45 protein-coding genes and 1 pseudogene (1 of these 46 running past the window's edge) are annotated in these 57,671 nt (G+C 54.4%); 14 read left to right on the top strand and 32 right to left on the bottom strand.

Annotated elements, in window-relative coordinates:
• The 6 genes from ABIE61_RS14725 to ABIE61_RS14700 form a co-directional block, all read right to left on the bottom strand.
• A protein-coding gene (locus ABIE61_RS14725; protein WP_354410806.1) for a SulP family inorganic anion transporter crosses the window boundary here: on the bottom strand, positions 1-238 show its 5' portion. Its footprint begins 1,490 nt before the window's first position; the window shows 238 of its 1,728 coding nt (coding positions 1-238); the start codon lies at positions 236-238; its stop codon lies beyond the left edge, outside the window.
• A gap of 36 nt (positions 239-274) precedes the next feature.
• Entirely contained in the window at positions 275-2,014 is a 1,740-nt protein-coding gene (locus ABIE61_RS14720; protein WP_354410804.1) for a bifunctional protein tyrosine phosphatase family protein/NAD(P)/FAD-dependent oxidoreductase, read from the bottom strand.
• A gap of 53 nt (positions 2,015-2,067) precedes the next feature.
• Entirely contained in the window at positions 2,068-2,934 is an 867-nt protein-coding gene (locus ABIE61_RS14715) for an MBL fold metallo-hydrolase (RefSeq protein WP_091828207.1), read from the bottom strand.
• Positions 2,935-3,126: 192 nt separating this feature from the next.
• Positions 3,127-4,497: an NAD-dependent succinate-semialdehyde dehydrogenase gene (locus ABIE61_RS14710; protein WP_354410803.1), complete on the bottom strand. Its 1,371-nt coding sequence runs from the start codon at positions 4,495-4,497 to the stop codon at positions 3,127-3,129.
• A 10-nt stretch (positions 4,498-4,507) separates the two neighbouring features.
• Positions 4,508-5,809, bottom strand: coding sequence for an ectoine hydrolase (doeA, locus tag ABIE61_RS14705; RefSeq protein ID WP_354410801.1), 1,302 nt, complete (start codon positions 5,807-5,809; stop codon positions 4,508-4,510).
• Entirely contained in the window at positions 5,809-7,065 is a 1,257-nt protein-coding gene (locus tag ABIE61_RS14700; protein WP_206840575.1) for an aspartate aminotransferase family protein, read from the bottom strand. The genes doeA and ABIE61_RS14700 overlap by 1 nt, the downstream gene beginning before the upstream one ends.
• A 430-nt stretch (positions 7,066-7,495) precedes the next feature.
• On the opposite strand from ABIE61_RS14700, the gene ABIE61_RS14695 reads away from it, so the two are divergent.
• Complete coding sequence (locus ABIE61_RS14695) at positions 7,496-7,966, top strand: hypothetical protein (protein ID WP_354410798.1); 471 nt, start codon at positions 7,496-7,498, stop codon at positions 7,964-7,966.
• A gap of 428 nt (positions 7,967-8,394) precedes the next feature.
• On the opposite strand, the gene ABIE61_RS14690 is transcribed toward ABIE61_RS14695, so the two are convergent.
• From ABIE61_RS14690 to ABIE61_RS14670, 5 genes and pseudogenes are all read right to left on the bottom strand, one after another.
• Positions 8,395-10,737: an AAA family ATPase gene (locus tag ABIE61_RS14690; RefSeq protein WP_354410796.1), complete on the bottom strand. Its 2,343-nt coding sequence runs from the start codon at positions 10,735-10,737 to the stop codon at positions 8,395-8,397.
• Positions 10,712-11,377, bottom strand: coding sequence for an ABC-three component system middle component 1 (locus tag ABIE61_RS14685; protein WP_354410793.1), 666 nt, complete (start codon positions 11,375-11,377; stop codon positions 10,712-10,714). Before ABIE61_RS14685 ends, ABIE61_RS14690 begins: the two co-directional genes overlap by 26 nt.
• Positions 11,358-12,590: an ABC-three component system protein gene (locus ABIE61_RS14680; protein ID WP_354410791.1), complete on the bottom strand. Its 1,233-nt coding sequence runs from the start codon at positions 12,588-12,590 to the stop codon at positions 11,358-11,360. Before ABIE61_RS14680 ends, ABIE61_RS14685 begins: the two co-directional genes overlap by 20 nt.
• A gap of 538 nt (positions 12,591-13,128) precedes the next feature.
• Complete coding sequence (locus ABIE61_RS14675) at positions 13,129-13,455, bottom strand: helix-turn-helix transcriptional regulator (RefSeq protein ID WP_354410788.1); 327 nt, start codon at positions 13,453-13,455, stop codon at positions 13,129-13,131.
• Between the two features lie 133 nt (positions 13,456-13,588).
• Positions 13,589-14,158: pseudogene (locus ABIE61_RS14670) on the bottom strand (IS3 family transposase); the annotation flags it as partial.
• A gap of 469 nt (positions 14,159-14,627) precedes the next feature.
• Between ABIE61_RS14670 and ABIE61_RS14665 the strand changes: the two are divergent.
• Positions 14,628-15,599 (top strand): IS5 family transposase, encoded by a 972-nt coding sequence (locus tag ABIE61_RS14665; protein ID WP_354410786.1) that lies wholly within the window; start codon positions 14,628-14,630, stop codon positions 15,597-15,599.
• 110 nt (positions 15,600-15,709) lie between these two features.
• Here ABIE61_RS14665 and ABIE61_RS14660 read toward each other — a convergent pair whose 3' ends face one another.
• The 6 genes from ABIE61_RS14660 to ABIE61_RS14635 form a co-directional block, all read right to left on the bottom strand.
• Positions 15,710-16,267 carry an AAA family ATPase gene (locus ABIE61_RS14660; protein ID WP_502915061.1) on the bottom strand — a complete coding sequence of 186 codons (558 nt, stop codon included), beginning with the start codon at positions 16,265-16,267 and terminating at the stop codon, positions 15,710-15,712.
• A 3-nt stretch (positions 16,268-16,270) separates the two neighbouring features.
• Positions 16,271-16,504 (bottom strand): DNA-binding protein, encoded by a 234-nt coding sequence (locus ABIE61_RS14655; protein ID WP_354410783.1) that lies wholly within the window; start codon positions 16,502-16,504, stop codon positions 16,271-16,273.
• Between the two features lie 408 nt (positions 16,505-16,912).
• Positions 16,913-18,019, bottom strand: a complete 1,107-nt coding sequence (locus ABIE61_RS14650) for a site-specific integrase (protein ID WP_354410780.1) — start codon at positions 18,017-18,019, stop codon at positions 16,913-16,915.
• A gap of 467 nt (positions 18,020-18,486) precedes the next feature.
• A complete protein-coding gene (locus tag ABIE61_RS14645) occupies positions 18,487-19,704 on the bottom strand; it encodes an MFS transporter (protein ID WP_354410778.1) in 1,218 nt (405 codons plus the stop codon).
• 139 nt (positions 19,705-19,843) lie between these two features.
• Positions 19,844-20,962 (bottom strand): alpha/beta hydrolase, encoded by a 1,119-nt coding sequence (locus tag ABIE61_RS14640; protein WP_354410775.1) that lies wholly within the window; start codon positions 20,960-20,962, stop codon positions 19,844-19,846.
• Positions 20,963-21,002: 40 nt separating this feature from the next.
• Positions 21,003-22,052, bottom strand: a complete 1,050-nt coding sequence (locus ABIE61_RS14635; RefSeq protein ID WP_354410772.1) for an NAD(P)-dependent alcohol dehydrogenase — start codon at positions 22,050-22,052, stop codon at positions 21,003-21,005.
• A 252-nt stretch (positions 22,053-22,304) separates the two neighbouring features.
• Between ABIE61_RS14635 and ABIE61_RS14630 the strand changes: the two genes are divergently transcribed.
• Entirely contained in the window at positions 22,305-23,228 is a 924-nt protein-coding gene (locus ABIE61_RS14630) for an AraC family transcriptional regulator (RefSeq protein ID WP_354410769.1), read from the top strand.
• Positions 23,229-23,654: 426 nt separating this feature from the next.
• Here ABIE61_RS14630 and doeB2 read toward each other — a convergent pair whose 3' ends face one another.
• The 3 genes from doeB2 to ABIE61_RS14615 form a co-directional block, all read right to left on the bottom strand.
• Positions 23,655-24,824 carry a N(2)-acetyl-L-2,4-diaminobutanoate deacetylase DoeB2 gene (gene doeB2, locus ABIE61_RS14625; RefSeq protein ID WP_354410766.1) on the bottom strand — a complete coding sequence of 390 codons (1,170 nt, stop codon included), beginning with the start codon at positions 24,822-24,824 and terminating at the stop codon, positions 23,655-23,657.
• Between the two features lie 81 nt (positions 24,825-24,905).
• The gene (locus tag ABIE61_RS14620) at positions 24,906-25,439 is read right to left on the bottom strand and encodes a DUF3750 domain-containing protein (protein WP_354410764.1); all 534 of its coding nucleotides are present in this window, start codon (positions 25,437-25,439) and stop codon (positions 24,906-24,908) included.
• 61 nt (positions 25,440-25,500) lie between these two features.
• On the bottom strand, positions 25,501-26,892 hold the full coding sequence (locus ABIE61_RS14615; protein WP_354410761.1) for a mannose-1-phosphate guanylyltransferase/mannose-6-phosphate isomerase: 1,392 nt from the start codon (positions 26,890-26,892) through the stop codon (positions 25,501-25,503).
• 116 nt (positions 26,893-27,008) lie between these two features.
• On the opposite strand from ABIE61_RS14615, the gene ABIE61_RS14610 reads away from it, so the two are divergent.
• Positions 27,009-28,460 carry a DNA recombination protein RmuC gene (locus tag ABIE61_RS14610; protein ID WP_354410759.1) on the top strand — a complete coding sequence of 484 codons (1,452 nt, stop codon included), beginning with the start codon at positions 27,009-27,011 and terminating at the stop codon, positions 28,458-28,460.
• Between the two features lie 41 nt (positions 28,461-28,501).
• On the opposite strand, the gene ABIE61_RS14605 is transcribed toward ABIE61_RS14610, so the two are convergent.
• Entirely contained in the window at positions 28,502-28,981 is a 480-nt protein-coding gene (locus ABIE61_RS14605) for a MaoC family dehydratase (RefSeq protein ID WP_354410757.1), read from the bottom strand.
• A 255-nt stretch (positions 28,982-29,236) separates the two neighbouring features.
• Here ABIE61_RS14605 and ABIE61_RS14600 point away from each other — a divergent pair, with 255 nt between their 5' ends.
• The 5 genes from ABIE61_RS14600 (at position 29,237) to ABIE61_RS14580 (ending at position 37,055) form a co-directional block, all read left to right on the top strand.
• Complete coding sequence (locus ABIE61_RS14600) at positions 29,237-31,168, top strand: FAD-dependent monooxygenase (protein ID WP_354410755.1); 1,932 nt, start codon at positions 29,237-29,239, stop codon at positions 31,166-31,168.
• A gap of 142 nt (positions 31,169-31,310) precedes the next feature.
• A complete protein-coding gene (locus ABIE61_RS14595) occupies positions 31,311-31,730 on the top strand; it encodes a hypothetical protein (protein ID WP_091827436.1) in 420 nt (139 codons plus the stop codon).
• Between the two features lie 225 nt (positions 31,731-31,955).
• The gene (locus ABIE61_RS14590; RefSeq protein ID WP_354410753.1) at positions 31,956-32,594 is read left to right on the top strand and encodes a TetR/AcrR family transcriptional regulator; all 639 of its coding nucleotides are present in this window, start codon (positions 31,956-31,958) and stop codon (positions 32,592-32,594) included.
• On the top strand, positions 32,578-33,951 hold the full coding sequence (locus tag ABIE61_RS14585) for an efflux RND transporter periplasmic adaptor subunit (protein WP_354410752.1): 1,374 nt from the start codon (positions 32,578-32,580) through the stop codon (positions 33,949-33,951). The genes ABIE61_RS14590 and ABIE61_RS14585 overlap by 17 nt, the downstream gene beginning before the upstream one ends.
• Positions 33,948-37,055: an efflux RND transporter permease subunit gene (locus ABIE61_RS14580; RefSeq protein ID WP_354410750.1), complete on the top strand. Its 3,108-nt coding sequence runs from the start codon at positions 33,948-33,950 to the stop codon at positions 37,053-37,055. Before ABIE61_RS14585 ends, ABIE61_RS14580 begins: the two co-directional genes overlap by 4 nt.
• Before the next feature lie 23 nt (positions 37,056-37,078).
• On the opposite strand, the gene ABIE61_RS14575 is transcribed toward ABIE61_RS14580, so the two are convergent.
• Complete coding sequence (locus ABIE61_RS14575) at positions 37,079-38,014, bottom strand: DMT family transporter (protein ID WP_206840603.1); 936 nt, start codon at positions 38,012-38,014, stop codon at positions 37,079-37,081.
• A gap of 184 nt (positions 38,015-38,198) precedes the next feature.
• Between ABIE61_RS14575 and ABIE61_RS14570 the strand changes: the two genes are divergently transcribed.
• Complete coding sequence (locus ABIE61_RS14570) at positions 38,199-39,017, top strand: ATP-grasp domain-containing protein (protein WP_206840605.1); 819 nt, start codon at positions 38,199-38,201, stop codon at positions 39,015-39,017.
• On the opposite strand, the gene ABIE61_RS14565 is transcribed toward ABIE61_RS14570, so the two are convergent.
• From ABIE61_RS14565 to ABIE61_RS14520, 10 genes are all read right to left on the bottom strand, one after another.
• Positions 38,945-39,484, bottom strand: coding sequence for a hydrogenase maturation protease (locus ABIE61_RS14565; RefSeq protein WP_354410747.1), 540 nt, complete (start codon positions 39,482-39,484; stop codon positions 38,945-38,947). The two genes, ABIE61_RS14570 and ABIE61_RS14565, sit on opposite strands and share 73 nt — an antisense overlap.
• Positions 39,481-40,776, bottom strand: coding sequence for a Ni/Fe hydrogenase subunit alpha (locus ABIE61_RS14560; RefSeq protein WP_354410744.1), 1,296 nt, complete (start codon positions 40,774-40,776; stop codon positions 39,481-39,483). The genes ABIE61_RS14565 and ABIE61_RS14560 overlap by 4 nt, the downstream gene beginning before the upstream one ends.
• Positions 40,769-41,566, bottom strand: coding sequence for an NADH-quinone oxidoreductase subunit B family protein (locus tag ABIE61_RS14555; protein WP_354410742.1), 798 nt, complete (start codon positions 41,564-41,566; stop codon positions 40,769-40,771). Before ABIE61_RS14555 ends, ABIE61_RS14560 begins: the two co-directional genes overlap by 8 nt.
• Positions 41,567-42,409 (bottom strand): FAD/NAD(P)-binding protein, encoded by an 843-nt coding sequence (locus tag ABIE61_RS14550; RefSeq protein WP_354410741.1) that lies wholly within the window; start codon positions 42,407-42,409, stop codon positions 41,567-41,569.
• Entirely contained in the window at positions 42,409-43,503 is a 1,095-nt protein-coding gene (locus ABIE61_RS14545; protein WP_354410739.1) for a 4Fe-4S dicluster domain-containing protein, read from the bottom strand. Before ABIE61_RS14545 ends, ABIE61_RS14550 begins: the two co-directional genes overlap by 1 nt.
• Positions 43,504-43,603: 100 nt before the next feature.
• Entirely contained in the window at positions 43,604-44,647 is a 1,044-nt protein-coding gene (locus ABIE61_RS14540; RefSeq protein WP_354410736.1) for a 2Fe-2S iron-sulfur cluster-binding protein, read from the bottom strand.
• A gap of 118 nt (positions 44,648-44,765) precedes the next feature.
• Entirely contained in the window at positions 44,766-45,791 is a 1,026-nt protein-coding gene (locus ABIE61_RS14535) for a diiron oxygenase (protein WP_206840616.1), read from the bottom strand.
• Positions 45,792-46,135: 344 nt separating this feature from the next.
• A complete protein-coding gene (locus tag ABIE61_RS14530) occupies positions 46,136-46,561 on the bottom strand; it encodes an META domain-containing protein (RefSeq protein WP_354410734.1) in 426 nt (141 codons plus the stop codon).
• Positions 46,562-46,688: 127 nt separating this feature from the next.
• Positions 46,689-47,045 carry a DUF4870 family protein gene (locus ABIE61_RS14525; RefSeq protein ID WP_354410732.1) on the bottom strand — a complete coding sequence of 119 codons (357 nt, stop codon included), beginning with the start codon at positions 47,043-47,045 and terminating at the stop codon, positions 46,689-46,691.
• A 158-nt stretch (positions 47,046-47,203) separates the two neighbouring features.
• On the bottom strand, positions 47,204-51,613 hold the full coding sequence (locus ABIE61_RS14520; protein WP_354410729.1) for an SdrD B-like domain-containing protein: 4,410 nt from the start codon (positions 51,611-51,613) through the stop codon (positions 47,204-47,206).
• A gap of 529 nt (positions 51,614-52,142) precedes the next feature.
• Between ABIE61_RS14520 and ABIE61_RS14515 the strand changes: the two genes are divergently transcribed.
• The 4 genes from ABIE61_RS14515 to ABIE61_RS14500 all read left to right on the top strand — a co-directional run bounded on the left by ABIE61_RS14515 (position 52,143) and on the right by ABIE61_RS14500 (position 57,665).
• Entirely contained in the window at positions 52,143-53,228 is a 1,086-nt protein-coding gene (locus ABIE61_RS14515; RefSeq protein ID WP_354410726.1) for an EAL and HDOD domain-containing protein, read from the top strand.
• Positions 53,229-53,444: 216 nt separating this feature from the next.
• Positions 53,445-54,236: a response regulator gene (locus ABIE61_RS14510; RefSeq protein ID WP_354410724.1), complete on the top strand. Its 792-nt coding sequence runs from the start codon at positions 53,445-53,447 to the stop codon at positions 54,234-54,236.
• 7 nt (positions 54,237-54,243) lie between these two features.
• Complete coding sequence (locus tag ABIE61_RS14505) at positions 54,244-56,907, top strand: ATP-binding protein (RefSeq protein WP_354410723.1); 2,664 nt, start codon at positions 54,244-54,246, stop codon at positions 56,905-56,907.
• Positions 56,908-57,068: 161 nt separating this feature from the next.
• A complete protein-coding gene (locus ABIE61_RS14500) occupies positions 57,069-57,665 on the top strand; it encodes a hypothetical protein (RefSeq protein WP_354410720.1) in 597 nt (198 codons plus the stop codon).
• Positions 57,666-57,671: the final 6 nt, after the last annotated feature.

The following is a 57,671-nucleotide window of genomic DNA, read 5'->3' as shown; positions in this document are numbered from 1 at the left end:
CCACCGCCACAGGCCCCACCGCCAGGGTGCGGCTGGTACCAAAAATGGCATACGCCACCAGCGGCAGAATGCTGGCATACAGGCCCACTTCAGGCGGCAGCCCGGCCAGCAGGGCGTAGGCCAGCGACTGGGGGATCAGCATGATCGTGACGATCACGGCAGCCACCAGGTCGCTGGTCAGGGTTTCACGGTTGTAGACCTTGAGCCACTGTAAAATGGGCAAGTAGCGTTGCAACATCAATCAGGCTTCCTGAGTCAGGGGGCTGTATAGGTGTTATTTTCGATCACCGAAGTCACAAGCCTGAGTGGCCTCGTGATCGGCGGGTCGGTGATTGAGAATCTCGGGTCCTGCCATCCACTCATGCCCTTTTAGCATGGCATTCCAGTAGATCCAGGGCAGCATTTTTTCCTTCAGCAGCCAGGCAAAGCGGCTGGGTTCCTTGCCGTCGACCAGCCAGAGCGGAAAGCTCGGCTGCAGTTTGCCACCATAGCCGAATTCCGCCAGCACGATCTTGCCACGCTCCACTGTCAGTGGGCAGGAGCCGTAACCGTCGTAGATGGCTCGTGGCGCTTCTCCCTTTAGCGCCAGCAGAATGTTCTCGGCCACGACCGGTGCCTGCTTGCGCACGGCAGCGGCAGTTTTGGCATTGGGGGTGTTTCCGGCGTCGCCAAGCCCAAAGATATCGCCGAAGCGGCTGTGCTGAAGTGTTTCCGGATTCAGTTCAATCCAGCCGGCAGCATCCGCCAGCGGGCTCTCGCTGATCAGTTTCGGTGAGCGTTGAGGCGGGCAGACATGCAACATATCAAATGGTTTTTCGACTTCCTGGCTGTTGCCTTCTGCATCCGTAACCTTGAAAAGGGCAGTTTTGGCCTGTCCGTCCACTTGAATCAGATTGCTCTGATAGTTCAGGTTGATGCCGTACTTCTCCACGTATTTCATCAAAGCCGGCACATAATCGGCTACCCCAAACAGGGCAGCACCTGCCGTACAGAACTCGACTTCGATATCCTTCAGCACGCCCTGACGCATCCAATGGTCACAGGACAGATACATCGCCTTCTGCGGTGCGCCTGCACACTTGATAGGCATCGGTGGCTGAGTGAACAGGGCACGCCCCTTTCGAGTACTTTGTACCAGCTCCCAGGTATAGGGTGCGAGGTCGAACAGGTAGTTGGATGTGACACCGTTACGACCCAGACTTTCACGCAACCCGGGTATTGCGTCCCAGTCCAGCGTCAGGCCGGGCGCGACCACCAAAATGCGATAGCCGATCTGTTCGCCGTCTTCCAGCAGAACCTGCTGCTGTTCAGGGCGGAACCCTGACGCGGCCGCATGGTACCACTTGACGCTGTCAGGCATGACCTTGCCCATCTGGCGTACGGTCTCACGGCGTTCAAATACACCACCTCCGACCAGCGTCCAGCCCGGCTGATAGTAATGTTCAGAACGTGGTTCGATGATGGCAATATCCAGATCCGGCTGGCGCTGCAGTAGGCTGCCGGCGACTGACTGACCAGCAGCGCCGCCGCCTACAATCAGTACATCATGACGCTTGCGGCTGGCTGTATGCATGGCCTCAGCATGGCTGTGAGTACCCGCCAGAGCCTTGATGCGATCACGCTGTGCAGTCAGGTCATATCCGGCTGCTGCCGTGGTTTTGAGAATGGCGTCCACATCCAGACGTGGGGCTTCTGCCAGCGCCCACAGGGTGGTACAGCGAGTACCGGTACGGCAGAAAGCCAGTACAGGTCCATGCAGGCTGTTCATCAGCTCATGAAACGCATCTACATCCGTATCGGTTATCTGGCCTGAAACTACAGGCTGATAGCGCCATTCCAGCCCATGCCGTTCGGCAGCGGCGCGGATGTCGTCGGTGTCCGGCTGGTCATGACTTTCCTGATCAGGCCGGTTACAAATGATCGCCTTGAACCCCATGGAGGCGGCGAGCCCCACATCGGCGGCCGTCAATTGGGGGCTGACACTGAGAAAAGGCGTAAGCTGATGAACTTCCATAAAACTCTCCCGCGGTACTGTTGTTATTATCGGTTTAGTTGGGACGGTTAAACTCAGAACAGATCGATCGGTACCTTGAGGTAAACCTGACCGTTGCTTTCTGCCGGCGGCATCTTGCCGGCACGCATGTTCACCTGCACGGAGGGCAGAATCAGGCGCGGCATATCCAGAGAGGCATCGCGTTCGGTACGCATGCGGACAAAGTCAGCCTCGTTGATCCCTTCGTGCACGTGGACGTTGTGTGCGCGCTCTTCAGCCACGGTGGTTTCGTAAGCGTATTCATCACGGCCCGGTGCCTTGTAGTCGTGACACATGAACAGGCGTGTTGCGTCCGGCAGGGTAAATACCTTCTGAATTGACTGGAACAGGATATGGGCATCGCCACCGGGGAAGTCACAGCGGGCGGTACCGTAGTCCGGCATGAATAGAGTGTCACCAACAAAGGCGGCATCACCAAAGACATAGGTCATGCAGGCCGGCGTGTGGCCGGGGGTATGCATCGCCTTGCCTTCCAGAGTGCCGATACGAATGCTGTCGCCATCGTTGAACAGCGCATCAAACTGGCTGCCGTCACGGGCAAATTCGGTTCCGGCATTGAACGCCTTGCCAAAGGTATCCTGTACGGTGGTGATGTGTGCACCGATACCCAGTTTTGCACCGGTTTTTTCCTGCAGGAACGGTGCTGCTGACAGGTGGTCGGCATGAACATGAGTTTCAAGAATCCACTCCACCGTCAGGCCCTGTTCGGCAATGAAGGTCAGAATGGCCTCGGCTGAACGAGTATCGGTTTTGCCGGCGGCATAGTCGAAGTCCAGTACGGAGTCGACGATGGCGCAGCTGGAAGAATCCGGGTCCTGAATCACATAGCTGTAAGTGAAGGTCGGTTCATCAAAAAAGGCTGTAACGATCGGTTGCATAATAAACCCCGCGTATATTCTTAATAGTTATATTCTTATAATCTATTAATAGATACTAATCCTCATTGCACACTCTGCCAACCCCCTTGGGGCTATGGAGATGATTGAGTGGCTAAATCGGATCAATGCAAGGCTGGGAAGTGGCTGGATGTGAAATGATACCGGCCGGGTGGATCCGGCCGGTGAGGGGAGGGGTTATTCCTGTTTTGGGCCGACCCAGACCTGTTGAATATTCACGAATTCAAGGATGCCGTGGGGGCCAAGCTCTCGTCCGAGTCCCGATCGTTTGATACCGCCACTGGGCAGCCGGGGATCGGTTTTGACCAGTCCGTTGACGACCACCTGACCGGCCTCAATCTCGCGGGCCATCGCCTCGCCACGGCTCTGTTCGGTCCAGATTGAGCTGGCCAGGCCGTATTCTGTGTCGTTGGCCAGTGCCAGAGCATGCTCTGCATTATCGGCCTTGAGTACCACGGCGACCGGGCCGAAGGTTTCTTCCTGGCAGGCGGTCATGTCATTGGTTACATCCACCAGCAGGGTTACGGGGTAGAAAAAACCCGGGCCCTCAGGTAGCTTCCCACCAAGCAGGCAGCGAGCCCCGGCGGCAATGGTTTCATCCACCTGACGCGCGAGTTCGTTGCGCAGATCCTCTCGTGCAATGGGGCCTATGTCAGTTTCCGGGTCGACCGGATCGCCCTGATTGAGCTTCTCCAGCCGGGTCTTGAGCAGTTCCACAAAGCGGTCATAAACCGAAGCCTCGACAATGATGCGCTTGGCCGCGATGCACGACTGTCCCGCATTGATGATGCGGGAAAAGCCTATCAGGTCCGCGGCCTGCTCCAAGTCTGCATCGGCCAGAACGATGGCCGGGTCAGAGCCGCCCAACTCCATTACAGCAGGCTTGATTTCGGATGCGGCCATGGCCGCAACCTTGCTGCCCCCGGCACTTGAGCCGGTAAAGGATACAGCCCGTATACCGGGGTGACGGATAGCGGCTTCCACATCCGGTGTCTGCAGGGGCAGATTCTGCATGATGCCTTCTGGTGCTCCTGCACGAGCGAACAGATCCACTATCGCTTCAGCACAGGCCGGCACATGGGGGTCATGCTTGAGCAGGCATGTATTGCCCGCCATCAGTGCCGGTGCGCAAAATCTGAACGCCAGCCAGAACGGAGCGTTCCAGGGCAAAATCCCCAGCACCGGCCCAAGAGGCAGATGCTGGACATAGCTGTGGCTTGCGTCCGAGGCCAGACTCACGGGCTGCAGGTAGCTTTCGGCATGCCCGGCATAGTGTTCGGCACACAAGGCAGCCTTGAGCACCTCACCCCGAGCTTCCTTAACCGGTTTCCCCATCTCGTCGGTCATATGACGGGCCAGTTCAACTTCCTCGGCCCGCATGAGAGCGGCGACCTGATGCAGAACCTCGGCACGCTCTGCAAAGCTGCGTGTGCGCCAGTCGGCAAAGGCCCTGTTCGCCATGTCGATGCGGCTGTTCATGCTGTCGCGATCCAGTGCGGAATATTCATGCAGCAGCTGACCGCTGGTAGGATTGATCACTCTGAGCATGTGGCTCTCCTTAGTGTTTCTTGCCGGATTTTTGCTTCGATGGATGCTTTTTGCCTTTGGTGTGGCAAGGTGTATCCGGTGGGGTAGAGCTCGCAGCCGTCATGACGGGCTCGCCTGTCTTGGTCGCTGCGCGGGCACCCGCTGCACCGGGCTTGATCACAAAGTCCTGTGGCATGTCCTCGAAAAACGAGCCACAGCCGTCATCGGTTATATAGAAGGTATCCGATATGCCACAGGTCTTGTCGCCATCCACACCCCACATCCAAGGGATCAGGTGGAAGGTCATGCCCGGCTCCAGCACCGAGCTGTCACCACCCTTGAGGCTCATGATGTAGCCTTCATCCCAGCTGGGCGGAAAGGCGATGCCGATGGAGTAGCCAGATCGGGTGATAAGGCGGGCACCTACATCGTTTTCGGTAATGATGGAGCGCACAATGTGGTCGGCGTCAGATACGGTAAGCCCAGGCCTCAGCTCAGACCTGATGTGCTTGAGAGCACATTTCATGGTTTCCTGAGCCTTGTACATCGATTCACTCAGCTCACCGCAGATGACCGTGCGCATCAGGGCGGTGTGATAACGACGGTAGCAACCGCCCACTTCCAGAAATACATGCTCACCGGGCTGAACTTCACGTCCCTCCCAGGTGGCATGGCCGATCATGGTGCGCGGGCCAGAGGTGACGTAGGGCATTACGGCGGGAAAATCGCCGCCGGCCCGGAACATGCCGGCACTGATGGCGGCACCGATCTCGTTTTCGGTTACACCGGCCTGGCAGGCTTCAATGCCGGCCTCCATCCCGGCACGGGCGGCACGGGCGGAGATGCGCATCACATCCAGCTCATGCGAGGACTTGCACTTGCGGCCCTCTTCGACGATGCCAAAGCAGTCCATCAGCCGCCCATCCTTGAAGGCCGTACGAAAGTAATCCTGATGGTAGGCCGGGAAAAAATAGCTGTTACGCTCATAGCCCAGCACCTTTTTTGACAGGCCAAACTCTCGCAGCGATTCGATCAGCATCTGGATTGCATCGCCGGTATCGGAATAGGGCCGCGTTTTTTCCACCCAGGTGCGGGCATGAACGTTGGACTCCTCCATCATCCGGGTAATCATGAACGGCTCGTCTTCCAGTGGTACCACCAGCGCCTGAAAATAGGAGTAGCCGGTGGTCTGGTAGTCGGTCAGATACATCAGGTTCTCGGGGTCTGAGATGATGACCGCATCCAGCAGGCGTTTTGACATGCGCTGGCGCAACTCATCGATGCGGCGCTCATACTCCTCGAACGGGAACGTCATATCATCGCGTTTGCGCATCAGGCAGCCTCCATGATTTTTATGACGGCGGCTTCCAGTCGGTTGAGACCGGTTTCCAGATCTTCATCAGGGATGGTCAGTGGCGGGATCAGCTTGATGACCCGACCACCAATACCACAGGGCCCTACCAAAAGGCCTGTGTCAAAGCACTCACGGGCGATGGTTTTGGCCAGTGCGCCATCGACCACATCCAGTGCCTGAATCATGCCGCGCCCGCGCACGGCAAAGCCGGCGTCGGGGAAGCGTGATGCCAGTGACTGCAGGCGCTCGTGAATCATCTCGCCGCGCTCGCGGGTCAGTTGCATCAGCCGGTCATCTTCGAAGTAGCGCAGAGCTTCACGCCCGGCCACAAAAGAGAACCCCTGTCCTCGGAAGGTGCCGGTATGCTCGCCAGGCTGCCAGTGGGCATCGTGCTCCGGCTTGACCAGATTCATCGCCAGAGGCGTGCCGAAACCGCCGATCCCCTTGGCCAGACAGATGATGTCTGGCTCCAGCCCGGTGTTGTCAAAGCTGAAGTAGCTGCCAGTGCGCCCACAGCCCACCTGAATGTCGTCTACGATCAGCAGGGCACCGGTGTCCCGTGCCAGCTGTTGCAGCTCCAGCAGCCACTCGGTGCTGGCAATGTTGACCCCGCCTTCTGCCTGAATGGTTTCAATGATAAACGCGGCGGGCTGCTCGAAACCGCTGGAGCTGTTCTCCAGTGCCTCACGCAGGGTGTTCAGACACCCCATGCCACAGCCTGATGTAGTCTCGAACGGTGCATGAGTGACGTGATTTAGGGGTACGCCTGCAGCCTTGCGGAACACCTGGTTGGCGGTACAGGCCAGCGAGCCCAGCGTCATGCCATGAAACCCCTGGGTGAAGGCGATAACTTCGGTGCGGCCAGTGACGCGACGTGCCAGTTTCAGTGCGGCTTCCACCGCGTTGGTGCCGGTGGGGCCCATGAACTGCAGCTTGTAGTTCATCTGGCGTGGTTCAAGAATGGTGTCCACAAAGGCGCCGATGAATTCGCGCTTGACCGTCGTGCTCATGTCCAGACTGTGGGCAACACCGTCTGAGCGGATGAAGTCGATCAAGGCTTCCTTCATGTGCGGGTTGTTATGGCCAAAGTTCAGCACCCCGGCCCCGGCAAAAAAGTCGATATAACTTCGCCCCTGTTCATCCACCTGACGGGCGTTGGATGCGCTTGCAAACACGGTTGGGTAGGCACGGCAGTAGCCACGGATTTCGGATTCCCATTTTTCAAACAGATCCATGTCGATCTCCTTGTGTAGCCAATTGTGAAATGGAGCCAGGCAAGGCAGGGGCCTTGCCAGAGTTCGGACTGTTATGTGTTTGCCGGTGAGTCACCGGGTGGATGTACAGCTGAGATGTTCAATTGAGTGTTAGCGGAAAACGTACAGGCTTGCACAGCCCTGCAACTTCACCCTAGAAGAGAAAGTGCAGGGCAGCAAGTAAAGAGGGCGTTTTTTATGTACAGGGACGTACGGTATGCTGCAAGAGCAGGGACGGGTACTACCAATGGATTATGAGTTCTGATATTAAACCATAAATCCTTTGAAATCAAAGAGATGTTGGCGTAATCGAGCGTAGGGGAAAGTAGTTTAGTAACAGTAAGTTAGCGTAACTTTGGGTAAGGCTTCCAAACTGGTGAGTGTACCGTTAATGTACCGGATTGAGCAGTGAATGGCCGAATTGTCGATTGGGGATGATCCGGTAACAGGGGGGAGGACATCGGTCCTCTCACCGAGCACGCACACAGCTAAAGAAGCGCCAAGTCAGCAATCAGGCAAGGATGAAATGGGAACACGTTACGGACGACGTGCCTCGGATGGCACCTACGAATATTATGATAATAAAGATATTCTGCTAGAAGCTAAGGAGCGCGACGAACGTAAGGCTCGCTCAGAAGCGCGCGCAGAAGCGTATGGCATTTTTGGCTTTTTTGCGTGTGGAGTCTTGGCTTACTTAGGCTTTTGGTACTTCGACGGAGCGGATCTGCCTAAGTGGCTACGCTTTTCCAGCATAGTAGCTAGCTGTTGTCTCGGTGCATTTATCTTCGCAAAACTAGCCGACTTTCTATCGATGCTGATTAGCATTGTGTTCTTAGTCGCAATTCTTGGCGCTATTGGATTTTTTGTATGGTCTGTCGTTTAGCAGTCCATAGGTAAGTGAGTACTGCTCTTCTCAATAGCGTGTCTTTCAAGGGCAAAACGTGAGATACGCGGATAGCCTATAAAAGTTAACGTAGCACCTGACCCAAATCTACGTATTAAAGTGTTCCAGGTTCTGCAGGACTTCCTGGAAGACGACAGGCTCTATTCCTCGAAGAATCGTGGCAACTCAGCTGAGGATTCTCGATCACCGTTCATGCTCCTCTATTAATAAAATCAATTATAAAACAATGTCTTAAAGAGGGAGCTGATCGGATAACCATGAAAAATGCCATGCATAGTAAAGCGTTCAAGATGTCGGATTAGCCTCTCTTGTGACAAAGGCAGCTGATAGCTGCCTCTCTAGGATGGCCTACTCATCCGCACTACCATCACGAAACCCCAGCTCTGCTTGGTAGCCTCAGGCGGCTTTTACGAAACCTCTTTCGCCAATAGCTGCATGTTGAGTGAACTTGTTGCCAAACCTGCTCTTTCGAACCGGTAGCGCATATAAGCCGAAATATCGTCCTCGTGGGAAGAGACAACTAACTGGCAATGTTTTAGTTCGCAACGGAGTAGATCGGTCAAGGAAGCAACGTTGACTTCATCCAAGGATTGCGATGGGTCATCAATCAAAATGATAGGCACCTCAGCATAGACCTTGTTGAGCGAGAGAAAGAAGGCAAGGCTGAGGGCCGATACCTGACCAGAACTCATAGACATCACTGCGTCGTGTTCAGACTTCTCGGCAGTCAGGAACCTCAACTGCGTACCTTCGCGGCTCTCGATAAATAGGCCCAAACCACGCTGGTAGTTTTGAATCAGTCGGCCACTGTAGATGTGGAATATGAACTCAATAGCCGAAATTGTCTGATCGGTATAATTCTGCTCTGTCTTCTTCAGTGTGTTGCGGAGTTCGTCGATTTTACCTTGTGCTTTTTGGGCTGCCAGGGTTTCTTTTTCGATACGCTTAAGATCGGTAATACAAGTTTGGAGCCTTGCGTTTTGAGCTTCGTTAGCCTTAATCGATATGTACTGCTCTTTGTCTTTCAGGTCTTCAGCTGTGATTATGTAGAAGTCCTGTAGGTCTTTGAAGACAGTGTTAATTGTTTCTCGCCAGTCCTCCGGCAGCGCTAAAGCATCAGATTCAACCTGTTTTTTATTTCTTAGAGTTTCTTTGAGATTTTTAAGTCGCTCATCTACCACATCATCAATTTCCGTAAATGAGTCAGTAAATTGAATGTTTTCGCTTTGTAGCCTCTCCAGTAGCTGGGTTATTGCCGGTAGCCGAAGTTTAATTTTTGTCAGTGCTTTATGAAGATTTGATTCATATGTGGGCGTGAGGCGTTTCAGGCTACCTTGTATATGTGTGTCGATGAGCTTCAGCTCAGCGTCCATAGCAGATATAAGGTTAACTAAGTCCTTGCCTTCTTGGTCTAGCGAATCAGAGATTTGCTTAGTTCTTGTTTCAATGGCATTCACCATTGATCTGTGACTTTCCCAGTCAGCGCCACAGAGAGGGCATAATTGATCGTCGGGATTAAATTTTTTATGCTCCTCAAGTAACTGCTTCTTCAGGTGTTTCAATTCGGCTACGACGTTCGCGTTGGCGCTGCTTTTATCTCTTAGTCTATTTCGAGATTCTATTTGTGACTCAAACCACTCAAACCACTCAAGGCGCTTATCCGCCCAGTTTGGTAGTGATCGGGCTTCTTCGAGTTTGATCGCAGTGGCACCGCGTCTGATGATGCTTGCTGAATGCTCTAGTTCATCAATACTTTTCTTAATAGCTTCAAGCCCATCAAGCTTGCCTAAGTCTTTACCAAACTGAGCCAGACTTCTCAGAGACTCCTCGTTACGATCAATGTCGGCATCAATGGTCTCGTTGTGAACTCTAGTCTTTATCGTGGCTTTGAGTGGCAGAAGGGCGATAATCTTGCGAACGAACTCCTGGTAGGCCGCATGGTCTTGCGCTGAATACGTTGAGAATAGGATCTCTTTGTCCCACCCTGGTTGGACATCTGTCGTCGAAAGCTTTTTGTACTCAACAGTCCCAGTCTCTGCCCGCAATATATCGCTTAGGGTGGCTATCTCTTCCTTGAGAGATCGGGCTTTTGCCTGACGGTCAGGGTCGTTGATGCGTTTTCTAAGTTTACGGCTTATGGTGTTGCAGTTTTCGATCTCGGCTTCGATGTCGCTGATGTTAAAGAGATTTCCTAACTTATCCTTACGCTCGTCTACCCGAGTGTGTAACAGCCGGTTTTGTCCTTGTTCCAGGTAGTTAAGGAATGAGAAGTTTTCCCTGAAGTTTTTTCCGAAAACTTTGTCAAGGAAGTTATTGTCACGCTGATTGATCTTTGTGAAGTCAGATGATTCGAATTCTGGTAGCTCGTAAAGCCTGAAGTTTTCGTATTTATCTGCACGATTGTTTGCCGGTTTTTTAAATGTCGAAGCAGGGCAGTGTCTGGCTAAAACAATTTTGCCATCATCACTAATGAATTCAATTTTAATGCAGAGGTCGTTCTCGCCGGAGCGACTGTTCCAGAAGAGATTGTCCGCGTAGTCTCTTTTACTCTTGGTTAATAATGTAGAGAACAGGTTTTGTATTCGATTGATCTGGCCTGTGAGCAGCAATTCGATGGCGTCGAATATGCTTGTTTTGCCATAACCGTTAGGGCCATCTAGAGTTAGCAAAGACGACTCGCCAAGATCCAAGTAAATATGCTTGAATGCTTTGAAGCTAGAGACTTCAATCTTGGATATTTTCCATTTCATTGCGAATCATTTCCTTGATTATTTCGTCGGCGTTTATGTCCGTGACTTTCTGGATAGTCGAATACGTATCGTTCAGGCCGGCTTCAGCAACGGACTCAGCAGCCTGTAACCTCAAGGATACAAGGTTTCCATGATGGCTAGGTAGCTCTAAGAAAGGGAGCTTGATAAAGATCTTCGCCGCGAAGCTGTATTGTGTGGCGACAAGAGGGTTTTCTTTGTATTCAAGAAATTCCTTTTTGTCAGCAATCACAGATACCAGTTTTTCGTAGGTGAAATCAGTGAGCGCGCTTTCTTCCGCAATACTGTAATAGAGGACATATTTTTTATAAAAGTGCGGATCTTCTTCGATTGCGAAGATTTCTTCTTCGTGGTCCTTGAACTCCGCCAGAACGTCAAGGCGATGAATACAAATCAAGTCGCAGTTTTTCTTAAAGCTTGGGTTTCTGCGAAACTCCTCAGGAGCAAGATGATTAATTCTATTATTCAGCTCGGCTGGGTCAGAGAGAGCGTCAAGATTATGTAGGACTGCAAACCTGATAGCAGATCCAGACTCGCGAATATAAAAGCTTGTGGTTTCTAGTTTTTTTATACAAACAAAGTCATGGGCAATAAGTGCTTCATCAATGAGTTGCTTTATCATTCAGTCGCCCCTCCGCGTCGTCTTTTGTTATAACACTAATGCATATCGACTTAGTGATGTTGCTTTCAAACTTTTCAGTGGCGAGCTTGTGGTCGAAGTCATCCGAGTTTGTGAATTTTGTATTGAAGCTGAATGAGGTTTCCGCTTTGCTAGCGATTAGATGGTTGTACTCAAAAAGTAGTCTCAGTAGATCGCCGTTGTTTTGCATTTGATGGATGATGTCAGACTCACATTCTTCGTTTTCATCCACGTCAAGAGCGGTTGGTACGTAGAACCGATTTTCTCTATCGATGTAATGCGGTAGATGATTGAAGATGGGTTCCACCAAAATAGCTTGAATGAGCTTGGTGTATCGTCTGATATCGTTCATCTGAACCCTTTGAAAACGCTCGGAGGGTTTCATCATCTGGCATAGGGTCTTCAATTCGTTGATATCGGTTTTTCGAATGTGCTCACTCAGAAGTCTGGCTCTCTCGTAAGTGGCATCACTCATTGTTGGAAGCACCTGATCGAGTCGTTTTTCCAGATATTCTTGGAGTTCGGCCTTTAATTCAACTGCATAGTAGTCCCTATCCTGATAAGGATTTTCGTTCAGAAGGTCATCTAAAATACTTCTGGCACTAATACGGCCCTCGTATGCGGCTTTATTTTCTGAGAGTCCGTCAACTTGATTTAGCTTGTGGTTATGTATTGCCTTAGTGCTTATTTTTTCTGAAAGTAAGCAGTAGTTAAATTTTATAAGATTATCACTGAATTTTATAGAAAGTTTCTCACATAATTTCTTTATGATTTCTTTCGTTAATCCTTCAATTTCACCCAGACCGCAATGATAGTTGTCTCCGTAACGGTAGAATTTTACTGTTTCTCCGCTAGCGCCTTTATGATCTTCTGTATTTTCTAGTGGGACGGATACGTGAAAGTAACGAGTTGTACCCTTGTCTTTGTCGTGTTCGATTAAAGTAGACTGTTCCAATGCCTTGGTGTAGCCACTTCGATATTTACTTATCTTAGCTTTGACTTGATGGGCGGTGTGTAGTTTTCCATTTTTATAAATAGCGAAGTCGTCACTACTGTCTAGCTGAAGCTCGAAGTCCAAGTCGCCATCGAGAATAAGTTTAAGTGAGTGATATAGTGCTATTTTCCCTTGATAAACAAAACCGCTCCACGAGGATATGGCACTGGGCGGGTATTTCTCATCCTCTTCTTGGCTCACATGAACTCCTTTCACCGTTACCGAGCTGCTGACCTGCTACCTAATACGTGCTGTTGTAGCTAACAGGGTTGACCTGAAGTGCACTGAGCCAAAGTTTTGCGTAGGAGAATTTCTCTTGCATACCGACTCCTTATGTACTGTCATCCTAAGCGCGCAACATGACCAGCTAATGCTGTCACAAATGCTTTTAGACTTGTCATTTATGATAGTTCCGTAAAGTCACCGGAGTCAAATGCGGTACATATTCAGCTTATTTAGACATAAAAAAGCCGCCAGTAAAAGTGGCGGCTAAATTTTTAGAAACAGCGTAACTATCATCCGTTTGAGACCAAACGGATTTTAGAACGATTGTTTTTACGGACGTTTGCATTCGCGAGCTCAAGCGTATTGCTTGCAACTTGAGCAATGATTTCGTCCATACCCCCCATTGCAGAAATTCTAACATTTCGAGCGGCGCCACCACTAACAATGTTACCGTTCTTTGACATTGTAGGGCTGCACCAAGAGTCTGTTGTTTTCATAAAAAATCCCAAGGCTGTTAGATGAACTTAGTGCGTGAAGATTGCGCTTTCTCAATCCAAGAGTTTAGGGCTTTGGTCGACCAGCGTGGGCTGCGTCCAAGCATTAACGTTGGTTCGGGAAACGATGGCAATCCCATGAAGTTGTCATCGTTCTGGACAGAGATATTGATAAGAGTTTTCGGAGCTTGCCGGCGTAATCGCTCGAGAGAAGAACGTGAAATGCAAAGCTTCTTGCAAATGCTATCAATATCGAGAAGAACGTCATCAGAGCCGAAATCAAAAACCGCCATAAATTTTCCAAAAATTTGATGCCAACAGATGTAATCTGACGCATCCTGACGCATTAGTCAATTGCTATCATTGGCTGTTAACAAAATATTTTTTACCCAGTGATGAGTCTACCGTTCGGCTACAAAACCACCGTTTTCTGAAAGGGATACTGGACGGACTGAGTAACGGATAGGGAGAGTGTAGTGGTCAACTAATACCGGACAATAAGTTAAGTTTTTCCTCTGCCACAGCGGGTGGCAATCCTTGGTTGTACTGATGTGGCCGTTGCCGGTTGTATCGTTCCATCAGATAGAAGCTGATGTCTTGTTGGGCTTCACCTGCTGCTCTGTAACCTGTGACAGGCATCCATTCGGACTTGTAGCTCCGGAACAGTCGCTCCATTGGCGAGTTGTCCCAACAATTTCCCCGGCGACTCATGCTTTGCTGGATTCGGTAGCGCCACAGGCGTTGCCGGAAAGCTCGGCTGGCATATTGGCTTCCCTGGTCCGAATGGAACATCAGCCCAGCAGGCTTGCCATGCTGCTCGTATGCCATATCCAAGGCTTTTACGACCAGTGCGCTATCCGGGCGGTCCGAGAACGACCAGCCAACGACTCTACGTGTAAACAGATCAAGCACAACTGCCAGGTAATGCCAGCGCTTCTGCACCCAGATGTAGGTGATATCACCACACCACACTTGATTGGGGGTTTGCACCTCAAACTTCCGGTTAAAGCGGTTGGGAATATCCGATCGCTCGACCGTAGACTGTTTGTAGTTGTCAACCATTGCCGCTCATCAGACGTTTCATCTGAAGACCAATGCAGCGGTAGCCGCACTTCCCTCGGAGAGTAGGATACGTCGAGCTCGTTCGGGCAAGTAAGTTGGTTATAAATGGAGTATCGCCACTTGTGGCGGTGGACCATTTACCTATCCTGCCCGCATCCAAAGCGACAATTTAGTGACCGCATAATGACACACTCACCAAAAACCTAAAGCCAATCCAATAAATCTGTATGATATATAATATTTTTCAATATTAAAATACATATTAATAACCATTGCTTAATTATTGTCGCTAAAGTGTCCTTATTATGTCGTTAATGTGTCTCTATTGTGTCGTTAACGTAAATTAATCTCCGCGCTTTAATAAACTTACGATATATCGTGAGTGTTCTGTTAGGGAAGCTGCGAATAAGTCCGCCGCATGGGATAATACCCGCTGCTCACGATTGAGGACGCACCGATGGATCAGCAACTTACATTCGCGGACAGCGAGTTCAGCAACAAGCGCCGTCAGACCCGCAAGGAGAAATTCCTGGGTCGAATGGACAAGCTGATTCCATGGGCACGTCTCGAAGCCGTTATCGAGCCTCACTATCCCAAAGCCGGTAATGGCCGTCGGCCGTACCCTTTGTCTACCATGCTTCGCATTCACTGTATGCAGCAGTGGTATAACCTCAGTGACCCCGCCATGGAAGATGCGCTGTATGAAATTGCTTCCATGCGTCTGTTTGCCCGATTGTCACTGGATAAAGCCATCCCCGATCACACCACCATCCTGAACTTCCGCCATCTTTTGGAACGCCACGGGCTGGCTCGGCAGGTTTTTGATGAGGTGAACCAGTGGCTATCGGAAGCCGGTGTTTTGCTGAAAGCGGGCTCATTAATCGATGCCACTATCATTGAAGCCCCCAGTTCCACCAAGAACAAAACGGGCGAGCGTGATCCTGAGATGCATCAAACCAAAAAAGGCAATCAGTGGCACTTTGGCTTGAAAGCCCATATTGGTGTGGATGCCCGCACCGGTATCACGCACAGTTTCACAACGACCGCTGCGAATGAGCACGACCTCAATCAGGCTGATCAGCTTTTGCATGGTGAAGAGGCATTCATCTTCGCGGACGCGGGGTATCGTGGTGCCGAGAAGCGAGACGAACTGAAGCACCATCAGGCTAACTGGCATATTGCCGAGCAGCCAGGGCGGCTGAAGGCCTTGAAACAACACCCCCGCATCAACAAAGTCAGGATTCAGACGGAATACTTGAAAGCCAGTATACGTGCGAAAGTTGAGCATCCGTTCCGGATCATCAAGTGTCAGTTTGGTTTTGTGAAAGCCCGCTACCGTGGCCTGAAGAAAAACGATGGCAAGCTGGCGATGCTGTTCGCGCTGGCCAACGTTATGCGGGTGGACCAGATGTTGAGAGCGCAGGATTAATCCGCCTGTACTGCCTGAAAAGGCGGTTGCAGCTGGTTAAAAAGGGTGAAAAGTGCTGAATTTTTGCCTCTGAGGCAGTGGTAACGACCTTTCAGAGCCTTGGATCGGACTTATTCGCAGCTTCCCTTGTTCACGTGGTGCAAGTAGAGCACTGAAGCTCCAGTTAGATAGGCAACTTGTTCCAAGCGTGACACCAGCTGGGCCATGTCACCATTGCTGTTTTCATCGAGGTGATGAATCCGACTCAGTGTGTCAATGACGATCAGACGAGCGCCATGGCAGAAATCCAGAATCCTTTCCATGTGGCTCTGATCCATGATGTTGAGTCCCTTGCCCATTATCGCTTCTAACACCAGATTCTTTGCTATGGACGCTCTGGCATCAGGACTCAGGTGCGTACCAATAGCATGGATACGCCGCAGCAATACAGGCTCTGGATCTTCGCCCGCGAGATAGATCACCCGCCCTGTTTTGGCTGGGTTTAGTTGCAGAACGTCGCCACCAGGAACACTGCATGCGATACACATTGCCGCTTCAAGCGCCCAGTAGCTTTTTCCTGTCGCACCAGGCGCAACCAGAGCCCCTACGGTGCCTGATAGAAAACCGGACCAGATGAAGTCCAAGGGCGGCGGTTCATTTTCAAAAGCACACATCAGATCAATCGCCATGTATTACCCCCGATCACCGCAGAGTTGGTTACTGTCCAGTAGCTCGGCAATTTGGGACGTGCGGAAATAGACACGCCGACCGATCCTCAACCTTGCCTGGTTAATCTCGGTTGCCCAGTAGTTGTTTGAGCGCAGGCTAATGCGCAGACCTTCTGGTGAACGGTCAAGAACAGTGGCCAACTGAGGAAGGCTCAGTAGGGGGCCAAAACGGTCGAGAAGGGAGTCCTCGATAGTCATTATGTAATCCTCCGTAATTGATGCTTGCCTTACGAAGGTTATGAATATCGCGCCGGTTTGTATACTTACGATATATAGTAACTTATTGAAATATAGGAAGTTATCGCACTTTTGCCGCACTTTACCGCACTGCAACCGCGCTTTACCGCAATTTAACCGCACTCGGGAAATAAAACGCAATAAAAGTAATTTAAAATGGGTTATTTATTTTAAAATATTCTAAAAAGCATGATTTTCATTAGGGTATCTAAATTGATGCGATTCTAGTGCGATATAGTGAGCTAGAGGGTGGGGGCAGGATAGGTATTTGCTATACCGCCACAAGTGGCGATCTAGCAAATACTGCAACTTATTCGGCCTGGCGGCCTCAACGCATCCTGATCTGTTTCAGGAGAAATTTCATACCGTTCACAGTGATGTTTTTCGAGGGGCTTGTGAACGCTTCTGTTCAATGGCATCCAGCTGGTCTACTAAGTCTTCAGCTCGCAAATGTGTATAGCGCCGCAGCATCTGCATAGACTTGTGACCACTGATCGCGGCAACCTGTTGATCACTTAGCCCGCCTTCAACAAAGCGGCTGACGGCTTCATGGCGTAGGTCATGAAAGCGTAGGTCAGCGAGTCCGACACTTTTCTTGATGTGCATCCAGACCTTGTTGAAGCTGTAGGGCTTGCGCATACCATCCCGGCCGGGTTCGCCAAAAAAGACAAGATTTGTGTCTGGTGGGCGAACAGGGTTGTCGATGGCCTGCTGAAACTGTTCCACGGCTGCCAATGTAAGAGGGACCGTGCGAGGCATGGTGTTCTTGGTTTCCAGCAAGGTAACGATGCACTTTTTCAGATTGACCTGTCCCAGTGTCAGAGATGTGATCTCTGAGGAGCGCATACCGGTCTCTATGGCGATTCTGACGATCCAGCCAAGCATCGGGTTGGAGTGAGCGTCAACGGCGCTGAGAAGGCGCTGCTCTTCCTCTGAGGAAATGCGGCGGTTACGGCCTGGTCCTGGGGCAGGGCGATCTACGAAGGTCTCAGGGTTAGAGGTAAGACCGATCCCCCATTCTTTAATAGCGACATTAAACATATGCCCGAGCAGGGCCATCTCAAGACGAACGGAGTTACCTGAGCGTGGACGTGGGTTGCCGTCCTGATCGAGGCGATCATTGCCGCTGAGGCGCTGATTTCGATATTTAGCGATGAGCTCTGGAGTGATAGCCGCTAGAGAGTATTGTCCAAAGAATGCCTTGAGTGGTTTTGCTCGTGTTCTTTCGGCTTTCTGGGTGCGCTCACGCTTTTTAGATGAAACGTCTTGTAGGTATCTGTCGAGTGCTTCGCTAAAGAGCAGACGCTCGGAGGGTGCCCGCTGGATATAGATGCCGCGCACCATTTCATCTTCGGTGCGACGTGCCCAGTCTTCGGCGTCACGTTTGGTTCTGAAGGTTTTGACAGTGGTGGGAAAGCCTTTCTTCCGAATCATGGCTTTCCAGGTTTTGGACTCTGTTCTGACAATCGTTGCCATACTGTTTCCTCACACTTTCCCTGTACCTGACTGTACTGCTTGCGCATTGCCAGTGTACCGAAATCGTACCGAATGAGAATCCAGAGGTGACGCGGAACAAAATCCATTTGGGTGTTTCAGCATAACTTGCTGAATCTAATGGGTTTTTGCGAGGTGTGTTGGTGGGCCCAGCAGGACTTGAACCTGCGACCAATGGATTATGAGTTCTGATATTGAACCATAAATTCTTTGAAATCAGAGGGGTGTGAGCGTACTGGGGCCGGTAGTATGTGGGCACAATTAAAGCCCAGGTGGGGTGTTCGTTTTAGCGGGGGCAACTACAGTGAGGCACTTGCGCTCAACCTGGCCGGTTCGGCGAGCGCACCAAACTGTGGCTGCTGCACATAGGCATAGCCGCTGGCCAGCAAAGCAACGAGGACAACGGCGCTTGCAGCCGAGGTTTTTTCCAGTTCAAAGCCAACCTCCTTTCAGTCTTTATCTGATTCCAGCGCACGCAGCACCAACACGCTCAGGGCCGCGGCCAGCAGCAATGCTGCGCTCAGGCTAAATGAAACCTGATAGCCGTAATGATCGAACATAATACCGCCGACAGTGGAGCCAAGGCCGATGGCGAGCTGTACAAATGCCACCATCAAGCCGCCGCCGGCTTCCGAGTCCTGTGCCATTGATCGGGTCACCCAGGCCCACCAGCCGACGGGTGCGGCAGTCGCGATCAGCCCCCAGAAGCCGAGCAAAACAACCACTGCTGTCAGGTTGCCTCCGAACTCGATCAGCATGATCGCAATGAGCGCCAATATGGCGGGCATGATACAGAGCGTCAGATGCAGGCTCGCTTGCAGGAAGCGATTGATGATCGTGGTGCCGATAAAGCCTGCAACCCCCAGCAACAACAGAATCGAAGAGAGCGTCACGCTATCTACACCTGTGGCCGTTTCAAGATAGGGCCGGATATAGGTGAACAGCGAAAACTGTCCGGCAAAAAGCAACGAGACGGCACTAAAGCCGAGCAGAATCCGGACCTGTTTCAGGTGCTTGAAAATGTCGACCAGTTTCTTTTTCCGCTGTTCGGCAGCCATGGATGGCAGCGCCAGCCACTGCCAGACAAAGGCCAGCGCAGTGAGCGGCGCCAGACAGAGAAATGCTCCTCGCCAACCGACGATAGCGCCCAGATAGCTGCCCATCGGCGCCGCAATCACCATCGCCAGTGCGTTGCCGGCATTGAAGATGGCCAGAGCCTTGGGGACCTTGTCGATAGGCACCAGGCGCACGGCTGCGGCAGCCGACAACGACCAGAAACCGCCCAGAGCAACTCCTACCAGGATACGTCCCAGCATATAAAGAGTGTAACTGGAGGCGAAACCTACTATCAGGGTCGACAGCACCATGACCCCGGTCAGCCCAAGCAGCAGTACACGACGGTTCAAGCTGCCGGCAAGTGGAGAGATGGATAACGCGGTCAGCAGTGCAAACAGACCTGAAATCGAGATCCCCTGACCCACCGCCCCTTCACTGACGCCCAGGTCGTTGGCCATCAACGTGAGCAGACTGACCGGGAGAAACTCGGCGGCGACCATGATAAAGGCGCACAGAGACATGGCGAATACGGCGCCCCAGCGCTCTACCGGCTTAGCCGGCTCCTGGGCAGGTAAAATGGTGTCGAAAGACGCTTCACAGGATTGAGTCATGCAGCGATACCTGTTGCTGAACACAGCAAGCCCGACCACTCGCACAGGCGATGATCAGGAGTGAAAATGAGGACGGCACCGCGGCCCCCCCAAAAAAAGGGAGCGCAGTGCCGGTACGAGAAGGCTGGCCCTGGGTGGCTCAGCCCAAGTGCTGCTGGAAGAAGGCTGCCAGCTTGTCAAACGGGATCATATCCATCTGGTCGTACAGGTCGGTGTGATTGGCACCTGGGATGATCATCAGTTCCTTCGGCTCTGCCGCCGCAGCGTAGGCGGTTTCGCTGAAGTAGCGCGAGTGAGCCTGTTCACCATGGACAAACAGCACCGGACGCGGCGAGATCTCCGCGATGTAGCTCAGGATCGGCATGTTCATGAACGACAGCGGAGTGGTCAGCGTCCAGGCCGCGTTCGAGTTGATTGCGCGCGGGTGGAAGCCTCGCTCTGGTGATTTGTAGTAGGCCGCATATTCCACCACAAATTGCGGTTCACCTCCGCTCAGCTCAAGCGAAACCGGGCCATAGGCCGGGGCACCATTTTCGGCATCTTGCCAGCGCTGCCGACCCAGTTGCTCCAGGGTCTGGGTGCGTTGTTCCTGGGTCAGGCTGTCGTTATACCCCTTGGACATGACGCGGGTCATGTCGTACATGGTGCTGGCTACAACAGCCTTGACGCGCTTGTCCACTGCCGCGGCGTTCAGCGCCATGCCACCCCAGCCGCAGATACCGATAATGCCGATGCGCTCGCGATCGACATCCGGCAACAGGCCGATGAAATCGACCGCGGCACTGACGTCTTCGGTACTGATATCCGGTGAAGCAACGTTACGCGGTTCACCGCTGCTTTCGCCGGTGTAGGAGGGGTCGAACGCCAGGGTAACGAAACCACGCTCGGCCAGGGTTTGTGCATAGAGGCCGGATGACTGCTCTTTCACTGCGCCAAAGGGACCACTCACGATGATCGCTGCCAGCTTGCCGCTGCTGTTTTTCGGCTGGTAGATATCCGCCGCCAGGGTGAAGCCATAGCGGGTCTTGAAGCTGACCTTGCGGTGGTCAACCCTGTCGCTCTTGGCAAAGGTCTTGTCCCATTCATCGCTGAGTGTCAGTGCAGACGGCTGTTGTTCTGACTGAGCGAAGGCCTGACCGGTGGTCATCGCGGCCACGCCCGCAGTCGCGGCACCGATGCCGGCCAGCTTGATCAGGTTGCGGCGTGCCATGTTCGGTTCCTCCTGGTGAATGGGGGTGTTGTGGGTTTCATTGTTCATGATGGAGCCTCCGTTAAGTGAGCCATTCTGCGCCAGCGACTCAGTCGGCAAGCGTGGCGATATCCATGACAAAGCGGTACTTCACATCGCCCTTGAGCATGCGCTCGTAGGCATCATTGACCTGATCGGCACGGATCATCTCGATGTCCGCGACGATGCCGTGCTCGGCACAAAAATCCAGCATCTCCTGGGTCTCCGGGATACCGCCGATCATAGAGCCGGACAAACTGCGACGTTTCATGATCAGGTTGAACACCTCCGGCGACGGATGTGGCGAGGACGGGGCGCCTACCAGTGTCAGGTTGCCGTCACGCTTGAGCAGGGTCAGAAACGCATCCAGATCGTGCGGCGCGGCCACGGTGTTGAGGATGAATTCGAAGCTGTTGGCATGGGCTGCCATCTCTTCGGCATTGCGTGAGACCACAACCTCGTCCGCACCCAGTGCCTTGGCGGCTTCGCGCTTGGATTCCGAGGTGGTAAACGCGACTACATGAGCGCCCATGGCATGGGCCAGCTTGATGCCCATATGACCCAGACCACCGATGCCGACGACACCGACCTTGTGTCCCGGGCCGACCTGCCAGTGGCGCAGCGGTGAGTAGGTAGTGATACCGGCACAGAGCAGCGGCGCCACGGCGGCCAGCTGGGCTTCAGGATGACGGATACGCAGCACGTACCGTTCATGCACCACGATCTGCTCGGAATAACCACCCAGGGTATGCCCCGGTGCGTCCGGCGTGGGGAAGTTGTAGGTGCCGATCATCTCATCGCAGTAGTTCTCCAGCCCCTCGGCACAATCCGCGCAGTGTTTGCAGCTATCGACGATGCAGCCGACGCCGACCAGATCACCAACCTGATAGTCGGATACATGTGCACCCACCGCCGCGACGCGACCAACGATCTCGTGGCCGGGCACGCAGGGGAACAACGTGCCGGCCCATTCGGCGCGTACCTGGTGAATATCGGAATGACAGACGCCGCAGTAGGCGATGTCGATCTGCACATCGTGCGCACCCGGAGTGCGGCGAGTGATGTTCATCGGTTCAAGCGGTTGGTCGCCGGCGTGGGCACCGTATGCGTGAATGGACATGGGAACTCCTCGACATGAATTATTCGGGTGACCGCTGGCACGAGTCACTGATGATGTGGCATAAATTATTGCTGCCTTTTGTCATGCACCGATATAACGATCCATTGGTTCTATTGCCTGATCCGATGAGTTTGCATCCGTTCAGGATATTTTGGTTTCAGTTTGGGGTAGGCTTGAAAAGTACGGCAGGCGCTGTCTTGCCTTGCCATGAGCCGCTTGGAAATCGTCAAACCGGGGGAACAGGAATCAGGCATGAACACGTCAACCAGGCTGCATGCGTCTTGCAGCCCCCTGCAACAGGCACTGGTGCCTCTCATCGATCGTTGGACTCTGGAGCAGACGGATGTCGCGACCGCGATCCCGGGGTTCAACCTGTTCCGCCGCGAAGCGCCCACACCGCCAGCGTTTTGCCTGATCAAACCGAGCATCGTGCTGGTGGTGCAGGGCAACAAACAGGTGTTCGCCGGCGATGAGGCCTATCCCTACGATATCTCCCGTTTCCTGATCACTTCACTGGAGCTGCCCGCCAAGTCGGAAACATTGACGGCGAGCACCGAGGCTCCCTGCCTGGGGCTGAATCTGGAGCTGGATATTCGGTTGATTACCGAAATGCTGGCGCACGGAGAGGTACCGGCTGCCGAGAGCAGTGCCGGCGACGGTTGTTTCGGCACTGGCGTTGTAACGCCGCTGATACTGGATCCATTCAAGCGACTGCTGGAACTTCTGGACGAGCCTGCGGCCATCACGGCACTGGCCCCCGGGATCATACGTGAAATCCATTACCGTCTACTCACCAGTGACCAAGGCAGTCGGCTGCGCCAGATCGCCTCGGTGGAGGGGCAAGGGTACAAGATCGCAAAAGCAATCGACTGGCTTTGTCTGCATTATGCCGAGCCACTGCGTATTGATGCCTTGGCGGCCTCCGTGCAAATGAGCTCGCCCAGCTTTCACAGCCATTTTCGCCGACTGACAGGCATGAGTCCGCTGCAATATCAGAAGTGGCTGCGTCTTAGCGAAGCTAAACGGCTGATGTTGAGCGAATATTTGGATGCCGCCAGTGCTGCTTACACAGTGGGTTATGAGAGCCCATCCCAGTTCAGCCGCGAGTATAGCCGTATGTTCGGGACTTCGCCCAAGCGTGATATAGAGGCGTTGCGTGCCCAGGCGGCCAACTGATAGATTGATTGGTAATGGCCGCTTTTCCGTTAACGTCCCTGACACTGGGAGCCATCAACAAACTCTGACGTCTGCAAAGGGCCAAATACTGCTGATTGGTTGTCCGTCAAAGCAGTTCACCACGGACTCAATAGCATTGGTCTCGTAGGCCAGGGTTTTAAATTTGAGCCTAATTGGGCAACAGTTTGTGGAGCCTGCAGACTTTACTACTGAACTTGAGGAGTATGTATCTGACTTTGCGCTCCACAAGGTCTTTTGTTGCCATTGCTACTTCCACAAACGGCTCACAACACATCACGTCCCTCAGTCAGCTTGATCAGCTTGAGGAAAAAAGCAATCCAGCCGTTCCAGTCCCTTTCGGCTGAAATTACTTTCAGGCGCTTATAGTATTCATCCCGGTTGTGCTTCAAACACTCGGATAGGTAATCAATCGGCCTTTTCCGGCAAAGGCGCTCCTGCCAGTCGGGCAAAAACCTCTACCACTCTGGGCAGCAAGTCGTCATTGAACTGGTAGTGTGGGCTGTGGCAGGGGGCCTGGAAGTTGTCTTCCCGTGCCATGCCAATCAGCGCGAACGCCCCCGGCACTTCGTTCAGGTAATAGCTGAAGTCTTCCGATGCCATGATTGGCAGCGGCAGGTTCTGCATCTGCCACTCTTCCCCAAGAGAGGACTCAAGTGCGCGGCGGTATTCTGCGGCCGCTTCAGGATGATTGATGGTGGCTTCATAGCGCTTCACGGTTTCAACCTGCGCCGTGACACCGTAGGTGCGCGCCGTGTCTTGGGTGATCTGCTCGATGAGTTCGTTCACCAGTGGACGCAGCTCGGGCTGTGCCAAACGGATGCTGCCCTCAATGCGAGCGGTCTCGGGTGTCACGGTCGGTGCACTGGGTGCTTCAATGGAGGCAACGCTTATCACGGTCGCGGACTGAGGCGGCAGGCGTCGGCTGACGATCTGCTGCAGGTTAAGGGTCACGGCTGCGGCGGCCAGCACCGGGTCGCGACAGATTTCTGGCTGGCTGGCGTGGCCCCCTTTGCCGGTGAGGGTGATGTGAAAGGTACCGTTGCCGGACATGACCGGCCCATCGGGACAGGCCGCCTGTCCCCAGGGGATGGCGGGCCAGTTATGCCAGCCGTAAATACGGTCAATGCCGTTCAGTGCTCCTTCTTCAATCATTTTGCGGGCGCCATGACCGCCTTCTTCAGCCGGCTGAAACAGTAGTGTAACGGGGCCCGGAAGGTCTGTTTCGTGAGCCTTCAGCCAGGCTGCTGTTGCCCAAAGGGCTGCGGTATGGCCGTCGTGGCCGCAGGCATGCATACAGCCGGGCGATTCAGATCGGTAGGGCAGGTCGGTAAGCTCTTCGATAGGCAGGGCGTCTATGTCGCCGCGCAGGGCGATATGAGGTCCGCTTGCATCAGCAGCAAGAGTGGCAAGCGTGCCGTATTCTGCACAGCTGCGCCAGGCAATCCCCAGTTTGTCCAACTGTTCTCGTATCATTCGGCTGGTGTTTTGCTCCTGCCAGGTCAGCTCCGGCTGGCGATGCAGCTGGTGTCTGAACTGAACAGCCTCTTGCATGATGGCCTGCCATGAATGAGACATGCCCCCTCCTTGTCAGTGGGTTGTACATCTTGTCATGTCACACAGTCTGGCAGAGAGTCGCGCCAACCCCCAAATCGATCGTCAGTCTGCCCAGCCCGAACCGATCGCTCTGAACGGCAGTTCCAGTTGCAGATCAGGCACTTTTTGAGCGACCCAGGCCGGAAAGGTATTGCTGTTGGGGCCGGGGAATACGCGGTATTCATGTTTCCAGGGGTAGTCTTGTGCCGTGCTCTCGATCTGGGTGATCAGCTCATCCACGCCTTCGCCGCGACGGTCCAGAATCAGCTCAGGCCTGGCGCCAAACCAGTGGCGGTCAGGCGTATCCTGTTCAATGCGCAGTACCGGCAAGCCGCGTCGCTCGCGCCAGCCAACAACTTCGTAGACGGTGTACTGATCCGCGTTGCGCGGCTTGAGCGCGATCCATGTGTGCACAGCGAAGATTCCTCGCCAGCCCCAGGCGTCCGCGGCGTAGACCTGTATCACGGGCTCGGGTGTTGTTCTCGGGTCGGGAGCGATGCCGGCACTGGCACGGCTGGCGGTGCGCCAGTCGTTGTTGGCACAGGCCGCCAGCAGTGGTAACAGCATCAGAATCAGCAGGTGTTTGGGTTGTATCATAAAGGGGCCTCCTGATTCATTTTACGCAGCTTTTTTGCATCCGGATTGATCAGTGCCAATATCAGCCACGGCCATAGCGATCATCCAGCCGTTCGATATCGGCTTCATCCAGTACATCACCCGACTGGACTTCAAGAATCAACAGGGGTTCCGTGCCATTGTTGGATAGCCGGTGCAGCTGTCCTTGCGCAATGGCGATGGATTGGTTGGCACCCAGCTCAATATGTTCAGCATCCCGCGAGATGCTGGCATGGCCGCTTAGAACGACCCAGTGCTCGGCACGATACCGGTGGCGCTGCAGAGACAGGGCGGCGCCGGGGCTGACGCTGATCAGCTTGACGCGGAAGCCGGGACCGTCAAGAAGATGCTCGTAAAAGCCCCAGGGGCGGTGAACCCGGGGATGGTTGATCAGCTCGGATCGGTCCTGTTGCTGCAGTTCGGCTACCAGTTGCTTCATCTCATTGGCGTAGTTCTTGTCGGCCAACAGCAAGGCATCCGGGGTATCCACCACCAACAGATTGCTCAGCCCCAGAGCTGCAATCAACCGCTCCCCACCCATGAACAGCGTGTTGTGGCAGTGTAAACGTGTCACCTTGCCTTGAGCGCGGCAACCATCGGGTGTCTCAGGCAGCTGCTGTTCGAGGGCTGCCCAGCTGCCCAGATCCTGCCAGTGGGCCTGCAGTGCGGTAACGTGGCAGCTGGAAGCATGCTCCAGCAGCGCATGATCGATAGAGATCTCAGGGCAGGTTAGAAAGGGCTCGACACCCACCCGGATGAAGTCCAGGTCGGTCGTGCGCTGTTGCCAGGCATGCCTGCAGGCTGCAATAAGATCCGGCTGCAGGGGCGTCAGAGTTGCCAGTAATGTGTCCGCCCGAGTGAGTAACACCCCGGCATTCCAGAAGGCTCCGCGCTCAATGAGATCAGCCGCCTGCACCGCATCGGGCTTCTCGATAAAGCGCTCAACCTGAACCGGATCTGCAGGGTCTGGCAGAATATACCCATACCCGGTTGCGGGATGATCAGGCACTACGCCAAAAAGGCAAAGCTGGCCGGATTCGGCGGCGGGTCTGGCGCTTTCAGCCGCCTGCGCCAGAGAGTCAATCGGTTCGATCAGTTGGTCAGCCGGCAGGGCCAGCAACAGCTGGCAGGGGGTACCCCGCTCAACAGCATCCAGTGCGGCCAGTACAAGGCTGGCCGCCGTGTTGCGGCCTTCGGGTTCCAGCACAATGCGGCCTTGCAACCCCGTTTCCTGCAGCTGTTGGGCCAACAGAAAGCGATGCTCTTCGCGTCCTATTAGCAGTGCATGGACTTGACTGATCTGAGCGGCGCGCTGCAGGCACTGCTGCAGCAGGCTTTGCTGGCCGGCCAGGCTTAAAAACTGCTTGGGATGATGCTGGCGGGACAGGGGCCAGAGGCGGCTGCCACTGCCACCGGCCAGAATAACGGGCTGCATCTTGGATCTCGGGTTGACGAAAAGCTGCAGTGTACCGCAAAGCGTTGCGAGATGGAGTGAAGAGAATCCGTCTCGGCTTTGCTAACATGTTGAAAACCCGTACGGATGAGACCGTTATGCCTGTTGAAAATCTGCTTCCTGCCATTGTTTCTTCGCTGATCATCGCGCTGCTGGTTTGGGCGCTGGTCAGCTGGCGCAGCGGGTTGAAGCTTGAACGCGAGCGACAGGTTGCTGCCCAGCTTCAACTCCAGCTTGAGCAGCTGCAGGATGAAAGTGACATGCTGCGTGACCAGACTCAGCAACAGCAACAGGAGCAACTCAGGCTGAAGGTCGAGCTGAGCCGGCTGCAGGTGCAGCATGACGAGCGTCAGCAGGCCGAACGGCAATATGCAAGCTGGTGGCAGGAAGAGAAATCACGTCTTCAGTTACTGCAGCAAGAGTTGCAGCAGCTGCAATCTGAACACAGTGCCCTTAAGACACGGCGTGAAGAGCAGGAACGCCATTTCCAGCAGCAGATGGAACAGCTCGAAGCCAGTCGTGAGCAGCTGAAAAAGGAGTTTGAGCAGCTGGCCAGCGAAATTCTGGAGCGCAAGGGCAAGGCGTTTACCGAAATGAGTCAGCAGAGCCTTAACCATCTACTGAATCCAATCCAAAGCGAGATGAAGGGTTTTCGGGAAAAGGTAGAGCATATTCACCTGCGGGAAACGGAGCAGCGTGTCCAGTTGCGTACCGAATTGCAAAATCTGCAGCAGCTGAATCGTGCGATTACCGAACAGGCCGAAAAACTCACCACTGCTTTGCAGGGACAGAAAAAGGTTCAGGGCAACTGGGGCGAGTTGATGCTTGAGAACGTACTGGATAACGCGGGCCTCAGGGCCGGCGTCGATTACCGGCGTGAGGTGAGCTTCAACGGTGAAGATGGACGCCAGCGTCCCGATGCGATCGTCTATCTGCCCGGTGACAAGCACCTGATCATTGATGCCAAGACCTCGCTGGCGGCCTACACTCGTTATGTCAATGCTGAACAGGACAGTGAACGTCAGCAGGCTTTGCGCGAGCATGCCCGTGCGGTTGCCGATCGCATCAAGGAGCTGGCCGAGCGCCGTTATGATCGTCTGCCGGGATTGAATTCACCTGAAATCGTGATCATGTTCATCCCGGTGGAGTCGGCCTATGTAGAGGCGCTGAAAGCTGATGAAACCCTGTATCAGCGGGCACTGGAGCAGAATGTACTGGTGGCGACACCAACCACGCTGCTGACCAGTCTCAACATCGTGCGGCAGCTGTGGCGCTTCGAGGATCAGAGCAAGCATACCGCCGAGCTGGCTGACCGGGCCGAGCGGTTCTACAACAAGCTGAACAATTTTCTCACCAGCATGCAGGATGTGGGCAAGAAGCTGGATGGCGCTCGCATCAGCTATGAGCGCGCGTTTGCACAGCTGTACTCGGGTCGAGGCAATTTGATCAAGCAGGCGGCCGAGTTCAAGGAACTCGGCGTTTCGGTGCAGAAAGAACTGCCGACAGACTTGGTCGACAAGGCCAAACTGGAGCTGGATACCGGCAGTTGACGTGAACTGTGCGCGATAGGTCTGACGCGTGACTTAAGGCGTCATCCACGGATCATGTCGCCCTGGCCGGTACTTCGGCTGAAAACGACCAGTTTGGACGTCATGATCTGGACAATATGCCCATCCTGATTGGATGTTTCCGAACGGACAGTGACAATGCCCCGGTCTGGCCGTGATCGGGAGGGTGTGACCTGGGTTATCTCACTTGTCACCTGTAAGGTGTCACCAGGGCGTGTAGGTTTTGGCCAGCTGACCTCGACGCCGGCACCGATCAGGCCGCCTGCAACCGGCATTCCGCCCTCCACCAGCAGACGCATGGTTGTCGATGCGGTATGCCAGCCGCTGGCGGCAAGCCCTTCGAACAGGGTGTCTTTTGCCGCTGACGCGTCTAGATGAAAAGGTTGCGGATCGTAGCTGCGGGCAAATTCCACAATGGCCTTTTCATCAAGTTGTGCCGTACTGCTGGTGAATATCTGTCCAACGCTCAAATCTTCTAAATAAAACTTTGCTGGGGTAGGCAAGGCATCACTCCTGTGCAGTGGGATTTTTAATGGTGACCATTATCAATCGGATCGAAGGATAGGTGATATTTATCATCAAAAAAAGCGGTTCTTTTATCCGAGGAGACACTGCACATTCTTGATGAGCGAGCGTCTTGTCCCCATTTTCAGATGACAGGCTCGCGGCACCAATCCTCTAGTCTTCTTACAACCAACAAACGCAAAGACGGGCTAAAGTCATACTGGCCCTGCGAATAAGCATAAGAGGATCGCGTGATGCAATATCATCTCAACGGTTTCAAACCCGGCAACTACCAAATTCCTGATGCTGCGCGTGAGCCGGTTGCCCCGCCGCCCATTGTGGATCTGCCTAAGGAAGTGGATGTCCTGATTGTCGGTTGTGGCCCCGCAGGGCTCGCACTGGCACGTCAGCTGTCCGAGTTTGCCGATATCAAAACCTGTATCGTTGAGCAGAAGTCCGGCCCCATGCTGTTTGGCCAGGCCGATGGCATCTCCTGCCGCACCATGGAGATCATGGAAGCCTTCAACAGCAGCGAGATGCTGGTAAAAGAGTGCTACCAGCTGCGTCAGAATGCGTTTTGGGAGCCAGACACCGATCATCCCGAAAACATCAAGCGCACCCACAAGGTACCGGATGCGCGCCTCGGTCTGTCTGAGTTCGTTCACGGTGTCGTGAACCAGGCACGGTTGCATGAACTGCTGCTGGAAGGCATGGCGCAATCGGTTACACATCTGGTGCCACACTACAGCCGCCGCCTTCTTGAACTGGAGGTGGATGAAAGTCTTACCCAAGACCTGAATGCACACCCGATCACGGCGACCTTTGAGCGTGTTGATGCCGAGCAGTCGGCCAAAGTTGAAACGGTCAAGGCGCGTTATGTGGTCGGTACTGACGGTGCGCGCAGTGCGGTGCGCAAGAGTCTGGGTATTGAGTTGCAGGGTGACTCTGCCAACAAGGCATGGGGCGTCATGGACGTTCTGCCGGTCACCGACTTCCCCGATATCCGCGTCAAAACCTTTATCCAGTCCAAGGAAAACGGTGCCGTGATGATCGTGCCCCGAGAGGGCGGCTATCTGGTCCGACTGTATGTGGAGCTGGGGCTTCTGGAGAATAATCAAAGGGCATCACAGCTCGAGTTGACGGCTGATGACCTCATCGCCAGGGCTCAGTTGATTCTGCAGCCGTATTCGTTTGATGTGAAGGAAGTGGGCTGGTGGTCAATCTACGAAGTGGGTCAGCGTGTTGCCGAACGATTCGACAACAACCCGGTGGGCAACCCGGACGGTCTCATTCCGCGTGCCTTTGTGGCCGGTGATGCCTGTCATACGCACAGCCCCAAGGGTGGCTGGGGCCTGAATACCTCGCTGCCTGATACGTTCAATCTGGGCTGGAAACTGGCCGCAGTGCTGCAGGGCAAGTCTGATCCCAAGCTGTTGCAGACCTATGTTACGGAGCGCCGCAAGGTAGCGCAGATGCTGATCAACGCCGACCGTGAAATGTCAGCCCTGGTGGCCACGCGCCCGAGTGCAGACAAGGCAGAGGGACAGACCAGGAAGACCAGCACGGCGGATATCGAGAAGTTCATCGCCAGACAGAACGGCTTTATCGCGGGTACATCCATTGGTTACGATGAATCCTATCTGTGTACCGGTCATGAGCATCAGGGGCTGGCAACGGGCTTCCCGATTGGTCAGCGTTTCCATTCAGCCGAAGCGGTTCGTGTCGCCGATGGTTGTCCTGTCCACCTTGGCCATCTGAACAAGGCGGACGGTCGTTGGCGCGTATTCGTGTTCGGCAACAGGCAGGATCCGCGAGATACCGCTTCAGAGACCGGCAAACTGGTACAGTTTCTTGAAAACGCAGCGTTATCGCCGGTCAAGAAATATACGCCTGCCGGTGCGGATATTGACTCGGTGATCGATGTCTACGCTGTGTTCCAGCAGCAGGATCTCGCCATAGAAACGCTGCCGAACTATCTTTGGCCTGCCAAGGGCAAATATGGGCTGAGGGACTATGAGAAGGTGTTTCAGACCGATGCCAGCCACGATGTTTTCGAGCAGCGTGGTATCGATCGCGACAGCGGCTGCATGGTTGTGGTTCGGCCGGACCAGCATATTGCCACTATCCTGCCGCTTGATGCGCATGTAGAGCTGAGTGCATTCTTTGATGAGTTCATGATTGCATAAGGCGTCGCCGCAGCGGCAAGCACTGACCTGCTTGCAGGCGGCACTTTGCCACTTGTGGCGCTCAAGTTGTTGATAGGATTGAGTTAAAGATCATGGCCTGAATCTTGCTTGAGTCTGGTGTCACCTAATAAAGGAGCCCCGGATGATCAGGATCGACTCACACTCAACTCCTATGATCACGCAGACCCGATCCGCGAGTGAAAAAGGAGAGGTGGATTTTGCCGTGCTGCTGCAGGAAGAGGCCGCCAGAACGGCTGCTCAAAGCCGAGAACAGCTTGAGCGAGATCAGGCTGCAGAAAACAACATGCGTATGGAGCAAACTGCAGAGCAGGATGCGCACGATGAGCTGATGCGCCTGCTGCAGATGTCACCCGCTGAACGCATTCGCTACCAGGTGCTCAAGGAGCTGGGCCTGACTGAAGAGTCTCTGGCCCAACTGCCATTTGATGTGCGGATGAAGATCGAAGCAATGATCAGGGAAGAGATAGAGCGCCAACTGTCCGGTGGACAGCAGGGGCCGAACGGCAGTGATCAGAACGTTCAGCAAGCCATAAGTCTTTGATCACGACACCAGCAAGCCATCGATGATGAACTGCACTTGGCCTGGTACATGAACAGATCTGGCGTAAGTGATCGATTCCGTATGCTCAGTCGTCAGTTCGCCAAACATCATCGCAAACCCATCAGCGCAAAAATGTGCGACAGTATCCATCTCGTAATCGCAGCTTGCATAAAAGGGCTTACTCTCCCAATATAAAGTAATTAATTACTTTCTTTGGGTTGTGCCATGCCTGAGACAATAGAGTGTCCCAAAAGGGTCTATCAGAGTACTGAACAGCGACAGTCCGCCACCATAGAGGCCGTTGTACAGCTCTCTGCCGACCAGAATCCCTCCACGTTAACGACAGCCAGTATTGCCGAAAGAATAGGGCTGTCTCAGGGGGCTCTGTTCAAGCATTTTCCCACCAAAGGTCGTTTGTGGGAGTCAGTGGCTCGCTGGGTTTCCGATCAGCTCAGTCAGCGTGTTTTCAGTGTGACTGAACAGTATGAGCAGGCTGACAAGGCGCTGGAGGCCATGTTTATGGCTCATGTGAGCTTTATTGTCCAAAACCCTGGCGTTCCCCGGCTGATGCTGGGTGAGTTGCAAAAGCCTGGTAATGGACCTGCCAAGCAGATTGTCCGCAACACGCTGGCTAACTACCGGCACAGAGTCGTTACACTGCTCAAGCGGGGTGCCGAGCAAGGCTGTCTGGGCCGTGATATTGATACTGAAGCAGCGGCAGTGCTTTATCTGGGTGCCATACAGGGACTGGTGGTGCAGGGGATGGTCAGTGGTGAGCTGCATGCTATTGAGCATATGGCCCCACGTATCTATCGGCTTTTCAGCGACAGCCTCTTGGAGACGACGCATGACAAGGAAAAATAAGTTCACCCTTGCTTTGGCCTTGGTTGCCGGAGTGCTCTTCGTGGTGGTGATGGTCAAGCTGAAACAGCCGCCACAACGTATTGATGCTCAGACGGTGGCCACCCCGGTACGGGTGCTGGATATTGTGCCTCAGGTGTTGATCACACAGGTGCGTGGCTATGGTCAGGTGTTGCCGGCCCACAGCTGGAAGGCAGTGGCGAATGTGGCCGGGCGTGTCGTCTGGAAGCACCCGGAGCTGGACAGTGGCAATTTGATTGCGTCAGATACCCCTCTGCTGCAGATCGATCCCAGCCGCTATGAGCTGGCGCAAGCGGCCGCCGAAGCGGATCTGGCCGGTCTGGAAGCCGAGCTGCGTCAGTTGGTGCAGGAAGAAGAAAATACCCAGGCTCTGCTGGCACTGGAACAGCGTCGTTTGGCTTTGGTGCAGCGTGAGCTGGAGCGTTCACAAACGCTCGTACAGCGCGGTGCATTGTCTGCCACCCGCCTGGATGAGCAGCAGCGGGCCACCCTGCAGCAAGAGCAGGCGGTACAGAGTCTGACCAACCAACTCAGCCTGATTCCTGTCAGACGTGATGCTCTGACCGCACGCAAGGCCCGCGCCGAAGTCAATCGGGCAAACGCCATCAAGGATCTTGAAGATACACGTTTCAAGGCACCCTGGGCGATGCGCGTACATCAGGCCGAGGTGGAAACAGGCCAGTATGTCAGCGCCGGCCAAACCCTGTTTACAGTCGATGATATTGCCCAGGCCGAGGCTACCGTTCAGGTGGAGCTGGAAGCGCTGCGCCGGGTTTTGTCCCAGCTGCCCCTGGCGCCGGTCGCGGCCGATGCCGAGGCTTCCAGCCATGATTTCGTTAACTTCCATCAACAGTTGCCACTGGAACGGCTCGACGTATGGGTAAGCCCCAGCAATGTGCCGGATATTCGCTGGAGCGGTCGGCTCACTCGAGTGACCGGGAGCCTTGAACCCACAACACGGACCCTGCAGGCCGTGATTACAGTGGATGAACCCTATCGCAATGCCCAGCCGCCGTCACGGCCACCGTTGGTACGCAACATGTTCGTGCAGGCCAACATCTCCGCAGCTACACCTGAACCGGTCATCGTGATTCCGGCCAGTGCGCTGCATCAGAATGAGGTCTATCTGGCGGATGACAATAACCGGCTGCAGCGCCGCTCGGTCAGCGTTGCCTGGCAGCAGGGAGATCTGGCCGTTATTGCCGAGGGACTGGACGCGGGGGAGCGGCTGATTCTGGATGATCTGGTGCCCGCGGTTGAGGGTGCCTTGCTTGCACCGCAGCCGGATGAGCAGGCCTGGCAAAGACTGCAACAGGACGCGCGGGGAGAGCAGCCATGATCCGCTGGTTTGCCGGTCATCCGACCGCCAGTAACCTGTTGTTGATCCTGATACTGGCGATGGGCGTGTTTGTTGCCCCCAGCCTTACCCGTGAAACCTTTCCCGCCTATTTGCCGCCAGAAGTCAGCATCAGTATGGAATATCGCGGCGCCACGGCTGCCGATGTTGAGGAGGCTATCTGCCAGCGGCTGGGGGAAGCCCTGCAGCGGGTGGATCACATGCGTGAGATCAGCTGTACTGCACGGGACAACCAGGCTCAGACGATCGCCAGCATGGGTCCGAAGGGCGATATGGGCCGGTTTCTGGATGATATCCGCACCGAAATGGATGCCTTGACCGACCTGCCGGAAACGGCCGAAAAGCCGGTCATTCGTGAGCTTTACCGTACCGATCTGATTGCGGCCATTGCGGTATCCGGGCCGATGAGCTTTGCCCATCTGGAAAGCTACGCCAATGAGCTGCAAGACCGTCTGTTTACGCTTCAGGGTGTGGCCGATGTGGTGACGGTAGGTTTGTCCCAGCGCCAGTGGCAAGTGGAAGTTTCCAGTGACCAGCTGCGTCAGTACGGATTGAATGCCGGTGATATTGCCCGCGCCATCAGCCGCCAGAGTCTGGATATGCCACTGGGGGCGCTGGAAACCGATAATCAGGATATCCAGCTGCGTTTTGTCGATGAGCGCCGCACGCTGCAGGCTCTGGCTCGTTTGCCGGTTGTGGCCAATGCCGGCGGAGCGGTGCTGAGGCTGGGTGACATTGCCAGCCTGTCTGAAACCCATGAGCGGGATGAGGAGCGGGTCGAATTCAACGGCCAGCGCGCCATTATTCTCGAGGTTCACAAGAACCGTAATGACGATGCCCTGCGGGTGATGGATGCTCTGGAGGCTTTCATCGCGGAGGAACAGGCCCGCCGCGAGGGTGTAAACCTGGACATTACTCAGGACATGACCTCCATCGTCAAGGACCGCCTGCAGATGCTGGTAAGCAACGGCATCACCGGCCTGCTGCTGGTGGGGCTGGTGATGGCGCTGTTTTTCCGCCCTCGGCTGGCGTTCTGGGCACTGTTTGGTTTGCCAACCGCTTTTGCCGGTGCTTTTTTGGTGATGGCGCTGAGCGGTCTTTCACTCAATATGATCACGCTGGTGGCGCTGCTGATGGCGATCGGTATTGTCATGGATGACTCAGTGGTGATCACTGAAAACATTGCGCGCCATGCAAGCTTGAGAGCCACCCCACTGCAGGCGGCGGCAAGAGGCACTCTGGAAATCATGCCTGGGGTCTTCTCCTCGTTTTTGACCACCGCGGCCGTCTTTGTCCCGCTTGCGTTTCTGGCTGGTGAACTGGGAGCCGTGCTGGAAGTACTGCCGGTGGTATTGATCGCGGCGCTGGCGGCATCGTTGATCGAGGCTTTCTGGATACTGCCGCATCATCTGAAAAGCGGCCTGGCCAGGGCGAAGGGACAGGAGCGACCTCCCTCCCGCTTTCGTAGCGGTTTTGATCACCGCTTTGAGCGCCTGCGGGAAGCAACAGGACGTTTGACTGACGGCGCGATCCGTTTCCGCTACGGCGTGCTGGCGGCCATGGTGATTGTTCTGCTGGGTTCGATCGGCCTGATGGCCGGTGGGCATGTGCGCATGGAGGCGATGCCTGAAATCGACGGTGATGTGCTCGAGGCGCGTGTGCTGCTGCCCCAGGGAACCCCGCTGCATCAAACACAGGCGATCACGCAAAGGGTGACAGACGCCATGCTTGGGCTGAGTGAGACGTACAGTCCGCAGCAGCCCAATGGACAGAAACTGGTGCGCAATATCCAAACCCGTTTCAATCGGCATGCCAGTTCCGCAGAAAAGGGCGCGCATGTTGCTACGGTGATGGCGGACCTGTTGACTGCCGAGCTGCGCACGGTTGATCTGGCCCGGCTGACCGAGCGCTGGTACGAAGAGATCGGTGATATCCCCGGTGTGATTGCACTGAATATCCAGGAACCGGGGTTTGGTCCAGCAGGCACCCCGATCGAAGTCCGTCTGCAGGGCCATGATTTGGATGACCTGAAAGCGGCTGCTCACTACCTGAGCCAGGAAATCTTCAGCTATGCCGGTGCCTTCAATGTGCTGGATGATCTGCGCCCCGGCAAACCCCAGCGCACCCTCAAGCTGAAGGAAAACGCATTGGCACTGGGCCTGACGGTAGCGGATGTGGCCGGTCAGATTCGTACCGGTCTGCTGGGTGATATTGTCGATACGGTGCAGATCGGGGATCAGCATATTGAAGTGCTGATCCGTCAGAGCAGTGCCGAGCGTGCTACCCGTGCCTTTTTGCAGGATACGGTGATTCTCGGCAATAACGCTCAGATGATTCCCCTGCGGGAGGTGGTCAGCATCGTCGAGGAGCGTCACTGGGCGCAGGTTACCCGCATTAACGGCCAACGCACGGTGACGGTCTCGGCTGATGTCGACAGCCGTGTGGCCAACGCCGGCAATATCGTGGCTGATCTGCAGCAACGGGTTTTCCCGCAATTATACCGGCAGTGGCCCGGGATCAGTCTGCAGGTTGAAGGGCAGACCGCCCGTTCAAAGGAAACCGGACAGTCGATCGCCCGAGGGTTGCTGATCGGCCTGCTGGGGATCTTCCTGATTCTGTCGTTCCAGTTTCGCAGCTATCTGGAACCGATCATCGTCATGCTGTCGATTCCGGTGGCGTTTATGGGGGCGGTCTGGGGGCACTTGATCATGGGATATAACCTGTCCATGCCATCATTGATTGGTGCCGCCTCACTGGCAGGCATCGTGGTCAACAACGCCATTCTGCTGGTGCAGTTCATCAAATCCTATCGTGCCGAAGGCATGACCACGGCACAGGCGGCCAGTGCGGCCAGCCGTAATCGCTTTAGGGCCATTTTGATCACCACCAGCACCACGGTTGCAGGCTTGTTGCCGCTGCTGGCCGAAACCAGCACCCAGGCGATGGCCGTGATTCCGCTGGTGATCTCGGTGGTGTTCGGCCTGTTGGTATCGACCCTGCTGGTGCTGCTGGTACTGCCGGCGCTGTATACCATTCTTGATGATCTGGGCTGGAGCACCGAGCTTGAGCCCAGAGTGGATGAGTAGGGTGCGGATTCAACCCTACGCCGCTATGAATCCAGTGCCTCTTTTACCAGCCGTGCCCTGCGCCGGTTCAGCAGGTCCTTTGCGCTGACCAGGAAGATGCCGGTCAGCACCAGCAGGCCGCCGATGATGAACTGCACACTCAGGGTTTCGCCCAGAATCAGCACGCCGAACAGCACGCCGATCAGCGGCGTAATGAAGGTGAAGGTGGCCATGCGTGAGGCCAAGTAACGGCGCAGCAGCCAGAACCAGGTCAGATAGCTGGCGAACGCGATCACCACGGCCTGAAAGGCCATGTTGATGCTGGTTTCGGGGGTCCAGTTCATCTCGCCGCGACCCAGCGCAAACGCCATGCCGATCAGCAGGATCGAGGCTGCGGCCATCTGGTAAAACAATGTTTTGACCGCAGGTGCCTCTGACAGCTTGGAACGGCGAATGGCAACGGTGGTAAAGCCCCAGACGGCACCCGCCAGCAGGGCATAGAAATCGCCCAGCAGGGTGGTTTGCTGGCCGGCATTGGCTGGACCCAGAAATGCGATGCAGACCCCCAGAAAGGCAAGGCCGATACCGCTCCACTGAATGCGGCTCAGGCGCTCGTCGGCGTGAACAAAGTGCATCCCCAGCGCAGTAAAGATGGGGGAGGTGTAGAGGAACACGACCATGTGTGAAGCGCTGGTATATTCAAGGCCCAGCCCCACAAACAGGAACTCGACGGCAAACATGGTACCCACCAGGATACCCGCCTTGACGGTACCATCGGCGAAGACGTTACGGCCTTCGCTGCGCAGCATCAGCAGGAACAGAACACTGGCGGCAAATGCGGAGCGCAGGCCGATCTGCAGGGTCGGTACGATATCATCTGCCGCCAGCTTGAGCGCCACCTGTTGAAAGCCCCAGATGGTACACAGCATCAGCATGATGCTGATGGCAAAAAAGTCGAGGTGATTGCGCTGGGCCGACATATTCATGACTCCTGAAACCGAACAGAATGTAACACAGCTTACACTCTCTGCCGGGTGAATTCACCCTGCTGCCAGGTCGATAAAACAGCACCGTATTTCTGCTCAAAAATGCAGCAGAAAATGCTTTGCGCCGGTGAAGAAGCGGATTATTATCCGCGACTTTCAACTCACCGGTTCAACATAAATGAAATGCGTGTCCTTTGATGCGTTCCGAACCCTCCACCTGCCTGATGTGCATTACATCAAACCCGAGCATCTTTTCCGTGAACGCGAACGGGTTGAAGCGGCAGACTGGGTGCTGTTTCCCGAATACTGGCAGGTCAATGCACTGGTGTTTGGTCTCAACAAGAAGATCTTCCCCAGCCTCTCCTCATACCTGATTGGCCATGACAAGGTTGAGATGACCCGTGCCTTTCAGATGGTGGCTGCAGGCAATATTCCCTGGACGTTGATTGAGCCCAATGATCCGCAACATGCCGAGCGTGTCTGGGATCAGATGCCATTGCCTTTTGTTGCCAAGATTCCGAAAAGCAGCATGGGGCAGGGGGTGTTTTTGATCGAGAACCGGGCCGACTGGAATGCCTATCTGGGCAAGACACCGGTGATCTACGTGCAGGAACAGCTGCCGATCGATCGTGACCTGCGCATCATTGTGGTGGGCGGCAAGCTGGTGGCCGGTTTCTGGCGCTGCCAGGGTCATGATGGCTTCCATAACAACCTGTCTCAGGGTGGCACCGTGGATATCGAGACGCCACTGCCACAGGCCGCCGTGGATCTGGTGCTGCGCGTGGCCCAGCAACTGGAGATCGACCATGCCGGCTTTGACGTGGCGATGGTGGATGGCTACCCCTATCTGCTGGAATTCAACCGCCTGTTCGGCAATACCGGACTGCAGGGGCTGAGTCAGCAGGTTTCGCAGGCGATTGAGCACTACCTGCGCGAGCAGTCGGAGCGGGATGACGACCCGATCGATCCGACCCCGCCGCTGCCGGTTGCGGTATAGCGCGCATCTGAATCAGCGGCAATCTGTTCTGCCAGCCTAGTCGAAAGCTGTCCTGCCCCTGTCATGACGCTGGAGGACAGGGTGTTGTGTTCAGGCTGGCTTGAGCGGGGGGCGATGCAGATCCCAAATATCCTGAGCTGATGCGGCAGGCTCCCCAGAGCCTGCGCCAGTTTCAACGTGGGTGCCAGACCAAAGCCATGACTGGACAGGTCTTCAGAACTGTCCAATTGGTCGATATCAAGCGGCATCCAGTGTCCCGCGGGAAACGCAGTTGTCTGTGCGGCATCGATCAAAATTGTTTTTATGTCCCGCTCAAGCCAGTTGATTAGATCCGGGCCTGGCCGATCCAGTGTTATCAGCTCTACATTTTCTGGCAGTGAGTGCTGTGCCAGCTGTTCCAAGACCACCCAGCCTGCACGGTCGTCCCCGAACGGAGAACCGATGCCGATCACCCGCCAGCCACTCATGATCGACGCATATCCAGCCTGAGAAAATGGGTGGCGCAGGAGATACAGGGGTCATAGTTGCGAATGACCTGCTCGGCCCTCAGCCTGAGAGACTCCTCATCCCGGTTCAACCCGAATGCGGTCAACGAGCGATACAGGTCCGCTTCAATGCGCGCCTGATTCTGGCTGGTGGGCGGCACGATGCGCGCTGCCTTGATCCGCTGATCCGGTCCTACCTCATAGCGGTGCCAAAGCAGGCCACGCGGCGCCTCACTCATGCCGAAGCAGACCCCTGCGCTCAGTTCGGGTTGCGGGCAGGGAGCGGCTGGGTATTCATAGTCCTGCAGTATGTCGATCGCCTCGTGAATCACCAGCTCGATCTCCAGTGCACGGGCTATCAGGCTGTGGAACATGTTGTTGCTGGGCAGTTGCAGCCCGGTTGCCTTCAGGCTTTGCTGAATGGCGGGCGGCAGGTGTTCGTGATTGAGATTCAACCGAGCCAATGGACCGGTGAGATAGGGCTCGCCGTTCAGGTCGGACCAGAGGGCGGTGGAGTCCGGCTTGTGGTGTTCGTGGAAGTGCTGCTCAAACTCCTCAACCCCGAGACTGAGCCCGGTACTGGTGATCAGCCGACCGGATTCAATGGCATAGCGATCCGGATGAGTCAGGGCGATGCTGATAAAGTCCTGCGGGTCATCCGGCAGGTCCAGCCCTGAGCAAAAAGCGGTCAGATCACGGGCCAGTGGCTGAGCCTCGCGCAGCCTGTCCAGCAGGGGCGATATCTGCTCGGGTTCAGGGGCGCGGTGGAAGCCACCAATGCGGGCGCCAACGGGATGTACCGAGCGCCCCCCCAGCAACCGGATCAGCTCATTGCCCAGCGCCTGGAATTGCATGCCACGCCGGACAGTCTCCGGGTGTTGCTCGGCCATGGCGATGGCAGAGTCGAAACCCAGAAAATCGGGCAGGGCGAGCAGATGGATATGCAGGGCGTGACTTTGCAGCCATTCACCACAGTAGAACAGCCGGCGCAGTTTTTGTACCCAGTGTGGCAAGGGGTCTTTGGCCAGTGACTCGAGGGCATTAAGGGCGCTGACCTGATAGGCGATGGGGCAGATGCCACAGATGCGGGCCACAATGTCCACGACTTCATGGGCATCGCGCCCTTCCAGAAACTTCTCGAAATAGCGCGGTGGCTCAAAGATCGACAGGCCCAGTTCAACCAGTTGGCCATTAACGACCTCCAGTCGCAGCGAGCCTTCACCCTCTACCCGCGTCAGGGCGGGTACATCGATGCGGATACGGCGCTCAGTCATCTTCAGCCTCCTGTCCCGAGTGCCAGAATACCCGGCCGGTTTGTAAAAACGAGGGGGCCTGAGAGTTGATCAGCAGAAAGCGTCGGGCAATGGCGTCCGGCATTAGGCCCAAACCTGCGAAACGGCGTGCCAGGGTGTCGCTTTGGGCCGTTTCGGCAGGACCATAACAGCCATAACAGTCGCGGCCAAAGCGTGGGCAGAGCGCTCCGCAGCCGGTGCGTGTGACCGGGCCCATACAGGGCTTGCCCTCGGTGACCATCACGCACACGGCCTGCTGGCGTTTGCACTCCAGGCAGACCCGGTCACGATCATCCACTGGTGCGACGCCGAACAGCAGCGAGCGCACGGCTGCCACTATCTGGGGGCTGCTGACCGGGCAACCCCACAACTCCAGATCCACGTCCACCAAGGAGGCGATAGGCTTTACATCCTGCAGGGTCTGTATGAACTCGGGGCGGGCATAGATCGCATCTCGCCATGCATCATGTTGACCATCCAGGTTGCGCAGTGCCTGAAGGCCGCCGCTGGTGGCACAGGCGCCGATGCTGACCAGAAAGCGGCTGTTGGCGCGTACCTGCTTGATGCGCTCCAGCTCATCCGGCGTAGACAGGCTGCCCTCAACGAAGGCGATATCCACTTGAGCATCGGCTTCGCTCATGCCTGCTTCCAGAAAGTGCAGAATTTCCACCTGTTCACTCAGCTGCAGCAGCGACTCGCCCAGATTCAGAAACGCGAGCTGGCAGCCATCGCAGGAGCTGAATTTGTGCACGGCAACCTTGGGTCTACTCACCTATACTCCCTTCAGGCCAAGTCGGTTACGGATGTGCGGATAATTGAACACCGGGCCGTCGCGGCAGATGAAGTCGGCGCCGAACTGGCAGTGGCCACAGTGGCCGGTGGCACACTGCATGTTGCGCTCAAGGCTGAGCCAGATTGCATCCTCGGCTACACCCTGGGCAATCAGTTGCTCGGCACTGGCACGCATCATCGGCTCAGGGCCACAGCAGTAGACGTGGGTTTGCGCCGGTCGCAATGACAGACGTGTGATCAGCTCGGTGACTCTGCCGCTGAACCAGGGCCAGTCGGGCGCGGCGCTGTCTGCAGCCAGCTGCACCTCTGTATCGGGCTGGCGCGCCCAGGCCTCGTACTGGGCACGCCAGATGAGATCGTCAGAGTGGCGTACCCCCTGAATGATATGAATCCGGCCGAAGGCGTCACGGTTGGAAAACAGATGCTCGATCACCGAAACCGCCGGGGCGCAGCCCAGTCCGCCGGTGATCACGCACACATCTTTTGCCTGCGCCTCGGCCAGAGGCCAGCCGTGCCCGAAGGGACCGCGAACGCCGATTCGGTCGCCGGGTTGCAGTGCCGACAGTGCCCGTGTGACACGGCCCACCGCGCGAATAGTGTGTTCAAGCAGGGGCGTGCCATCATGGTCGTTTGTCAGGGCCTTGAACGAGATCGGGACTTCACCGACACCGAACACGCCCAGCATGTTGAACTGACCGGGTTGAATAGTCAGCAACGAGGGGTCTAACGGATCGTCCAGTCGCAGCTGCAGGGTGAAAATATCGGCGGTTTCCTGCACTCGGCGGACGACTTCGGCACTGGCGGGGAGCTGCTGATGACGCATTATTTCACCTCTTCGCCCAGCTCGCTGAGCACCTGCAGCGGGTCGATCCCCACCGGGCACCAGCTGATGCAGCGACCGCAGCCGGTACAGCCGCTGCGGCCATACTGCTCCACCCAGCTGCCGAACTTGTGCGTCAACCACTGTTTATATCGGCTGCGGGTATCCGGTCGGACATGCAGGCCGTGAATGTAGCTGTGGCCTTCGCTGAAACAGGAGTCCCACTGACGCTGGTGCTCCGATTGCTGGCCATCAAGCGTCGGGGCTTCAGCCTCGCTGTGACAGAAACAACTGGGGCAGACGGAGGTACAGTTGCCGCAACTGAGGCAGGCATCGGCGACCTTGTCCCAGGCTGGATGTTCACCCTGCTGGATTAATGCGGCAGGATCAAAGTCAGGCAGGGCGCGCTGCTGCTGTCGTGCCCGGCGCGCCTGCTCGATGGCTTCCTGTCGCAGGGCGGCATCGGACGCAACCAGTGGCAGGGCCCGCATGATACCTTCCCCGCGCACACTCCCGGCTCTGACACGGTAACCTTCGGCCAGCTCGGTCAGGGCCAGATCAAATCCGGTTTGCGCTTCGGGTCCGTCGCCAGTGCTGGCACAAAAGCAGGTGTCAGCCGGGTGCGAGCAGTCCACCGCAATCAGCAGCAGGCTGTCGCGGCGTTGACGATAGAGAGGGTCTTCAATTCGCTCCAGAAAGTGGCGGTCCTGCAGTGCCAGCGCGGCCAAATCACAGCCACGTACCCCGATCACCGCAGTAGCACGGGTCACGACGGGGGCTTCATGAAAGCGCAGGCTGCCATCGGCCTGCAACTCCGAGCGCCAGAGTGTTTCTTGCGGGGTAAACGTCAAAGGTTTTATTGCCTGCGGGCCGTTGGCCCAGCTGAAGCAGCGTGGGGAATCACCCTGCTGCAGTCGATAGTGCCCGGGTGCCTGCTGCTGGGTAACCCCTCTCGGCAGTTGATCAACGTGCAGTGTTGGTCTGAACAGAATAGCGCCATCGCGCACCTGTGGCGCAAGGATTTCAAAACTCTGCTGTAACAGGTGATCCAACAGGGATTGAAGTCGATGACGGGGGAGAAAGTCTGCCGGTTCCATTCTGTCGCCGCTGTCGGGGATACCCATTCAACGTTAGGCACAAAGGGCGATGAATACAAGCAGCAGAGGCTGCCGGATTGATTTCCGGCAGCGCTTTGTGTCACACCAGCTGAGACTTGGAAGGTGCGACCGGCGGTGCCTGATCGAAGAAGCCTTCGGTGTGGATCATCTCGGCCTGAGCATCCTGCGCCTTGACCGCTTCGATGCAGGCATCTACAAACTCCGGGCTGCCGGCGATGTAGATTGCATGCTTTGACAGGTCAGCATAAAGATCCTTGATGATGTCGGGAATACGACCGTGTTGCATTCCTTCTTTCTGTTCCCGGGTCAAAGTCGGGATGAACTTGAAGCGACGATGACGCGCATTCCACAGTTCCATCAGGCCACGGCAATAGATCTCATCTTCGGTGCGAGCCGAAAACATCAGGTGCACCGGCTGCTTGAAGCCACGGCGCAGGGCGGCATCTGCCAGACTCAGAATCGGAGCAAGGCCAGTACCGGCGGCCAGACACAGTACGGGACCATCAGTACTGGGGTCGCCAATGAAGGTGCCATAGGGGCCTGACACGTTGACCATGCTGCCGGGCTTTACTTCATCGTGAACCCAGTTGCTGGTCTTGCCATCCGGCACGCGTGTGATCTGCAGCACGATCTCGCCATCAGGGCGCGGGGCGTTGGCGATGGAATAGGAACGTGGGGTGACCGTTTTCTGGGTATCGGTCAGGCTCACATACTGACCCGGCCAGAAGCGAATCGGCTCACCAATGGGGCGCAGGCGAATTTCGGCGATACGCGGCGTCCGCTCGATGCGGTCCACGACCACGCAGCGAATATTTTCGCGCGGCGGAAACAGTTTGGGTTTGGCATCATCCGTGCCCCAGTCGATCTCAAGGGTATCGCTGAGTGGCTTGCACATGCACATCAGGCCATAGCCCTCGGCACGCTCGTCCTGAGACAGTGCCATATCCAGCACCATGCCCTGGTCGAATTCACCGCTGAGCACTTTGACCTTGCACTCGCCACAGGCTCCGGCGCGGCAATTGTTGGGCAGGGCATAGCCGGCATTTTCCAGGGTTTCCAGCACGGTCTCGCCGGTTTTGGCCTCAACCTCTTTGCCGGACGGGGACAAACGGATTGTAGTCATACGCACCTCCGGGCTCTGAATGGCTCAGTCAGCCCTGTAACAGCAGAAATTGGTAACGGAAAACAGCCGACCCGATTGGGTCGGGGCGGCTGTAAAAGCAAGCATCGGACAGGCGTTATCAGAAAATCGGAATGATATCCGCAGAATCCAGATCCGCCTGGGTCACTTCCTCACCGGTGATGTCCACTTCGGGGATCGCCGGGAACGGGGTGTCATACTTGTCCAGAACCGCTTTCAGGTTGAGCATGGCGTTGCGCCAGTTTTCGCGCTTGTCTTCGTAAGTCGGGATACCGAAACCGGCTTCACGTGCAATGGCTTCCGCTTCACGCTGGGTAGCGATGAAGTCTTCAGGCAGATCCCAGAACTCGGCCGGCGGCTCGAACAGCACGGCAGACAGGAACAGGTAGCCTGCGCGGATCTGCTTGGTGATGATCGACTTCTCTTCCTGGGAGAGCTTCGGATAGTCGCGCTCCATCAGCGACAGGCAGATCGCCATGTGGCGGCCTTCGTCACGACCGATGTTCTTGAACGCTTCAGTGAATACCAGCTCTTCGCAGCTCTGAGACATCTGTTTGAAGATGGTGGCTGCCGCGATTTCACCCATCAGGAATGAGCTGAACAGTACGGCCAGGCTGTATTTGGGAACGGCTTTCTTGTAGCCATTCCAGTAACGACCACCGTTGTAGTACAGCCAGCGTGCATTTTTCTGCAGACGACGACCCAGTTCAGTCTTTGGCTCATATTCCAGTGGGCTGGCGGACTCGAGCATTTTGGTGATCACCAGACCACACATCTGTTCGTGGTTCTGCTCGTCACGGGTGACGGAGAAGAAGCAGCGACGGATGGCATCTTCTTCGTGATCTTCGTAGGTTTTGATGAATGCTTCTGCGAAAACCGGCGGTGCAGAGGCATCAAATACAGAGAGCAGGGTCCACCAGTAGGCGATTGCTTCACGCTCTTCCCATGAGTAGCTGGAAGCGTCAAAGGTGTCCCAGGGCAGGTCTTTCGGGTTCCAGGCTTCACGCAGAGATGCATCCCAGATCTCTTCTACTTTGGAAGACTTGGTTTCCCAGCGCAGCGGGTAGATGTTCGGCTGCGGTGTTTCCGGCGGAAATTCCATGGTGTTAGCGAGTTTATCATGCATGGAGCTTACCTCTGTATCGGGGTTCTTGTTGTTTGAAAGCCCTCGCAATTTAGCACTCGTGATACATAAATCAATATTTTAAAAATACGTTATGTATCATATTGGAAAATACCTATTTCATTGTTTATAAAAATTTAAATTATTGAAAATAAATAATATTTTATTTTTAATAAGAAGCATTATTGATTATTTTGTATGTTTTTGATCCTTTAATTGGATACTTAATAAGCTAAAAAATGTTTTTGTTTTGACTCATATCAATATTTGCAGATGTCAAAGATTCGAAGGGCGGGAGAAAAAGAGGGGTGTGCCCTGCCTTGGCAGGGCGTGGGGGCTTTGTCAGATTAGCGGGCCAGCATGCGATGGCCATTGCCTTGCAGAATCAGTGCACCGCTGGGGTCGATTGCAATGCGCTGGGCCGCTTCCAGCGCATTCAGGAAGCGGCGCTCCTGTTGCATCAATGCTTCCGGGCAGGCCATCATGGTGGTGGCCGCCTGATTGATTTCAAGCCGATGGCCATTCAGGCTGTAGCCGGCAAAGTATCGGTTGCAGCTGGTTGAGCCACTGACCCGTCCCTCAGCATCGAAACTGAGGCTGGCGCGTGAGCTGTCGATGATGCCCTGTCCGTTAATATCCTCGACGATCCACTCCTTGCTGGTCAGCAATGGCGCGTACTGGGAGTGCTGGATCTGTTCGTTCGGCTCTTGCGGTTGTGTCGTACAGCCACTTACAAGAGCGGCCACAGCCAGAGCGACAAGCGTCCTGTTCATGATGTTGTCCTTTGCCGATAGGGGGAGTTGTTTCAATGTAGCAGACAATGACCACAGATCACGGGAAGGGTTCAGCTACAAAAAAGCCGCACGTACAGGTGCGGCTTCGGTACAACAAAATCAGAGCCTAGAACAGCCAGCCGGTGACGTTGGCAGGCGCCTGTTTCATGTCCAGCGCTTTCATGCCTTTGACACAACGAATGATTAGCCATACAACCCAGAAAAGGATAACAAACCAGCCGATGATGACCAGCGACAGTATGCTGCCGATTACCAGATAGAGAAAACCGATCCAGAATGTGCGGATCTGAAACTGGTAGTGGCGCTGCAGCCATTCCGGTGCATCACTTTTATTGATGTAGGCCATAATGACACCGATGATACCGGTGATACCAAACACAAGCCCTACCAGATACAGAATGTAAACCAGCTTGCAGCTGCCTTCAGTGGTGGGCTTTTCCACAGTTACTACCTGCTCAGTCATATCAAAACTCCATTTCAAATTGAATATTTAAAACGCGCCATAATAACCGGGGATGCGTTTATCTCGCAATCGGTGATATGACGCTATTGCCTGTAGTTGCACAAAAGGCCACACCTTGCGGTGTGGCCTTTGTTTAATTGTTCAGATGCTGAAGTGAATCAACAAAATTGACGGCGAATGCGCGGTGACAGCATCGCCATCAGGCCCAGCAGCAATGCAGTCAACAGCAAACCGAACGGGCCCATCACCGGAATGGCGGTGGGGGTCAGGTCTGAAGATCTGCGTTCACCGAAGTTCCATTCCTCACCATGCTCATCATCTCTAACATTCACGACAAACACATCGTTGCTGTTGGCTGAGTCGGTGAAGACACTGCCTGCTGTCTCACGGCCATCGACCCAACCTGAAGGCTGTTCCTCCGTAACGGTGTACTCCACGCCCGGCTCAAGACCGCTGAAAGCGTAATAGCCGCTGGTATTGGTGGTCGTGGTCCGAACGTCACCATTAATATTACCTTCCAGACGTACGGTCACACCGGCAATAGGCGCTTCGTCCGTCTCAAACACGCCATTGTTATTGCGGTCATGATAGACATAGCCCGAAATGCTGGCTGTGACGGTGCCGGTCCCCAGATCTCTGAGTTCACCGAAATTGTATTCGGTTGCGTCAGTGTCTGCGGGCAATGTGATGTCGCTGATCACATCATTGGTGGCAATATTGCCGCCTTCAGAGCCGGCTGTTTCTTCGGCATCAATCCAGCTGGCTGGATGCTCTTCAGTCACGGTATAGTTGCCGGGTGCAAGATTGTCGAACAGGTATTCACCATTACCATCAGTGGTCGTTGAACGGCTGACCGGGTTTCCGAAATCATCAGTACCCGTCAGGTTAACCGTAACACCCGAAATGGCCGGGTTCGTACCGTTGGTGTAGTTGCCGCTATCATCATTGTCGTGATAGACGCGGCCTGCAAGGCTGGATACCACGACATCAACATCGACATTGTCCTCAGCCGCAGGTGGCGGAGGATTATCAAACTCAAGGTCGGTATCCAAATGCAGCTGAGCGGTGTTGTTCAATGTGGCAACTGAGCCGCCGGTAACCCTGACAGGAACACTCAAAACGACCTGCCCCTGTGCTGGTACTCCTTCACCCAGTGCGCAGGCAAAATCTGTATCGCCAGCGGCACTCGGTGTTCCTGCAGCGGGCGGCATCGGAATGGTGGTACAGACAAGTGCACCGTTCACCAATGCTCCGCTAAGTGTTGGTGTGCCAGCCAGTTCCATGTTTGCGGGCAACGTATCTTCAACTTTCGGGTAGTACAGCTGAGCGTCGGTATCGTTGTTGGTAACAGTAATGGTGTAGCTGAACGGTTCCATCAACGATACTACCGGGGTGGATACTTCTTTTGTAAAAGTCAGATCCGGTGTGGTACGTACCGTGGTGCGGTGCTGTACAACATCATTTTCCCAGTGTCGGTCGGTGAACCCCTGACCAACACGGTCGATATGTTCCTGAGAACGTACAACCGAGTGGTTCATGTACACGCCGCGGTCTGTAGCTTCGAGGGTGTATGTCAGCACGCGTGTTTGGCCGCTTTCCAACAAACCCATGTTACAGGCGATATCCGCGTTACTCAGAATACGCGAGTCCCACGCACCATCGATGTAATCGGAGTTATAGTCCGGGTCTGTTCCGACCCAGTTCTCGTTATTGGGCGGCCACATCCAGCTGAGTTTACCCGGCAGGTTTTTGTCTTCGCCACCGGTACCCACGCCATCAACGTTGGGCAGCTTGGAACAGCTGATACCGGCATCGGTCAGATCTGTACCCGTGATTTCGTTACCAGGGGCATAGCTGCCTTCATAGAATCGAACGTCACCAACCCATTTGAAGCCGGCAGTTGGCAGATAATCGTAGATAGATGCGTTGGTGGCAACGGATGGGCCGTTGTTGGTAATGCGCACCTGATACGTCACCGTGTCGCCGATATATACAGGGTCTGTCATATCCTGTTTGTTGACCTGAAGGTCGATATCAGATTCATCAGCGGTGGCGCTGGCCTGTGCGGCGTTGTTGGTGTAGTCGGTTTCTTCTGTAGTGCCGGCTTTGGCAATTTCAGTCTCAGGCTCTACGTTGACGTAAACATCGTTAACGAAGGTTTGCCCTTGCTGTTCGTTGTTCGGACGAATACGCACAATGAAGCTGCGATCGCCACCGCGTGGGAAGCTGCTCCAGCTGCATTCCAGGGTTTTATCCACAGATGTTGTGGTATCACCAATATCCACGCCGCTACAGGACGGTAGAGTAGAACCGTCGAGGCCCAGATAGGTCACGTTTTCCGGCAGTACGTCTGTTACAACAACATTATTTGCACCTGAGAGGTTAGCGTTGCTGACAGTGATGGTGTACTGCAGTTCGGTACCTGTTTTGTTGTCCCAACTTGTCACTGCCTTGGTGACTGTAAAGTCAGTTTTGGCCTGTACCGCGGCATTGACTGAGCCAGTGTTGTTACTGAAATCAGGTTCTGGGGTATCTGACTGAATATAGGCTGTGTTGCTGCGGTTGAGGTTATTACCGTTGCTGGCAGAGCCTTGTGGGCGAATACGGAACTCTAGGGTGTCGCTGGCACCATTTGCCAGTGTGGCAATGGTACAGCTTAGGCTTACAGAGGTAGAGTTCTGGTAAGCACCAGAGCTTAAAGATGTGCCTCCATTACTACAGCTCCAGCCAGCTGGAATCGTGGTGATCTGGAAGCTGCCGCCGTCAGTGCTGGTGATCAGCCCGGTAAGGTTGTCAGAGACAACAACATTGCTGGCAGAGTTACTGCCGATGTTGCTCATTGTAATTGAATACGCCAGCCAGTCGCCTGCCTTTATGTCGTTAGCAGGGGTTGTAACAGACTTGGCGACTGCAAGATCGGTACTGTCGGCGGCCGGGTGGCCGGTAACAGCACCTGCTGTGTCACACTCCTGAGCGTTTACGGTACCCACTAATGGGTGGATATACGCGGCGCGGCACACTTCGTTTACGAGTGGACTGCCATCAGTACTGTCCACTGTTGCATTGACAGTGAAAGCTTGAGATGTGCCGAGTGGGAAAGGATCAGCCTCGGTGTAGGTGCGGTCACAGCCTGAGGTGCTACATGTCCAGTTTGCATTAGGTGGAGTGATGCTGTCGATTGTCAGCCCTGCTGGTGCGGTCTCCGAAAAAGATAGAGGTCCCCAGAAGTCAACATTGTTATCGGGTGTGGGGTTACGCAGTGTAACGGTGTATTCGATGGCGGAGCCCGTTTGGTACTTGTCCTGAGGCGCTACGGGTCCAGTCTTCGAAATCGTAATATTAATTATCGGGCTTTCAAATTCAACGAGCACGCTATCATTGTTGTTCGCAGTGATCTCTTCCGGAGAGTTGCTGCTGAGCGAGCCGTTAAGGGTATAGTCACCGGTTGGTCCGGTTACATCAAAAGTGGCAGTGCCCATCGGTTGCGATGCACCAGCTACTGCACCACCGGTGTTCCAGCCATTACAGGTCAATAATGTGTTTGTTGGGCTATTGAAACTGCAGCTGCCCCAGCCATCATAGTTGAGTGAGCTGGTATCAACGGTCAATGCACCCGGGATGGTCACCGTATAGGTGGGCGTATCGGGAACATCGCCAGTGTACCGAGGGGTCACAGTGATAGTGGATGGATCACCAGCGATGATGGTGCCTGTGGGGTTCTCGCTGAGATCCAGTATCAGATCAGTACCCGATGTCACAGAGGCGCTTGACACTGCTGAGTTGTTCGTTGAGTTATCATCAGTCAGGTCAGACGCAACGCTCGCTGTCAGGCTTAAAGATGAACCTTGCGCAGCAATCACTTGTGACTCAATGCCGCTAAAGGTTTGCGATGCCTGATTAGTAAAGCTGCCGTCGATGGTACACTCGACATTGGCGCTGGCAATGCTGCATCCAGCGGGCAGGCTGCTTGCTACCCAGCGAGTTCCGGCTGCAGGTGCAAGGGTCACGGTGGTGCCGGTTGCGCTCAGGGGACCGTTGTTGTTGACGGTAACCTCATGAGACCAGATGGCACCTGATGCAACAGACCCACCGCTGGCAGGGGAAGATGTCAATGTGACACCTAAATCGGTTCCTGCTTGTACGTTGGTAGTGACACTCTCTGACTCGTTATCCGACACCCTGTCGTCTGTGCTGGTAACTGTAGCAGTCGTTTGCAGGTTGGCTGAAACTTGAGAGTTGTCTGGAAGCGAGTTTCCATGGACCAGAAAAGCAAAGTCGATGGCGAAGTCGGTTGTTCCATGAAGGATATTATCAATGGAGCAGGTGATGGTGCCGGATGAGTTGTCAGTACATGAACCCGAGCCGTTGTTAAACGTACTGCTTGTGAAGCTGGCTAAGCCAGGGTGGTAGTTGTATGTCAGTTCAACTCCAGTAGCTGTATCGGTCCAGCTTGGATGGCTGTTGTCCAGCCTCACTGTGTACGTCGCAGTTTGAGTTATGGCTATGTTGTCCGGCCCGGTATGATTGAGGACCAGGTCATGCGCTGCCCATGCTGTTGAGGTACCCATCAGGGCGGCAGCCAAAGTGGCTTGTTTTGTTATGGTCCCGGCATGTTGCAGCAGATTCACTTTGACGCATGAACCCATGCTTTCCAAGACAGGTATGGGGTTATCGGGGGGGCTGTACCTGTTTTTTTGTTGGAAAAACATCATATCGACTATCCCTGAGTTGTTAACACACACAAAGACGTGACTATATCCAAACTGGCGTTTGTTTTTGTTTGGTGGAGGGGAAGGGGGTTTGCTGGCAGGTAAGTTTTTTGATCGGTATCGATTTGAAATATCACACAAGCAAAAGTCGCCTTGAGCAAACCTGTTGGCTTTGCCTCCAAAGTTCCGATCAGGGACTTCCTTTATGATTAAAGCTGGTTCAGGTCTAACACTCGTTCAGGCATCATCTTATGTCGTTCAGTCAACCTTATTGCATAGCCCTTCAGCCTATTTGCGATGCGCGCATGAGGCATGTGGCAGATGAGCTGCTCTACCGGGCCAGTGCAAATGCAAATACTGCAATTATAGATGATCAGATGATCAGATGATGGCCACCGCACGGGCTTGTAATGCGGCTTTCTACGAAACCGGTATTGAATCACTGTGTGGCAGTCGCAAACTGTTTTTCAATGCACCACGTGACTGGCTGTTACTGCCGGAATTGCTGCCACCGAATCCAGAACAGGTTGTAATCGAGGTGCTGGAAAGTGTTGAAGGCGACTCCGAAGTGCTTGCGGCGTTGCAAGGGCTCAAGGCGCGGGGGTATGCGCTGGCGCTTGATGATTTTGAACTGACACCGGCCACACGACCGTTGCTGGAGTTGGCGGATATTATCAAGCTGGATATGCTCAATCAGACCTTCAAAGAGCGCGATCTGGATGAGTATCGGGCGCGGGGTATCACCTTGCTGGCGGAAAAGGTGGAAGATCTGGCAACGTTTGAGTCCTGCAAACTGCAGGGGTTTACCCTGTTTCAGGGGTACTTCTATGCACGGCCTGAAGTCAAACGGAAAACGGCAGTCAAGCGGGAGGGGCATCGAGAGGCGCAGTTGCAGATACTAAGCGAGCTGCAACACCCGGAAGTGGATTATGACAGGATCGAGCAACTGCTGGCACATGAACCACAGTTGTGTGTACGCCTGCTGCGAATGATCAATTCAGCGCATTGCAAGCGCGCCAACACTATCAGCAGTTTGCGCCAGGCAATACTGCTGCTGGGTATCGATCGGCTGCGCACACTGGTCACCACGTTGGTGCTCGCAAACGATGATCCGTGCAATATGCTGTTGTTACCACAGGCTTTGACGCGGGCTGCCATGTGTCTGCGACTGGCGGCCGGTGAATTCAATGATGACCCTGATGCCGCATTTATGGTGGGATTACTGTCGATGGCAGACTTGATGTTGAGCGAAAGTCTGGAGACTGTGTGTGAACAGTTGCCCTTGAGTGACGCAATCAAGCGTGCACTGATGCTGCGCACAGGGAACCTTGGCAAAGTTTTAAAGCTGGTGATTGCCTTTGAAGGTGCTGCATTGGGAGCTACAACCGATAGAGCGGTGATCCGCTTGAATCGTTACTATCTGGAGAGTTGCAGCTGGACAAGCGCCGCGTTGGCAGGACTATATGGTACTTGAGCTGTCGGGTATTCATAAAAAGCAGGTGTTGCCGTGCCGATTGTAGTCGTCATGCCCGTAAGTGGCATTGGTTTTGTTATAGAATGGTTCGGCTTTGCCCGATGGGTAAGTCTTTTGCCCGAGGGAAAAAGTATAGGTTGATTACATGAAACGCTCGTTTGTGTGCGATGATTGCCGACAACACAAGCATGAACGTAATTCGGTTGGGCGTATGGAATGGATGTGCTGAAGGGAAAAAGGATACTGGTGATCGATGACGCTGAAGCGGAGCGGATGCTTATCTCAACCTATCTGCAACAATATGGTTGTCGCCTCTATCATGCGCATGATGGTGTCGATGGTGTCCATAAAGCCAAACTGCTGTCGCCAGACCTGATTTTGATGGATGTGGATATGCCGCGCTGCGATGGTTTTGCGGCATGTAAAGCGTTAAGTGGTGATCCAGCTACATCCCAGGTTCCGGTTGTTTTTCTGTCTGCTTTCTCCGGTACCGAACAGCGGGTGCAGGGGTTGCTGGCTGGAGCTGTGGATTTTATTGGAAAACCTTTCAGTTTTGACGAAGTACGGTTGCGACTGTCGGTCCACCTGCGGAATCGTTTGATCCAAAGCCCTCAACATTTCACGGATGTGATGGGTGCACCTGGAACGGTGAGCGAAGTCAGCAATAATGATGGCAATTTGTATTCTGTCCTCTTTCACAGTGCCCGGGTGTATCTGTTGCGCAGCCTTGATGATGCGCCCGGTATTCAGGAATTGGCGCGCCTGACAGGTACCAACACCAAGCGTTTGAATGCCGCTTTCAAGCATTGTTCCGGAATGACTGTTTTTGAGTATCTTCGAGAGGAACGTATGAAAGAGGCATGTCAATTGCTGCGCAACACAGCATTATCCGTTGGCGAGATTGCCTGCCGGGTCGGCTTCAGCGGAAGTGCGAACTTCTCCACTGCCTTTAAAGAACGTTTCGGCACAACCCCTTCGGCTTTTCGTCAGGCTTGTCCAGTGCAGTGAGATTGTCATGCTTTTGGTACGCGTGATCGGACTGTTTTGTATCCTGCTGCTGACACCGTTGCTTGCTCGGGCAGAGTCGGTTCTGGATTTAAGTGTTCAGGATTCAAAAACCAATCTGGCAAGCATGATGCAAGTGTTGGATGTGGCCTATGGCGAGCGCCATGAGCCTTACCAGATTCTTGATGGCGCGTCTTGGGTGCCGGTTGAGCATACTCCTGCGATACTGGCTGCCCCGCGTGAACAATCGTCAATTTGGCTGCGGGTGGTGTTGAGTAATGACAGTGATATGCCGTTATATCGCTGGCTGGAAATTTCCCCCTGGGCTTTGGATGAAATCGATGCATGGCTGTTGGTGCCAGACACCAGGCAAACTGTCGGGCATTGGCGCATAGGCGCTGATGTTCCTGTTGAAAGCCGAGCAGTCAAGACGACTCGTGCGGTTGTACCTGTGAGCCTGAGCGCCAAAGAGCAAGTATTGTTGTTGCTGCATGTACGCTCAAATCATCGCCCTGCATTAGGGGTTACAAGCTGGAACCCCGTTGACTTTGTTATTGCTGAGCGTGACCGGTATCAAAAGCACTCCGTTCTGTTTGCCATTGTACTGACGCTTTTTGTTGTGCTGCTGTTGCAACATAACCTGCACTACTTGTTGCTTGCCTGTTGGATGTTGGCTCTATTTGTTCTTGAGGCCGAAAAAGAAGGCTATATCAGTTACCTGTTGTTCTCGGAGCAGTCGGATATCGGCCTAAATATTCGTTTTATGAGTTCTTTACTCGAAAAGTCTCTTTTTATAGCAGCTAGTGTCTTTTTTCTGGGACTTAACAAACACCCATACTGGCGCTGGGTGCCAATAGGTGTTTTGGGTGTAACGTTTTTGGCTTCGGTAACAGGTTTCTTTCTTGATGGTGTTGCCGTACGCAGGCTTGCATCAGGAGTACACATTTTTTTTGCATTATTATGGCTGTGTATTGTTCCTGCAGCGATGAAAATTTCAGCGAGGTGGCAACCCTTTCTGATCGGGTTATTGTCACTGAACTGGCTGATCACAACACTTCTTGTTATGAGCTTTGCCCTCAATATTCACTATAACTTAAGTTTTTCTCTGGCTAGGGTCGGTATTGAGATTATGGTGATTATGGGGCTGCTGTTGATCTATGTGCTTAAGCAGCGTGAGTACGAGCGCATGCTGGAGTTGCAGTTGCGTGAAAGTGAAAAGGCCGAGCGTGATCGCCTCGAGCGGGCGGTGGCTCAACGGACACAGGAATTGAATCAGGCGCTTGACGCTGCGCACAAGGCGGATGCATCAAAAACAAAATTTCTAAGCCGTGTGACACATGATTTGAAGTCACCACTGACTTCCATTATGGGATATTCACAGCTGTTGAGTACAGAGCAAGGCAAAACTGGTCAAATGAGTCATATTATTTATGACAGTGCCAGCCATATGCTTAACCTGATTAACCGTCTGATTGATTACGCACGTGATGTTACCTCGATAGAAATGAATGAGGTTGATCTATATCTGCATGCTTTTATAAATAATGTTTCGCATGAAGGTCGTATTTTGGCCGGTAAAAATAATAACGGCTTCAGGCTTGAAATTGATGAATTGCTGCCGTCTGTAATTCGCTGTGATGAGACGCTTTTGCGTGAGATATTACTTAATTTGCTGGATAACGCAGCGAAATATACGGTTAATGGTGATATTACGCTTCGTATTTACGATAAGAATACACACGAAAGTAAGAAAGGGTCCGTGCTTCAGTTGGTGTGTGAGGTTGAAGATACAGGGTGTGGTATAGATGCCGAAGAGCATGATCAGCTTTTCGACCCGTTTTTTCGAGTGTCTGATAAGGGGGAGGGGGCCGGCCTTGGGCTGGCTATTGTCAAAGAGTTGGTCGAGCGAATGCAAGGGCATGTTGGCTTGAACAGTGCACCAAATAAAGGTACCTGCGTGCGTTTCACTGTGCCGGTCAAACCGGGTAGAGAAGATGCAGGCATTGCTGTGCTTAAAAGTCCGACTCGGATGTTGCCTTTGTATAATGCCGATGGCCTTGAAGCCTGGGTGGTTGAAGATTCTGAGCAGATCCGTCATTTACTCTACACGGAGCTGTCAGAGCTTGGCTTTGCAGTCGAAACGTTCACCGACGCGGAGTCAGCGATCGATGCTTTACAGTCTAAGGACACAATGCCGGACATCATCCTGACTGATTACCGTTTGCCAAAGGCGTCAGGTGGTGCCGTCCTCGAGGCGGCGCGAGCAATAGACCCTCTTGTGCCGGTATTGCTGTTATCAGCTACCTGGTACTTGCAACCGGAACGCCAAAAAACGGGGGAGTGTTACACCGCCTTGCTGGGCAAGCCGGTGGACCTGGCTCGGCTGCGTCATGAGGTTGCTCGTGCGTGTGGATTGGCTGACATACAAGCGTCTAACTCTTCGGAAGCGCATTCTTCAGGTAGTGTGACGGCCTCAAGTATTGCTATAAATGAGGACTCCATTCAACAGCTGGAAGTGTGGCTGGAGTTGGGTGCTGTTACTGATATAACCGAATGGTGTGAACAACTGGGCAAGCAACACCCAGAAAGTGCTTGTTTTGCCGAAGAGTTGAACGCGTTGGCGCAAAGGGGAGATTTCAAAGCCATTCACAGGCGACTTTTGGAGTTGGGTTGATCTTTATTCCTCCTGCAAAAATAAGCAGCAAAAGCTGGCGCGGGCCCTGAATCAAAAGTGCGCGCAGTTCTGTGGTCGCTGTATGCGTGTTCTAATGCTGGAAACCCTTTTGATATTCAGGCAGGCTTTCAGGCGTCTTAAGGTCTTGTGCAAGTAATGTGATGGCAGCACCTCGTAATTCCAGTCGTACTTTCTACCGCCGTGGTCCAGAGCATCGCTTTGGTGAAATCATCAATTTCGCCGACATCCGCAAACGTTATGACTTTCGTTCCATTGAAATAGGTCGCTGGGTAACACGAGACGAAAACGAACAGGCCGCAGCCCATTTCTACGATGCGTTGGGCGACCTGATGACAATTTTGAATGGACCTGAGGCACTTATCTCGCTGCGTGGTACGCTGGCTTTTCAGTATGGTATCGGTGGGCGCCCGGGCGTGGCTGCCCATTACACACCGGCCACACGCTGTTTCTCGCTGGCGAAGAATGCAGGCCCCGGCAGTATCGCGCATGAATGGTTCCATGCACTCGATCACTATCTGGCTGACAAATGCTTCGATGATGCACCCAAAGGCATGTTTGCCTCGAAGGCTTGGTTGCATGACGCGATTCCCGTTCCGCACCCATTGAATGATTGCCTGTTTGCCTGCTTCAAGGCAATCATGCTGGACCCCCGAGTTCGACAGTTATCCACTGAAAATCGTCTCTTTTACACGCCTCAGGCCAGTATTCATGCGGGTTTCCGCTTTTTAGACGCCTAAAACCCT

Source organism: Marinobacterium sp. MBR-111, from assembly GCF_040547585.1.
Classification (GTDB): domain Bacteria; phylum Pseudomonadota; class Gammaproteobacteria; order Pseudomonadales; family Balneatricaceae; genus Marinobacterium; species Marinobacterium iners.
The sequence above is the reverse complement of the archived record's forward strand: the minus strand, read 5'-3'. Positions and strand labels throughout refer to the sequence as shown.

Coding starts and splice junctions, on each gene's coding strand:
- ABIE61_RS14720 (WP_354410804.1), bottom strand. CDS start 2,014: ATGGAAGTTCATCAGCTTACGCCTTTTCTCAGTGTCAGCCCCCAATTG.
- ABIE61_RS14710 (WP_354410803.1), bottom strand. CDS start 4,497: ATGCTCAGAGTGATCAATCCTACCAGCGGTCAGCTGCTGCATGAATAT.
- doeA (WP_354410801.1), bottom strand. CDS start 5,809: ATGCGCAAACGCGATGATATGACGTTCCCGTTCGAGGAGTATGAGCGC.
- ABIE61_RS14700 (WP_206840575.1), bottom strand. CDS start 7,065: ATGGATCTGTTTGAAAAATGGGAATCCGAAATCCGTGGCTACTGCCGT.
- ABIE61_RS14695 (WP_354410798.1), top strand. CDS start 7,496: ATGGCCGAATTGTCGATTGGGGATGATCCGGTAACAGGGGGGAGGACA.
- ABIE61_RS14690 (WP_354410796.1), bottom strand. CDS start 10,737: ATGAAATGGAAAATATCCAAGATTGAAGTCTCTAGCTTCAAAGCATTC.
- ABIE61_RS14685 (WP_354410793.1), bottom strand. CDS start 11,377: ATGATAAAGCAACTCATTGATGAAGCACTTATTGCCCATGACTTTGTT.
- ABIE61_RS14675 (WP_354410788.1), bottom strand. CDS start 13,455: ATGCGTCAGGATGCGTCAGATTACATCTGTTGGCATCAAATTTTTGGA.
- ABIE61_RS14665 (WP_354410786.1), top strand. CDS start 14,628: ATGGATCAGCAACTTACATTCGCGGACAGCGAGTTCAGCAACAAGCGC.
- ABIE61_RS14660 (WP_502915061.1), bottom strand. CDS start 16,267: ATGGCGATTGATCTGATGTGTGCTTTTGAAAATGAACCGCCGCCCTTG.
- ABIE61_RS14655 (WP_354410783.1), bottom strand. CDS start 16,504: ATGACTATCGAGGACTCCCTTCTCGACCGTTTTGGCCCCCTACTGAGC.
- ABIE61_RS14650 (WP_354410780.1), bottom strand. CDS start 18,019: ATGGCAACGATTGTCAGAACAGAGTCCAAAACCTGGAAAGCCATGATT.
- ABIE61_RS14645 (WP_354410778.1), bottom strand. CDS start 19,704: ATGACTCAATCCTGTGAAGCGTCTTTCGACACCATTTTACCTGCCCAG.
- ABIE61_RS14640 (WP_354410775.1), bottom strand. CDS start 20,962: ATGAACAATGAAACCCACAACACCCCCATTCACCAGGAGGAACCGAAC.
- ABIE61_RS14635 (WP_354410772.1), bottom strand. CDS start 22,052: ATGTCCATTCACGCATACGGTGCCCACGCCGGCGACCAACCGCTTGAA.
- ABIE61_RS14630 (WP_354410769.1), top strand. CDS start 22,305: ATGAACACGTCAACCAGGCTGCATGCGTCTTGCAGCCCCCTGCAACAG.
- doeB2 (WP_354410766.1), bottom strand. CDS start 24,824: ATGTCTCATTCATGGCAGGCCATCATGCAAGAGGCTGTTCAGTTCAGA.
- ABIE61_RS14620 (WP_354410764.1), bottom strand. CDS start 25,439: ATGATACAACCCAAACACCTGCTGATTCTGATGCTGTTACCACTGCTG.
- ABIE61_RS14615 (WP_354410761.1), bottom strand. CDS start 26,892: ATGCAGCCCGTTATTCTGGCCGGTGGCAGTGGCAGCCGCCTCTGGCCC.
- ABIE61_RS14610 (WP_354410759.1), top strand. CDS start 27,009: ATGCCTGTTGAAAATCTGCTTCCTGCCATTGTTTCTTCGCTGATCATC.
- ABIE61_RS14600 (WP_354410755.1), top strand. CDS start 29,237: ATGCAATATCATCTCAACGGTTTCAAACCCGGCAACTACCAAATTCCT.
- ABIE61_RS14595 (WP_091827436.1), top strand. CDS start 31,311: ATGATCAGGATCGACTCACACTCAACTCCTATGATCACGCAGACCCGA.
- ABIE61_RS14590 (WP_354410753.1), top strand. CDS start 31,956: ATGCCTGAGACAATAGAGTGTCCCAAAAGGGTCTATCAGAGTACTGAA.
- ABIE61_RS14585 (WP_354410752.1), top strand. CDS start 32,578: ATGACAAGGAAAAATAAGTTCACCCTTGCTTTGGCCTTGGTTGCCGGA.
- ABIE61_RS14580 (WP_354410750.1), top strand. CDS start 33,948: ATGATCCGCTGGTTTGCCGGTCATCCGACCGCCAGTAACCTGTTGTTG.
- ABIE61_RS14575 (WP_206840603.1), bottom strand. CDS start 38,014: ATGTCGGCCCAGCGCAATCACCTCGACTTTTTTGCCATCAGCATCATG.
- ABIE61_RS14570 (WP_206840605.1), top strand. CDS start 38,199: ATGAAATGCGTGTCCTTTGATGCGTTCCGAACCCTCCACCTGCCTGAT.
- ABIE61_RS14565 (WP_354410747.1), bottom strand. CDS start 39,484: ATGAGTGGCTGGCGGGTGATCGGCATCGGTTCTCCGTTCGGGGACGAC.
- ABIE61_RS14560 (WP_354410744.1), bottom strand. CDS start 40,776: ATGACTGAGCGCCGTATCCGCATCGATGTACCCGCCCTGACGCGGGTA.
- ABIE61_RS14550 (WP_354410741.1), bottom strand. CDS start 42,409: ATGCGTCATCAGCAGCTCCCCGCCAGTGCCGAAGTCGTCCGCCGAGTG.
- ABIE61_RS14545 (WP_354410739.1), bottom strand. CDS start 43,503: ATGGAACCGGCAGACTTTCTCCCCCGTCATCGACTTCAATCCCTGTTG.
- ABIE61_RS14540 (WP_354410736.1), bottom strand. CDS start 44,647: ATGACTACAATCCGTTTGTCCCCGTCCGGCAAAGAGGTTGAGGCCAAA.
- ABIE61_RS14535 (WP_206840616.1), bottom strand. CDS start 45,791: ATGCATGATAAACTCGCTAACACCATGGAATTTCCGCCGGAAACACCG.
- ABIE61_RS14530 (WP_354410734.1), bottom strand. CDS start 46,561: ATGAACAGGACGCTTGTCGCTCTGGCTGTGGCCGCTCTTGTAAGTGGC.
- ABIE61_RS14525 (WP_354410732.1), bottom strand. CDS start 47,045: ATGACTGAGCAGGTAGTAACTGTGGAAAAGCCCACCACTGAAGGCAGC.
- ABIE61_RS14520 (WP_354410729.1), bottom strand. CDS start 51,613: ATGGGTACCTCAACAGCATGGGCAGCGCATGACCTGGTCCTCAATCAT.
- ABIE61_RS14515 (WP_354410726.1), top strand. CDS start 52,143: ATGGCCACCGCACGGGCTTGTAATGCGGCTTTCTACGAAACCGGTATT.
- ABIE61_RS14510 (WP_354410724.1), top strand. CDS start 53,445: ATGGATGTGCTGAAGGGAAAAAGGATACTGGTGATCGATGACGCTGAA.
- ABIE61_RS14505 (WP_354410723.1), top strand. CDS start 54,244: ATGCTTTTGGTACGCGTGATCGGACTGTTTTGTATCCTGCTGCTGACA.
- ABIE61_RS14500 (WP_354410720.1), top strand. CDS start 57,069: ATGGCAGCACCTCGTAATTCCAGTCGTACTTTCTACCGCCGTGGTCCA.